This is a genomic window from Vibrio crassostreae 9ZC13 (assembly GCF_000272045.2).
Lineage (GTDB): Bacteria > Pseudomonadota > Gammaproteobacteria > Enterobacterales > Vibrionaceae > Vibrio > Vibrio crassostreae_C.
In genome coordinates this window covers 208734-266404 of record NZ_AJYZ02000040.1, presented here as the reverse complement: position 1 = coordinate 266404, position 57671 = coordinate 208734, and the positions used below count along the sequence as shown (strand labels likewise).

59 protein-coding genes are annotated in these 57671 nt (G+C 44.7%); 27 read left to right on the top strand and 32 right to left on the bottom strand.

The window, feature by feature from the left end:
- Positions 1-245: 245 nt before the first annotated feature.
- Both A136_RS13805 and tviB read right to left on the bottom strand, forming a co-directional pair.
- Positions 246-1286, bottom strand: a complete 1041-nt coding sequence (locus A136_RS13805; protein ID WP_017063110.1) for an NAD-dependent epimerase/dehydratase family protein — start codon at positions 1284-1286, stop codon at positions 246-248.
- Positions 1287-1392: 106 nt separating this feature from the next.
- Positions 1393-2673 carry a Vi polysaccharide biosynthesis UDP-N-acetylglucosamine C-6 dehydrogenase TviB gene (tviB, locus tag A136_RS13800; protein WP_017063109.1) on the bottom strand — a complete coding sequence of 427 codons (1281 nt, stop codon included), beginning with the start codon at positions 2671-2673 and terminating at the stop codon, positions 1393-1395.
- 503 nt (positions 2674-3176) lie between these two features.
- Here tviB and A136_RS13795 point away from each other — a divergent pair.
- The 5 genes from A136_RS13795 (at position 3177) to A136_RS13775 (ending at position 7543) form a co-directional block, all read left to right on the top strand.
- On the top strand, positions 3177-3611 hold the full coding sequence (locus A136_RS13795) for a rhodanese-like domain-containing protein (protein ID WP_017063108.1): 435 nt from the start codon (positions 3177-3179) through the stop codon (positions 3609-3611).
- A 122-nt stretch (positions 3612-3733) separates the two neighbouring features.
- A complete protein-coding gene (gene secB, locus A136_RS13790) occupies positions 3734-4201 on the top strand; it encodes a protein-export chaperone SecB (RefSeq protein ID WP_009847959.1) in 468 nt (155 codons plus the stop codon).
- 178 nt (positions 4202-4379) lie between these two features.
- Complete coding sequence (gene gpsA / locus A136_RS13785) at positions 4380-5444, top strand: NAD(P)H-dependent glycerol-3-phosphate dehydrogenase (protein WP_017063107.1); 1065 nt, start codon at positions 4380-4382, stop codon at positions 5442-5444.
- 47 nt (positions 5445-5491) lie between these two features.
- Positions 5492-6313, top strand: a complete 822-nt coding sequence (cysE, locus tag A136_RS13780; protein WP_017063106.1) for a serine O-acetyltransferase — start codon at positions 5492-5494, stop codon at positions 6311-6313.
- Positions 6314-6391: 78 nt separating this feature from the next.
- Positions 6392-7543 (top strand): murein hydrolase activator EnvC family protein, encoded by a 1152-nt coding sequence (locus A136_RS13775; protein ID WP_029235105.1) that lies wholly within the window; start codon positions 6392-6394, stop codon positions 7541-7543.
- A gap of 62 nt (positions 7544-7605) precedes the next feature.
- On the opposite strand, the gene A136_RS13770 is transcribed toward A136_RS13775, so the two are convergent.
- Complete coding sequence (locus A136_RS13770; RefSeq protein ID WP_017063104.1) at positions 7606-8244, bottom strand: TetR/AcrR family transcriptional regulator; 639 nt, start codon at positions 8242-8244, stop codon at positions 7606-7608.
- A gap of 108 nt (positions 8245-8352) precedes the next feature.
- Positions 8353-9516 (bottom strand): nucleotide sugar dehydrogenase, encoded by a 1164-nt coding sequence (locus tag A136_RS13765; protein WP_017063103.1) that lies wholly within the window; start codon positions 9514-9516, stop codon positions 8353-8355.
- Positions 9517-9668: 152 nt separating this feature from the next.
- Here A136_RS13765 and rfaD point away from each other — a divergent pair, with 152 nt between their 5' ends.
- From rfaD to A136_RS13745, 4 genes are all read left to right on the top strand, one after another.
- Entirely contained in the window at positions 9669-10610 is a 942-nt protein-coding gene (rfaD, locus tag A136_RS13760; protein WP_017063102.1) for an ADP-glyceromanno-heptose 6-epimerase, read from the top strand.
- A 134-nt stretch (positions 10611-10744) separates the two neighbouring features.
- On the top strand, positions 10745-11701 hold the full coding sequence (lpxM, locus tag A136_RS13755; protein WP_017063101.1) for a lauroyl-Kdo(2)-lipid IV(A) myristoyltransferase: 957 nt from the start codon (positions 10745-10747) through the stop codon (positions 11699-11701).
- A 113-nt stretch (positions 11702-11814) separates the two neighbouring features.
- The gene (locus tag A136_RS13750; RefSeq protein ID WP_017063100.1) at positions 11815-12561 is read left to right on the top strand and encodes a glycosyltransferase family 25 protein; all 747 of its coding nucleotides are present in this window, start codon (positions 11815-11817) and stop codon (positions 12559-12561) included.
- A 4-nt stretch (positions 12562-12565) separates the two neighbouring features.
- Positions 12566-13645: a glycosyltransferase family 4 protein gene (locus tag A136_RS13745; protein WP_017063099.1), complete on the top strand. Its 1080-nt coding sequence runs from the start codon at positions 12566-12568 to the stop codon at positions 13643-13645.
- 241 nt (positions 13646-13886) lie between these two features.
- On the opposite strand, the gene A136_RS13740 is transcribed toward A136_RS13745, so the two are convergent.
- The 3 genes from A136_RS13740 to A136_RS13730 are packed head-to-tail and all read right to left on the bottom strand — an operon-like array spanning position 13887 to position 15908.
- Entirely contained in the window at positions 13887-14096 is a 210-nt protein-coding gene (locus A136_RS13740) for a hypothetical protein (protein ID WP_017063098.1), read from the bottom strand.
- A 3-nt stretch (positions 14097-14099) separates the two neighbouring features.
- Complete coding sequence (locus A136_RS13735; RefSeq protein ID WP_017063097.1) at positions 14100-14867, bottom strand: glycosyltransferase family 2 protein; 768 nt, start codon at positions 14865-14867, stop codon at positions 14100-14102.
- 9 nt (positions 14868-14876) lie between these two features.
- Positions 14877-15908: a CDP-glycerol--glycerophosphate glycerophosphotransferase gene (locus A136_RS13730; RefSeq protein ID WP_029235104.1), complete on the bottom strand. Its 1032-nt coding sequence runs from the start codon at positions 15906-15908 to the stop codon at positions 14877-14879.
- 132 nt (positions 15909-16040) lie between these two features.
- Here A136_RS13730 and waaA point away from each other — a divergent pair, with 132 nt between their 5' ends.
- On the top strand, positions 16041-17303 hold the full coding sequence (gene waaA, locus A136_RS13725; protein WP_017063095.1) for a lipid IV(A) 3-deoxy-D-manno-octulosonic acid transferase: 1263 nt from the start codon (positions 16041-16043) through the stop codon (positions 17301-17303).
- Positions 17304-17343: 40 nt separating this feature from the next.
- Here waaA and A136_RS13720 read toward each other — a convergent pair whose 3' ends face one another.
- Positions 17344-18057, bottom strand: a complete 714-nt coding sequence (locus A136_RS13720) for a 3-deoxy-D-manno-octulosonic acid kinase (protein ID WP_017063094.1) — start codon at positions 18055-18057, stop codon at positions 17344-17346.
- A 96-nt stretch (positions 18058-18153) separates the two neighbouring features.
- On the opposite strand from A136_RS13720, the gene A136_RS13715 reads away from it, so the two are divergent.
- The 3 genes from A136_RS13715 to A136_RS13705 all read left to right on the top strand — a co-directional run bounded on the left by A136_RS13715 (position 18154) and on the right by A136_RS13705 (position 20723).
- Complete coding sequence (locus A136_RS13715; RefSeq protein ID WP_017063093.1) at positions 18154-19236, top strand: glycosyltransferase family 9 protein; 1083 nt, start codon at positions 18154-18156, stop codon at positions 19234-19236.
- Position 19237: 1 nt separating this feature from the next.
- Positions 19238-19720 carry a pantetheine-phosphate adenylyltransferase gene (gene coaD, locus A136_RS13710; RefSeq protein ID WP_017063092.1) on the top strand — a complete coding sequence of 161 codons (483 nt, stop codon included), beginning with the start codon at positions 19238-19240 and terminating at the stop codon, positions 19718-19720.
- Positions 19721-19970: 250 nt separating this feature from the next.
- Positions 19971-20723 carry a glycosyltransferase family 25 protein gene (locus A136_RS13705; RefSeq protein WP_017063091.1) on the top strand — a complete coding sequence of 251 codons (753 nt, stop codon included), beginning with the start codon at positions 19971-19973 and terminating at the stop codon, positions 20721-20723.
- A gap of 134 nt (positions 20724-20857) precedes the next feature.
- On the opposite strand, the gene A136_RS13700 is transcribed toward A136_RS13705, so the two are convergent.
- From A136_RS13700 to radC, 6 genes are all read right to left on the bottom strand, one after another.
- A complete protein-coding gene (locus tag A136_RS13700; protein ID WP_017063090.1) occupies positions 20858-21862 on the bottom strand; it encodes an NAD-dependent epimerase in 1005 nt (334 codons plus the stop codon).
- A gap of 91 nt (positions 21863-21953) precedes the next feature.
- On the bottom strand, positions 21954-22763 hold the full coding sequence (gene mutM, locus A136_RS13695; protein ID WP_017063089.1) for a bifunctional DNA-formamidopyrimidine glycosylase/DNA-(apurinic or apyrimidinic site) lyase: 810 nt from the start codon (positions 22761-22763) through the stop codon (positions 21954-21956).
- Between the two features lie 2 nt (positions 22764-22765).
- Complete coding sequence (locus A136_RS13690; protein ID WP_080582204.1) at positions 22766-23290, bottom strand: hypothetical protein; 525 nt, start codon at positions 23288-23290, stop codon at positions 22766-22768.
- Positions 23291-23494: 204 nt separating this feature from the next.
- Positions 23495-23662: a 50S ribosomal protein L33 gene (gene rpmG / locus A136_RS13685; protein ID WP_002535344.1), complete on the bottom strand. Its 168-nt coding sequence runs from the start codon at positions 23660-23662 to the stop codon at positions 23495-23497.
- A gap of 13 nt (positions 23663-23675) precedes the next feature.
- Entirely contained in the window at positions 23676-23912 is a 237-nt protein-coding gene (rpmB, locus tag A136_RS13680) for a 50S ribosomal protein L28 (RefSeq protein WP_004728407.1), read from the bottom strand.
- Between the two features lie 291 nt (positions 23913-24203).
- A complete protein-coding gene (radC, locus tag A136_RS13675; RefSeq protein WP_017071069.1) occupies positions 24204-24878 on the bottom strand; it encodes a RadC family protein in 675 nt (224 codons plus the stop codon).
- Between the two features lie 223 nt (positions 24879-25101).
- Between radC and coaBC the strand changes: the two genes are divergently transcribed.
- The 3 genes from coaBC to lpxL all read left to right on the top strand — a co-directional run bounded on the left by coaBC (position 25102) and on the right by lpxL (position 28093).
- Entirely contained in the window at positions 25102-26343 is a 1242-nt protein-coding gene (gene coaBC, locus A136_RS13670) for a bifunctional phosphopantothenoylcysteine decarboxylase/phosphopantothenate--cysteine ligase CoaBC (RefSeq protein ID WP_017063087.1), read from the top strand.
- 139 nt (positions 26344-26482) lie between these two features.
- On the top strand, positions 26483-27073 hold the full coding sequence (gene slmA, locus A136_RS13665; RefSeq protein WP_017063086.1) for a nucleoid occlusion factor SlmA: 591 nt from the start codon (positions 26483-26485) through the stop codon (positions 27071-27073).
- Between the two features lie 39 nt (positions 27074-27112).
- Positions 27113-28093 (top strand): LpxL/LpxP family Kdo(2)-lipid IV(A) lauroyl/palmitoleoyl acyltransferase, encoded by a 981-nt coding sequence (gene lpxL / locus A136_RS13660; RefSeq protein WP_017063085.1) that lies wholly within the window; start codon positions 27113-27115, stop codon positions 28091-28093.
- Positions 28094-28170: 77 nt separating this feature from the next.
- On the opposite strand, the gene pyrE is transcribed toward lpxL, so the two are convergent.
- Together pyrE and rph are read right to left on the bottom strand one after the other, a co-directional pair.
- Positions 28171-28812: an orotate phosphoribosyltransferase gene (pyrE, locus tag A136_RS13655; protein ID WP_017059267.1), complete on the bottom strand. Its 642-nt coding sequence runs from the start codon at positions 28810-28812 to the stop codon at positions 28171-28173.
- A 107-nt stretch (positions 28813-28919) separates the two neighbouring features.
- Complete coding sequence (rph, locus tag A136_RS13650) at positions 28920-29636, bottom strand: ribonuclease PH (RefSeq protein ID WP_009847983.1); 717 nt, start codon at positions 29634-29636, stop codon at positions 28920-28922.
- Positions 29637-29884: 248 nt separating this feature from the next.
- Here rph and A136_RS13645 point away from each other — a divergent pair, with 248 nt between their 5' ends.
- Positions 29885-30751 (top strand): YicC/YloC family endoribonuclease, encoded by an 867-nt coding sequence (locus A136_RS13645; protein ID WP_017063084.1) that lies wholly within the window; start codon positions 29885-29887, stop codon positions 30749-30751.
- A gap of 404 nt (positions 30752-31155) precedes the next feature.
- Here the strand turns inward: A136_RS13645 and cspE are convergent, their stop codons facing one another.
- The 3 genes from cspE to A136_RS13630 form a co-directional block, all read right to left on the bottom strand.
- On the bottom strand, positions 31156-31368 hold the full coding sequence (cspE, locus tag A136_RS13640; RefSeq protein WP_004735656.1) for a transcription antiterminator/RNA stability regulator CspE: 213 nt from the start codon (positions 31366-31368) through the stop codon (positions 31156-31158).
- Positions 31369-31678: 310 nt separating this feature from the next.
- The gene (locus tag A136_RS13635; protein WP_017062464.1) at positions 31679-32104 is read right to left on the bottom strand and encodes a phosphate-starvation-inducible protein PsiE; all 426 of its coding nucleotides are present in this window, start codon (positions 32102-32104) and stop codon (positions 31679-31681) included.
- Positions 32105-32325: 221 nt separating this feature from the next.
- Positions 32326-33696 (bottom strand): NCS2 family permease, encoded by a 1371-nt coding sequence (locus A136_RS13630; RefSeq protein ID WP_017062465.1) that lies wholly within the window; start codon positions 33694-33696, stop codon positions 32326-32328.
- 766 nt (positions 33697-34462) lie between these two features.
- Between A136_RS13630 and gmk the strand changes: the two genes are divergently transcribed.
- From gmk to recG, 4 genes are all read left to right on the top strand, one after another.
- Positions 34463-35086 carry a guanylate kinase gene (gmk, locus tag A136_RS13625; RefSeq protein WP_017062466.1) on the top strand — a complete coding sequence of 208 codons (624 nt, stop codon included), beginning with the start codon at positions 34463-34465 and terminating at the stop codon, positions 35084-35086.
- 119 nt (positions 35087-35205) lie between these two features.
- Positions 35206-35478 (top strand): DNA-directed RNA polymerase subunit omega, encoded by a 273-nt coding sequence (gene rpoZ / locus A136_RS13620; protein WP_009848003.1) that lies wholly within the window; start codon positions 35206-35208, stop codon positions 35476-35478.
- A 39-nt stretch (positions 35479-35517) separates the two neighbouring features.
- The gene (gene spoT / locus A136_RS13615; RefSeq protein ID WP_017063083.1) at positions 35518-37644 is read left to right on the top strand and encodes a bifunctional GTP diphosphokinase/guanosine-3',5'-bis pyrophosphate 3'-pyrophosphohydrolase; all 2127 of its coding nucleotides are present in this window, start codon (positions 35518-35520) and stop codon (positions 37642-37644) included.
- A 255-nt stretch (positions 37645-37899) separates the two neighbouring features.
- Positions 37900-39978 carry an ATP-dependent DNA helicase RecG gene (gene recG, locus A136_RS13610; protein ID WP_017063082.1) on the top strand — a complete coding sequence of 693 codons (2079 nt, stop codon included), beginning with the start codon at positions 37900-37902 and terminating at the stop codon, positions 39976-39978.
- Between the two features lie 71 nt (positions 39979-40049).
- On the opposite strand, the gene envZ is transcribed toward recG, so the two are convergent.
- Together envZ and ompR are read right to left on the bottom strand one after the other, a co-directional pair.
- Positions 40050-41345: a two-component system sensor histidine kinase EnvZ gene (envZ, locus tag A136_RS13605; protein ID WP_017063081.1), complete on the bottom strand. Its 1296-nt coding sequence runs from the start codon at positions 41343-41345 to the stop codon at positions 40050-40052.
- 153 nt (positions 41346-41498) lie between these two features.
- Complete coding sequence (gene ompR / locus A136_RS13600; protein WP_008218409.1) at positions 41499-42218, bottom strand: osmolarity response regulator transcription factor OmpR; 720 nt, start codon at positions 42216-42218, stop codon at positions 41499-41501.
- 178 nt (positions 42219-42396) lie between these two features.
- On the opposite strand from ompR, the gene greB reads away from it, so the two are divergent.
- Entirely contained in the window at positions 42397-42879 is a 483-nt protein-coding gene (gene greB, locus A136_RS13595) for a transcription elongation factor GreB (RefSeq protein ID WP_017063080.1), read from the top strand.
- Positions 42880-43543: 664 nt separating this feature from the next.
- Positions 43544-45874: a Tex family protein gene (locus A136_RS13590; RefSeq protein ID WP_017063079.1), complete on the top strand. Its 2331-nt coding sequence runs from the start codon at positions 43544-43546 to the stop codon at positions 45872-45874.
- A 127-nt stretch (positions 45875-46001) separates the two neighbouring features.
- On the opposite strand, the gene A136_RS13585 is transcribed toward A136_RS13590, so the two are convergent.
- Positions 46002-46475, bottom strand: a complete 474-nt coding sequence (locus tag A136_RS13585; RefSeq protein ID WP_017063078.1) for a hypothetical protein — start codon at positions 46473-46475, stop codon at positions 46002-46004.
- A gap of 355 nt (positions 46476-46830) precedes the next feature.
- Complete coding sequence (gene bioH / locus A136_RS13580) at positions 46831-47607, bottom strand: pimeloyl-ACP methyl ester esterase BioH (protein ID WP_017063077.1); 777 nt, start codon at positions 47605-47607, stop codon at positions 46831-46833.
- Positions 47608-47700: 93 nt separating this feature from the next.
- Here bioH and A136_RS23180 point away from each other — a divergent pair, with 93 nt between their 5' ends.
- The 4 genes from A136_RS23180 to cysQ all read left to right on the top strand — a co-directional run bounded on the left by A136_RS23180 (position 47701) and on the right by cysQ (position 50813).
- The gene (locus A136_RS23180) at positions 47701-48414 is read left to right on the top strand and encodes a ComF family protein (RefSeq protein ID WP_170962812.1); all 714 of its coding nucleotides are present in this window, start codon (positions 47701-47703) and stop codon (positions 48412-48414) included.
- A gap of 109 nt (positions 48415-48523) precedes the next feature.
- Complete coding sequence (nfuA, locus tag A136_RS13570) at positions 48524-49108, top strand: Fe-S biogenesis protein NfuA (protein ID WP_029235103.1); 585 nt, start codon at positions 48524-48526, stop codon at positions 49106-49108.
- A 289-nt stretch (positions 49109-49397) separates the two neighbouring features.
- Complete coding sequence (gene nudE, locus A136_RS13565; protein WP_017062476.1) at positions 49398-49949, top strand: ADP compounds hydrolase NudE; 552 nt, start codon at positions 49398-49400, stop codon at positions 49947-49949.
- A 36-nt stretch (positions 49950-49985) separates the two neighbouring features.
- Positions 49986-50813, top strand: coding sequence for a 3'(2'),5'-bisphosphate nucleotidase CysQ (gene cysQ, locus A136_RS13560; RefSeq protein WP_017062477.1), 828 nt, complete (start codon positions 49986-49988; stop codon positions 50811-50813).
- Positions 50814-50932: 119 nt separating this feature from the next.
- On the opposite strand, the gene A136_RS13555 is transcribed toward cysQ, so the two are convergent.
- From A136_RS13555 to A136_RS13515, 9 genes are all read right to left on the bottom strand, one after another.
- Positions 50933-51712 carry a type II secretion system protein N gene (locus A136_RS13555; RefSeq protein ID WP_017063075.1) on the bottom strand — a complete coding sequence of 260 codons (780 nt, stop codon included), beginning with the start codon at positions 51710-51712 and terminating at the stop codon, positions 50933-50935.
- Position 51713: 1 nt separating this feature from the next.
- Entirely contained in the window at positions 51714-52202 is a 489-nt protein-coding gene (locus tag A136_RS13550) for a type II secretion system protein M (RefSeq protein WP_017062479.1), read from the bottom strand.
- Positions 52203-52222: 20 nt separating this feature from the next.
- A complete protein-coding gene (gene gspL, locus A136_RS13545) occupies positions 52223-53452 on the bottom strand; it encodes a type II secretion system protein GspL (protein WP_017063074.1) in 1230 nt (409 codons plus the stop codon).
- Complete coding sequence (gene gspK / locus A136_RS13540; RefSeq protein ID WP_017062481.1) at positions 53421-54470, bottom strand: type II secretion system minor pseudopilin GspK; 1050 nt, start codon at positions 54468-54470, stop codon at positions 53421-53423. Before gspK ends, gspL begins: the two co-directional genes overlap by 32 nt.
- Positions 54454-55221 (bottom strand): type II secretion system minor pseudopilin GspJ, encoded by a 768-nt coding sequence (gspJ, locus tag A136_RS13535; RefSeq protein ID WP_017063073.1) that lies wholly within the window; start codon positions 55219-55221, stop codon positions 54454-54456. Before gspJ ends, gspK begins: the two co-directional genes overlap by 17 nt.
- Positions 55208-55603: a type II secretion system minor pseudopilin GspI gene (gene gspI, locus A136_RS13530; RefSeq protein WP_017063072.1), complete on the bottom strand. Its 396-nt coding sequence runs from the start codon at positions 55601-55603 to the stop codon at positions 55208-55210. Before gspI ends, gspJ begins: the two co-directional genes overlap by 14 nt.
- Entirely contained in the window at positions 55590-56183 is a 594-nt protein-coding gene (gene gspH, locus A136_RS13525; RefSeq protein ID WP_017062484.1) for a type II secretion system minor pseudopilin GspH, read from the bottom strand. The genes gspI and gspH overlap by 14 nt, the downstream gene beginning before the upstream one ends.
- Before the next feature lie 96 nt (positions 56184-56279).
- A complete protein-coding gene (gspG, locus tag A136_RS13520; protein WP_017062485.1) occupies positions 56280-56723 on the bottom strand; it encodes a type II secretion system major pseudopilin GspG in 444 nt (147 codons plus the stop codon).
- A gap of 88 nt (positions 56724-56811) precedes the next feature.
- A partial coding sequence (locus A136_RS13515; RefSeq protein ID WP_017063071.1) for a type II secretion system F family protein occupies positions 56812-57671 on the bottom strand: 860 nt, incomplete at its 5' end.

Here is a 57671-nt window from a genome sequence, read left to right as displayed (position 1 = left end):
CTCCAATATCAAACTACTCCAGCTAAAAAACTCTATTCGAGAAAGTGAAGAGTTACACAGAGTCTTGCTAGCAAGATAATATCCATTAATAAATAACCTAACCTTATTATGGGTTAAAATATCACCTGCTACTCTAGAAAATATCGACAACTCTTCAAGTGAAAATTTCAATTAGCTTTTCTATGAAAAATATTCACTTATTCTTTATACTGGTAGCTTATACTTCAAAGAAAATATCCATCGCACTATTTAGAATCATATTTCTTCACATACCAGGATACGGCATGCTTAATGGCTTTGTCTATTCTATGGGTTGGCTCATAACCTAATTTCAATTTAGCTTTTTGTATACTAGCTTGGGAGTGTCTAACATCACCCACACGGAAGTCTCTATAGGATGGTAATGTAGACAAATTGAAGTTCAATTCATTTAGTGAATTCTGTATCGAGCTATAAAGCTCATTTAAACTAGTCCTATCGCCAAGAGCAACATTGTATACTTCATCTTTAGCTTCATCAGGAGCTAAAGCAGCTAGAATGTTCATCTGTATTGTATTATCAATAAAGCAAAAATCTCTACTCGTTTCACCATCACCATTAATAAACACTTCTTCTTTCTTAATCATTGATGCTGTCCACTTTGGTATAACAGCCGCATAAGCACCATTGGGATCCTGTCTAGGCCCAAACACATTGAAATAACGTAGGCCAATAGTTTTAAAGCCGTAAGTACGTGCATAGACTCCAGCATAAAGCTCATTTACATATTTAGTAACAGCGTAAGGCGATAGTGGACTGCCAATATTTTCTTCTACTTTTGGTAACGCTGGATGGTCACCATAGGTTGAGCTGCTCGCAGCGTAGGTAAAACTACTCACTTGAGCTTCTTTTGCTGCCGTCAACATATTTACGAAACCAGTAATGTTTGCAGCATTGGTTGTGACAGGATCTGCAATTGACCTTGGCACACTGCCCAGAGCTGCTTGATGGAGGACATAGTCGACCGCAACTTCACCTAGACCAATAGCTTTCTCACAATCGGCGTAATTTCGAATATCACCTTCAATAAAAGAAAAACGCTTCCATTGCTCCTCAGTTACAAGCGAACGCACTTCATCCAAATTGTGCTGATGCCCTGTAGCAAAGTTATCTAGTCCAACCACTTTTTGATTTAATTTCAAGAGCGTCTCGAGTAGGTTGGAACCGATAAAACCTGCTACTCCTGTAATTAACCACTTTTGGGGAGATTCCGTTAATTGCTTTTTTATTTGATCATATTGAGTCATATCGGCCACTTGTTTAAGCTTAATGATTAAGGGGAAATAAAAGTACTATTTTGAGATAACGTGCTAATTTTCGCAGCACGTTATTTTAGGTTTGAGAGCATTAGCATTAGAGACGCATGTCTACATCGCTTTTTTCTAAGACATATTTTAAGTCATACAAGACATGTGTTTCTTTACCGAACTCTCTAATTTTTTCTGCACCTAACTGCTTGAATTCATCATGTGATACCGCTAAAACAATACCATCATAATGATTCAACTGTGCTTCTTTGATGACCGATAAACCATACTCGTGCTGTGCTTCCTCGTTTGAACACCAAGGGTCAAGAACATCAACGTTAATGTTGTATTCTTTAAGTTCAGAAACAATATCGATCACTTTAGTATTCCTAAGATCTGGGCAGTTTTCTTTAAACGTTAAGCCCATAACAAGTACATTAGCGCCTTCAACATGAATACGCTTTTTAAGCATACTTTTAACCAACGTAGAAACTACATACCCCCCCATACCATCATTCAAACGACGACCGGCTAGAATCATCTCCGGGTGATACCCTACTGTTTGAGCTTTATGTGTTAAGTAGTATGGGTCCACACCAATACAGTGACCGCCAACAAGACCAGGACGAAATGGTAAGAAGTTCCATTTAGTACCTGCCGCTTCTAATACTTCAAGAGTATCAATATTCAACTTATTAAATATAATTGAAAGCTCATTGATTAATGCAATATTCACATCTCGCTGAGTATTTTCAATGACTTTTGCCGCTTCTGCTACCTTAATGCTTGATGCTTTGTGTGTACCTGCGGTTATTATCGTTTTATACAATTGGTCTACAAATTCAGCCACTTCATCAGTAGAACCACTAGTCACTTTCAAAATATTAGTTACACGGTGCTCTTTATCGCCAGGGTTTATACGCTCAGGTGAGTATCCAGCAAAAAAATCTTTATTAAATGTTAAACTCGCTACATTCTCAACAACAGGAATACATACCTCTTCAGTCGCGCCAGGGTAAACTGTTGACTCATAGATGATAACATCACCTTTAGAAATAACAGAACCTAGTGCTTCCGACGCTTTAATCAACGGTGTCAAGTCCGGTTGTTTATACTCATCAATAGGGGTAGGAACGGTAACAATATAAACGTTACACTCTTTTAGCTCTTCAAGCGAAGCTGTATAAGTAAGATGAATAGCTTCTGCTAACTCATCACTCCCACATTCTAAGGTACTATCAATACCTTTAGCTAATTCATCAATACGACTTTGGTTAATATCAAAACCGATGGTTGCTTGCTTTTTACCGAATTCAACGGCTAGAGGTAGCCCAACATAACCTAATCCAATAATACCAATGTTCGCTTTCTCTAACGAAAAGTTCATATAATTTCACCTGATAGATATAAAAAATTTATCCACCTCAGTCATTCCTTCCCTACTAACTCTGCGAACTCACTTGTTAACACCTTGTTGCATAGACTTACATTTGGGAACGCTACCGCCCTTAGGTTTAGCTCCCAAAGGCGGTCAGTAGATAAAGGCTTACCGAGGTAAGCACAGTCATTTTAAATAGGCAGGATTGTAGCAAATAGCATGTGCATACTCTACGTTTATATTGATATCCCTTACTAAACGTCGCCATTGCAGATGACCTAAAAGAACATTTTATATACCGCAAAATTTTGTATCTTAAAAAATACGAGATTCGAAACAAAAAAACAGCATAACGAGACACAAGCAGACACCCAGAATATCAACGACTAACATTAGCAGGTTCACCTCAATAGTATTTGCCCAACAACATGCTCCCTCTGTATTCTCCCATCCTTTATCGCTATACTCCTGATCTATAGTTTTTCGCCCAATAACGAATAAGAGTTCAAGATATGCAAGAGTTAGTTCCATTTGTTCAAGAGAATATGATTTTAGCCATCGTATGGATCGGCTTGGTTGTTGCCATCATTGCGAACGTTATCAAAACATCAAACGCAGCCTACAAAGAGATCACGGCAGCGCAAACTACACAACTGATCAACCGTGAAAACGGCGTTGTGGTTGATATTCGTACTAAAGATGAGTTCAAAAAGGGCCATATTACGGACGCAGTTCACATTTTGCCGTCAGACATCAAAGCAAATAGCTTTGGTAGCCTTGAAAGCCACAAAGCAGACCCAATCATCGTAGTATGCAAGACAGGTCAAACCGCTCAAGAAAGCGCGAACTTGCTGGTTAAAGCAGGTTTCGAAAACGTAAGCGTACTGAAAAGCGGCTTAGTGGCTTGGAGCGAAGCTAACTTACCTTTGGTTAAAGGTAAGAAGTAGTTAAAGGTGAAAAACTTTTAAAGACAAGCAGTAAGCTGACCCGATTACACGAATATAACTTTAAGGTTTTGTTCGGCAGATATAACGAACAAAACCTAATTTAAATTTTTAAGGACAAGAAAATGGCTGAAGCAGCACAACAAGACGCACAACAAAACTTCGCAATCCAACGCATCTTCCTAAAAGATGTATCTTTCGAAGCGCCAAACTCTCCAGACATGTTTCAAAAAGAGTGGAACCCAGATGTAAAACTGGACCTAGACACTCAAAGCCGTGAACTTGGCGAAGGCGTTTACGAAGTAATCCTACGTCTAACTGTTACAGTTAAGAACGCAGAAGACACTGCATTCCTTTGTGAAGTTCAACAAGGCGGTATCTTCTCTGCAAGCGAAATGGAAGCTGGTCAACTGGCTCATTGCCTTGGTGCATTCTGCCCGAACATCCTGTTCCCATACGCTCGTGAAACGATTTCTAGCCTAGTGGTTAAAGGTACGTTCCCACAACTGAACCTAGCACCTGTAAACTTCGATGCTTTGTTCATGAACTACCTACAGAACCAAGCTCAGCAAGCTGAAGGCGAACAGGCTTAAGTCTCAAAGTAGAACTTAACTCTAACGATTCAAGCGCTAGTTCGCTTTTAAATGCACATCGCAACTTCTGCGATGTGCATTTTTTCTTTACACTGTACTAAAGTTGAAAGCTCTTCTTATTTTAGTGGAAAGCTTTTCCAGAATTCTTCGATTTCCCTCAATATTTTTAGGTGGAAGCATGACAGACACAACTCACCCGACCAACACGACAGACGCTTACGGTAAAGACAGCGCTTACGGAAAAGAGATCGCCATGACTGTCATTGGTGCAGGTTCTTACGGAACCTCTTTAGCTATCTCTCTAGCGCGTAACGGTGCAAACGTTGTTCTTTGGGGGCATGACCCTGCTCATATGGCTCGCCTTGAATCTGAGCGCGCTAATAATGAGTTTCTACCAAATATAGAATTCCCAGAAAGCCTGATCATTGAATCAGACTTAGAAAAAGCAGTGACTTCAAGCCGAGACCTTTTACTTGTAGTCCCGAGCCACGTATTCGGCGTTGTGCTTAATAGCGTTAAACCTTACTTAGCCTCAGACTCTCGCATCTGTTGGGCGACCAAAGGCTTAGAGCCAGAGACCGGCCGCCTGCTTAAAGATGTCGCGCATGATGTGCTTGGTGATGGTTACTCACTAGCAGTTCTATCTGGCCCTACTTTTGCGAAAGAGCTTGCGATGGGTATGCCGACCGCAATTTCAGTTGCCTCACCAGACAAGAGCTTCTTAAAAGAGCTACAAGAGAAAATTCACTGCGGCAAAACATTCCGTGTGTATGCGAACTCAGATTTCATTGGTATGCAGCTTGGCGGCGCGGTTAAAAACGTTATCGCAATTGGCGCTGGCATGTCAGATGGTATTGGCTTTGGTGCTAACGCTCGTACAGCACTGATCACGCGTGGTTTAGCTGAGATGAGTCGGTTGGGCGCAGCACTTGGCGCACAACCAGAAACCTTTATGGGCATGGCTGGATTAGGCGATTTAGTACTGACATGTACCGATAACCAATCCCGTAACCGTCGCTTTGGTTTAGCGCTTGGCTTAGGTAAGGACGTCGATACGGCGCAAGAAGAAATCGGCCAAGTGGTCGAAGGGTATCGCAACACCAAAGAAGTTTGGTTACTATCAGAACGCATGGGCGTTGAGATGCCAATTGTTGAACAAATTTATCAAGTGTTGTATCAAGGGAAAGATGCCCACTTAGCTGCGCAAGATCTGCTTGCTCGAGACAAGAAGTCAGAGCGATAACACCACGTATCAAGTCGTGGAATGAAATAGATAAGATGGATGGAAAAATGAAACACTGTGAACAACAAAAAGTTTGGCAATGCATTGTGAAGGAAGCTCGACAGCTGTCAGAGCAAGAGCCTATGCTTGCGAGTTTTTACCATGCCACGATCATCAACCACGAAAGCTTGGGCGCCGCGCTCAGTTATATTCTGGCAAACAAGTTAAAGACCGCCTCAATGCCTGCAATGGCTGTACGTGAAGTGGTTGAACAAGCATTTAAGCAGGACCAATCGATTATTGATGCTGCCGCTTGTGATATTTGTGCAACAGTGACTCGAGATCCGGCGGTAGAGATGTATTCAATGCCTCTACTTTATCTTAAAGGCTACCATGCTCTGCAAGGTTACCGAGTCGCTAACTGGCTATGGAAACAAGGTCGTATTGCTCTTGCGACTTACCTGCAAAATCAAATTTCAGTCGCTTGCCAAGTAGATATCCACCCGGCTGCACGTATCGGCAAAGCAATCATGCTCGACCACGCAACAGGCATTGTTATCGGTGAAACGGCTGTAGTCGAAAATGACGTGTCGATTCTTCAAGACGTGACCCTAGGTGGTACCGGTAAAGAAGGCGGTGATCGACACCCTAAAATCCGTGAAGGCGTAATGATCGGTGCCGGCGCTAAAATCCTTGGCAATATTGAAGTGGGTGAAGGCGCTAAGATTGGCTCTTGCTCTGTAGTTCTGCAGGCTGTACCACCTCATACTACCGTGGCGGGCGTGCCAGCAAAGATCGTAGGTAAACCTAAAACTGACAAACCATCTTTAGACATGGATCAGGGATTCAACGGTCGTTCACAGAACTTTATTCATGGTGATGGGATTTAACCAGCAGTAGCGGAAAACGAGCATCAATGAGATTCGCATAAAACATAAACAACCTACAAGTAGATGAATAACAACTAAATGACGATAATGATGAAACAAATTCGAGCCATTAGTTCAACTCTCCTGATATCAGCGAGCCTCTGTGTTGCTCTTTTATCTACATCGTCATTTGCTGCATCTCAAGGTGAACTGAAAGGTGTATCTAGCGAGATATCTCGCCAACAAAAGAATCTATCCTCACAACAGAAAAAACTCGATAGCCTACAAGCGAGCCTCAAAAAACAAGAGCTCTCCATTGCTTCGCTTGAAAAAGCTATCCTAGACAGTAAAAAGCAGCTCAATACTGCTAATGCTAATATTGCTAATTTAGACACAAAGATTAAAGCGCTCACTGCACAGAAAAAAGTCCAGACAGACAAGTTAGAGCAGCTCATTCAGACTTACTACATGACGAGTCGAGCTAAGGCTTCTTCTCACATTCTCAACACCGGTATAGAAGAAGATCGCATCAGTCATTATTACCAGCACCTTGCCAAAGCTCGCTCCGCAACCATTAAAACGATTGAACAGACGCAACTTGAATTAGAAGAAAGCCACAAACAGCGTCAACTTGAGCAAGAACAGATAGCAACACTGCTAAAACAGCAAACCACCAAGCGCGATACGTTAGCCAAAACTCAAACGCAGCGTAAGAAAACGGTTGGCAGCATCAAGAAAAACATCTCGGGTGACAAGAATTACCTAGCAGAGCTTCAGCGAAATGAAACACGCCTCAAAGCTGAAATAGCGAAAGCAGAAAAAGCGGCTCGAGAACGACGTAATGCAGTCCCGATGGATGGCCTAGCAAAACGTAAAGGTAAGCTGCCTTGGCCGATCAAAGATAAAGTTCTACATAACTACGGTTCACGTCAAACGGGGCAAATTAACTGGAAAGGCATGGTGATAAACGCCAAGTACGGTCAGCAGGTAAAATCGGTTTACTCTGGCACGGTGGTATTTGCAGAGTATCTGCGTGGCTATGGATTAGTGGTGCTACTTGACCACGGTAAAGGTGATATGACGCTCTACGGCTTTAACCAAGCACTTTTAAAGAAAGAAGGTGACAAGGTTAAAGCTGGCGAAGCGATTGCGCTTGCTGGTGACACTGGCGGCCAAACGCGCCCTTCACTGTACTTTGAGATTCGCAGAAACAGCCAAGCCCAAAACCCGAAGAGTTGGTTAGTTCGATAAAGAGCAGATACGGGATGCGAGTATCTTTCTTCGAATCCCGTATACCGCTTACTCGTCTCTTTCTATTTAGAGTTCAACGCCCTTACACCATCTTCTAATAATGTCAGCTGTTCAAAACCTTGCGCGGTCGCAATTGGTTTAACGGTCGCTATCATCTGCAGCATTCCTTGATGAACGACTTGCTCGGTAATTTGGGCTTTTGGAGACATCGCAGACTGATACGCCAACCAACCCGATGCGATCAAGTGAAGAGAAGTGACCATCGATTTCATTTCCGTATCCGTTGCTTTGAGCAGGTTCAACTCAACGAAGGCTCGCATGATATCGACAAGATTCGTTTGCAGCTTTTCTTGTACGGCCATGTAATCAAGGTGGAGTTTTTCATCACGTGACAATATTTCAGGCAGATTCGCATAGAAGAATCGGTACTTCCACATCAGTGTGAAGATAGAATCTAAGTAAGTCTTTAGTAACGTCAGGCTTTCTTGTTGGCCTTGAATCGGTGTGAACCTTTCAAGTAACTCTGTCGAATAGAGAGTAAAGATGTCACGGACAATTTCTTGCTTGTTGCGGAAATGGTAGTAGAGGTTACCAGGGCTAATCTCGATATGCTCAGCAATATGATTGGTCGTAATACTACGCTCACCGTGCTCATTAAAAAGCTCTAGAGCAGCGTAAACAATCTTGTCACGTGTTTTCATTAGTTATTAGTATCCCTATCCGTTTAGGGGTTCAGTATATCGCCACTAAACGGATAGATCGAGCTGTTAACATCTGGTCTAATTAGCATTAGCTAAAATAGAGCCGAATCAATCACTGCCAAACAGATCTCGTGTGTACACCTTATCTGCAACGTCTGCGATCTCTTCTACCATTCGATTAGAAACAATCACATCGGACACCGCTTTGAACTCAGCAAGATCAGAATAGACTTTCGAGTTAAAGAAGTGCTCTTCTTTCAATACCGGTTCAAACACGACGACTTCGATGCCTTTGGCTTTTAAACGCTTCATGATCCCTTGGATGGAAGAAGCACGGAAATTGTCAGAGCCCGCCTTCATGATCAAACGATAAATACCGACAATTTTAGGCGAGCGCTTAATAATTGAATCCGCAATGAAGTCTTTTCGGGTACGGTTTGCATCAACAATCGCACCCACAATGTTGTTTGGTACATCTTGATAGTTTGCTAATAGTTGCTTGGTGTCTTTTGGTAAGCAGTAACCACCGTAACCAAATGAAGGGTTGTTGTAATGATTGCCGATACGAGGGTCTAAGCCAACACCTTCTATGATCTGACGAGAATCCAAGCCATGCGCTTCCGCGTAAGAATCAAGCTCATTGAAATAAGAAACTCGCATCGCTAGGTAGGTATTTGAGAACAGTTTTACTGCTTCTGCTTCTGTTGAGTTAGTAAACAAAACATCGATGCTTTCTTTTTCTGCGCCTTCAACCAGCAGATTCGCAAACACTTTAGCGCGTTCCGAACACTCACCAACGATAATACGTGATGGGTGTAGGTTATCGTACAGGGCTTTGCCTTCGCGTAAAAACTCAGGTGAGAACATAACGTTTTCACAGTTCAGTTCTTGCTTAACACGCTCAGTATAACCAACAGGGACCGTTGATTTGATCACCATAACAGCATTTGGATTGATATCCATAACGTCTTTAATGACCGATTCTACAGAGCTGGTATCAAAGTAATTATTTTTTGGATCATAATCGGTTGGTGTAGCAATGATGACAAACTCAGCATCTTTGTAAGCCGCTTTATCTGTTGTCGCCCTGAAATTCAGCGCCTTATTTGATAGAAAGTGCTCAATCTCATTATCTACAATCGGTGACTGCTTATTATTCAGCATTGCCACTTTTTCATCGATGATATCTACCGCAATGACTTCATGATGTTGTGCCAAAAGCATAGCGTTTGATAGACCCACATACCCTGTACCGGCTACTGCAATCTTCATGATAATACCTATAGTTTTGAGTAATTAACTCAACATAATTTATAACTTAGCTTGCCGTATCATACTCTGGTTGGGGAATTATTCCACTAGCCCGCTTTATCCATTCCTTGCTATACTCGTGACAGTTTTGTATTCAAAAGAGTTAGAAAATTATGATTATCGTAACGGGTGGTGCTGGCATGATTGGCAGCAATATTGTTAAGGCGCTTAATGAAGCGGGCCACAACGATATTCTAGTCGTCGACAACTTAAAAGATGGTAAGAAATTTAAGAACCTTGTAGACCTAGACATCACGGATTACATGGATCGTGATGACTTCCTAACTCAAGTCATGGCCGGTGATGATTTTGGTCATATTGAAGCTGTTTTCCATGAAGGAGCATGCTCTGCTACCACTGAGTGGGATGGCAAATACATGATGCTCAACAACTATGAATACTCAAAAGAGCTACTTCATTACTGTGTTGAACGTGAAATTCCTTTCTTGTATGCCTCTTCAGCTGCAACTTACGGTGAAACCGACACTTTCATTGAAGAACGAGAGTACGAAGGTGCATTGAATGTCTACGGCTATTCAAAACAACAATTTGATAACTACGTTCGCCGCTTAACCGCGGATGCAGCAGCACACAACGAAAAGCTTTCGCAAATCGTAGGGTTTCGTTACTTCAATGTTTATGGTCCACGCGAGCAACACAAAGGCAGCATGGCCTCTGTCGCTTTCCACCTAAACAACCAAATGAATTCCGGTGAAAACCCGAAATTGTTCGCAGGTAGCGAAACCTTTAAGCGTGATTTTGTGTATGTAGGTGATGTTGCGGCTGTAAACTTGTGGTTCTTAGAAAATGGGGTATCTGGCCTCTTTAATCTAGGTACTGGCAATGCTGAGTCGTTTGAAGAAGTCGCCAAGGCAGTTATCAAGCACCATGGTAAAGGCGAAATCGAAACGATTCCTTTCCCTGAGCATTTAAAAGGTGCTTACCAAGAATTCACTCAAGCAGACCTAACCAAGCTTCGCGGTACAGGTTGCGATATCGAGTTTAAAGCAGTAGCCGATGGCGTTGCTGAGTACATGAAGATCGTAAACGCTTAACGGTATATTTCAGATTAGGACCAATAATACACCCTACTTTTAGCGTGTATTATTGGGAATGTCTAACGAATATAATCATTCCCAGAGTGACCGATATTAAGTTAACTCTCTGATTTAAATAATGTAGTGAATGAATGACCACACAACGCAATGATTTTGATCCAAAAGCTTACAATCCTGAGTTTGAATGGGGTTTTCTAGCACCTAAATACTGGGGAACTTGGATTGCTGTTTTGTTATCGTCTTTAGTCTGCTTCTTACCTAATAGCATTCGTTTAGCATTAGCTAAGTTTATGGCTAAGCAAGCTGTAAAAATTAGGAATAAGGCTAACCGCCGGGCTCGAGTGAACCTTGAGATGTGTTTCCCTGAGCAATCAATCGAAGAGCGCGAAGAAACTCTCTATCAGTCATACGTTACTTCCATCTCATTTTTGATGGGATTTGCTTCACTGACACTCAAGAGTAAAACTTGGCTAGAGAATAACACTGCGATAAACGGCCTAAGCAACCTAACCGATATTATAGACAGTGGCGAGAATGTGATCTTGCTGGTGCCACACACATGGGCTATCGATATCCCAGCGGTATTATTAGCTTCACGCAATTTACCTGTATCTGCGATGGCGAAAGCACAAAAAAACAAACTCAGTGACTGGCTAATGCACCGACAGCGCGTGCAATACGGCGGTCGTGTTTATGATCGCAGCGGTGGTATCAAACCTTTCATCAAGTCGGTACGTGATGGGTACCTGGGTTACTACCTCCCTGATGAAGATCTTGGCCGTGAGCACAGTGTCTTCGTTGACTTTTTCGCGACTCAAAAAGCAACTATCTCAGGCCTTGGTCGCCTATCAAAACTAAGTAAAGCTAAAATTGTGCCCTTGTTTGCTCAATACGATAGCAGTACAGGCCAATACGCCTTGGACTTCTACCCTGCTCTACCATTCCCAACAGGAGGCGAAGAGGAGGACGCGCGTATGATGAATCAATGTATTGAAGACTACGTAAGCAAAAAGCCTGAGCAATATATGTGGATCTTAAGACTGCTTAAGACTCGTCCGGAAAGTAATGACAACCCGTATCACAGATAAACATAAACCTGAGATATTATAGATGAGAAATCATACAACTAGAGCATTCACGCTCCACAAAGATCCTATCATTGTTATTATTACCCGATCGCTTAAGATGTAAGAGAATTACCATGACTAAAATTTTTGTCATAAACTTAGAATCTTCGACAGAGAGAAAAGAGAACATTAGTCGTCAACTAGATGAACTATCTCTTCCTTTTGAGTTTTTTTCTGCGATAGATGGCCGAATGTCTCCTCCTCATCCGCTACTGAAACTTTATAACGATGATTTAAGCCAAACATACAGAGCAAAGACATTGAGTGCAGGACAGCTAGGATGCTATGCAAGCCACTTTTTATTATGGGAAAAGTGTGTTGAACTCAATCAGTCAATAATCGTAATTGAAGATGATGCTCTTCTATATAAAGAAGAATTCCTCAACTTCATTCGAGATATTAGTGATATACCAGAAAATGTAGAGTGTGTGAGATTATTCAAAAATAAACGCCGTAAATATGATTCTTACGAAGTGTTCGAAGCTAATTCCACTAGTATTCATAAGTTCACTAAAGGGCATATGAGTGCAACAGCCTATTTCTTGAGGCCTTCAGGGGCGAATAAATTCCTTGAACATTCAAAAGAGTGGTATATGGCCGTAGATATTTATATGGACCGATTCTGGCAAAACGATGTTGAATGCTATGGAACTGCTGTTCCTTGTTTAACAAACGACCCTAAGTTTGATTCTGATATCGGGTATGAAAAACGCACTAGCACTAGAAGCTTATTCAAGAAATGTAAGCGTGAGTGGTTCAATTTAAACGAAACAATTCAACGTAATTTACATAATATAAAATTCAAATACTCGAAGCGGTAACTCAATGAAAATTCTTATTGCTAGTTCTTACTACCATGCTCGAAATAGCGTACGCCCTGAAGCCGAAATGTTTGTTGAAATGGTAAAGCAAGGCCATGAGGTAACAGTTATTACCCAAGGAGATGCAGAATACACTCAACGGTTTAGAGAGTGTGGTGTGAAAGTTATTGATGCATACCCTAATAAAAAGATTTGTTTAAAAACTATCAGGACTTATAAGAAAGAACTTAAAAATAAAAGCTATGACATCTTTTATGCATTTAATTCCAAAACAATCCCAAACGCGGCGTTTGCTTGTATTGGTACAGAAACCAAATTAATCACATATCGCGGGACTACGGGCGGCCTATATCGCCATGATCCTTCCGCTTACCTTACTCACCTACACCCAAAAGTCAGCGGCATTGTTTGCGTATCAAAAGCTGTTGCTAACGACGTGAAAAAGAGAGCTTGGTGTGACAAAGAAAATGTAGTAACTATTTATAAAGGTCATGAACTAAACTGGTATACTGTTCAAGCAAATAAGCCGGAAGAATTTGGCTTAGATTCAAGTAAAGTCATTGCTGTATGTGCCGCGCATGTAAGGCCAAGTAAAGGGATTGATGTTCTAATTGAGGCTACACGCTTTGTTGAAAACCCTGACTTCCACCTCCTTTTAATTGGCAGTGGTTACGAGCCTTACTTTGATATGGCCCAAAAAAGCCCTATGTCGGAGAGAATCCACTTCATTGGTCACAGAAAAGATGTTCCATCGATAATGGCAATGGCTGACTTTCAAATCCAGCCATCGATCAGTGGGGAAGGCCTTCCAAGAACGATCGTTGAAGCCATGGCTAATGGGACACCATCAATCGTAACGACAACAGGTGGCTCTCCAGAGCTAATTGAAGAAAACGAAACTGGTCACATTGTTCCCGTAAAAAACGCTCAGTTATTAGGTGAATCAATAAACAATATGGCAAATAATAAAGAACAATGCGTGGAGATGGGACGTAAAGCAAAGATCAGACTTCAGCGCTACTTTTCGTCATCAGAAACAGTAAAACAGCACATTAACTTTTTTGAAAAATTAACTAAGAAATAATTTAATGCTATTAGGGTAGGGGAAATGATTTAACCTACCCTAACAATTGAGTTTTTATCTTTGATAATTTTATTTATCACTTCTTTTCGAATCTTAACTATCGCATTTAGTTGTTCCGAAGAACTCAACTGGTAATTGTTCTTGTCATTGGCTAAGGGGTTTAACCCTAATCTTTTTCCGTTCTAGACCACCTTACACCACAAGTAGTACATTTATCAGATAACTTAGGGACACTCTACCCTCATACGCCTGATGAGAAGATAATAACTTCGTCCGCACCTGAAAGAGTTTTATTTAATCGCTTCTCCGTCAAAATCGTCCCTATGCCTAAAAAATAACGAGAGCTATCTTCTACAATCAAGTCACCAAACAGTTGTGGCCATAGCCAAGGGTTAAGATCATCCCCTACATTGTAAGTATCTGACAGGCAGTACTCTAATTTAAAAGCCACTGGTTAACTCCTTTCTTTTTCGATAAGCCACAAGCCGACATATTTATTGAAATTCACCTGAGCGTAAGTCATAGCCATAATGAAACCGACACTACCATCCATAAAGCCACGACGGATAATGTACACAAGGAAAAACGTCCACATCGCTCGAAGTAGAGCAAGGAATAAGCCGTGTGATTTCTTGCCTTTACGATGGTACTTTTGCGAGCCGAGCCAGGCGTACTGCGCTGCTTTATCTAGGCCGTGGCCATAGTCACGATGGGTGTAATGAAGAAGAAATCCCTTCAATATCCCTGTAGAGCCTTGCTCCGGAACGACGGTCTCGTGAACCTCGTCTAACGTATATCGAGAGCCTTCTCTCTTAAACAGTCTTAATACTGCACGAGCACTGCGGCCATGTTTTAGAGTCGTGCCATAAAGAGTCACTCCCCAAGGCAGTTTGTACGCAGTGTGTTTGATTTGGTCTTGTTTTAATAGTTCAACAAGAGCGTCGCTCATCTCTTTATCGAGAGCTTCGTCAGCATCAATTGATAGCACCCAATCACATGTCGCTTTATCTAGCGCTCGCTGTTTTTGCTTACCAAAGCCAGGCCAATCTGTGATTGTCACGTTATCTGTATATTTTTGGCATATTTCAACGGTTGCGTCCGTTGATCCGCTGTCTAACACAATTAGCTCATCGGCAATATCAACAACAGATTTAAGGCAAGTTTCAATTCGGTCTTCTTCATTCTTGGTAATAACAATGACAGACAGGGTATGTTTTCTCATTATTCAGCCCTAGAATTTCCAATAGTTTAATGATTTACGGATTTTAAAGTTACGAATCCAATTTTTTGGCTTGTTATCTTGCCAGCCGCTTTCTAGCACATCAGTAATAGCACTCAGAACTCTCGCTGAGGATTGCCCATCTAAATATGGTGTTATTGACGGGCCGTAATGAGCGATAGCGTTATCTCTTTCTTCATCAGGTAGCATTGCTTGCTTAATTGCTGATTCTAATTGCTCGGCTTGAGTAATGTTAATAAAGCTTGCTTGAGGGTCTCGATTATTTACCGTGACAACAGGCTTATTGAGCAACAAGAATTCCTGAAATATCGATGAGTTGTCACACACCATAACATCAGCACGATGTTGCATTTCAATCACTCGGTCATTATCGAAAAAGAGAAGGTTATCCCCTTCCAGTGCTTGATATTTCGCTCTCGTCTCTTGATTCATTTTCGGATGAAGAGTCACTAACCATTGCCACTGACTCAGTTGACTGAGGCGCTTAAGCTCTTCATAAACCAACTCTGCACACGATAAGCTTGGCGAAAAAGTGGAAGCGAACAGAATTTGAGGTCTCTCATGACGATTCTCACTAGCTTGATAATTAAACAAGCTATCGAGCTTCAGCCACCCGGTCTCTTTAACTTGAAAATAGCCGCGCTGTTTAGCTAGTGGTTCCAATGAGCTCGTTCTTTCATGGCCTTCAGTGCAATACAAATCAAATAGACCACGTTCAGGATATAAGTTCCCTCGTTTGCTCTCGTTCAAACCATGAAATACTTGTACCTTCAACCCTGGAATAAACGCTGGAACACGATCGCCAGGCACTAGAACGGCAGAAGGATTAAAGGCAATAGCTTCTGTCAAAGAGACGCTCTGCTCTTGATCCAGTAAAAGATGTTCAGAAGCGTCTTCACCAACAAGCAACCACTTAACCTCATGGCCGAGTTGCTTCGCGTAATCATAGAATGGGCGAAGAATAGCAAATGAGTAGTTTTGCTCGACATAGAGCAAGAAACGATAGGATTGATCGGTTTGAATAAGCGATGAGATAGAGTTCACCATTTCCGTTTGAAAGTGTCACTAAGCATTTAATTATAACGCTCTTTACTTTCGAGATTGAAGAAAATACTCTTCTCATTACTGATTTTACCCTCTGGTGTCACTGTTCTTATGCTTATACGACTTATCTATACTCTCATATTGTCATTAGCTTCTCCGCTACTGCTGTATGGGCTTTATAAGAGCAAACCTGGAAAGCCAAGTTTTGGTCAGCGTTGGAAAGAACATTTCGGGATCACACCGCAAACTCAAGGTAAGAATCCTATCTGGATTCACGCAGTATCGGTTGGTGAATCGATTGCCGCCGTACCGATCATCAAGCAACTGAAGCGACGCAATCCAAACCAAGCCATTATCGTTACCACGACAACCAGCACAGGTGCAGAGCAGATAGAAAAACTCGGTGATTTAGTCGAGCATCGCTACATGCCGATTGATTTTTCTTGGTGTATTCGAGGTTTTTTGAAGACTGTTCAGCCTAAACAGATGCTAATCATGGAAACCGAGTTATGGCCAAATACACTGCACTGCGTCGCGAAAGCTGGAATCCCCATTTCGGTACTCAACGCTCGCCTATCTGAACGTTCATGCCAACGCTACGCCAAATTCCAATCCGTCTTTAACCTTCTAGCGAAAAACCTTTCTCAAGTACTCTGCCAATACCCAAGTGATGCTGAGCGTTTTATACGATTAGGGTTAGATAAAGCATCGGTGCATGTGACAGGCTCAATCAAGTTTGATATTGAAGTCTCTTCTGAACAAGTAGAAAAAGGTAAAGCTTTGAGGGATCAAGTCGGCTTTAATCGTGATGTCTGGATTGCTGCGAGTACCCACCAAGGTGAAGATGAAATTGTTTTAGATGCTCATAAGCAACTTCTAAAAGACAAACCAAGAGCGTTATTGATGATTGTACCTCGTCACCCTGAACGATTCAGCCAAGTGACGGAACTGGCTAAACAGCAAGAATTCAACACCATCACTCGAACAAGTCAACAACCTATCGCCTCTGATGTTGAAGTGTATATTGCGGATACGATGGGAGAAATGTTGGTATTACTCGGCGGATCTGATGTGTGCTTTATGGGAGGAAGCCTTGTGGGCGGTAAGGTGGGTGGCCATAATCTTCTAGAGCCTGCGGCACTGCAGTTACCTTTACTCAATGGCCCTAGCTATTTTAACTTCAGCGAGATCACAGACAAACTGCTTGAAGCTCAAGCCGTCACTATTTGTCAAAATAGCCAAGATATCGCTGGCCAACTCCAACAACTGTTCAAACAATCAGAACTGCGTAAAACTAAAGGCTTAGCGGCTTATCAAGTAGTTGAGCAGAACCGAGGGGCGTTGGATAAAACCTTGGAATACATTCTTAGCTAACAACTATTTGACCTAATTAGCCTTGGTAGCCTTTTAACATCTAACCTTGATAACCCTTTAATATCGGCTCCCAATCCGACTCTTGCCATTGAATCTGGCGCTTGTTCACTTCTTTTAAGAACGAGCGCTTTAAGCGATTCAAGTTGCCTTCTTTCCAGTCATCACCCGCTTGATGACCACACTTATCAAAGTCAATAATCCACACGTTTTGCGAGTCATCAAGCAAGATATTATGAATGTTGAGATCGGTATGATTAACCCCAGCATCGTGCATCTTGCGTACCTCTTGGCCAATTCGACGATAAACATCCGCATCTATCGGGCCATTGACCAAGACATCAACCAGATCTTTGGCATTGGGAATTCGTTCAGACATTAAGTCAGCTCGATAAAGTAGTCCGCTTTTAATGGCTCTAGCAGCAATAGGCTTCGGTACATTCACACCTGCGTTTGCCAATATCTTTAGGACATTAAGCTCCATAGCGCAGCGAGTACTCTCCCAATCAGAGAAACGATATTGGTCTTCGACTAGCTTGCCAAACAATCCGCCACGGCGATAATGGCGCAATGCGGCCTGTATTCCATCAAGCTGAATGAACCATGTGGTACCGCGCCCTTGAGCACTGCCTGAAATGGCGTCTTGTTGCTGCCAATATTCAGCCTCAAAAATCTGAGCGATATCGCCCTCTGGTACCTGAGCCAAAAGTTCAGGGTCGTACCAAATTGTTTGGTTCTTGGTGCTAATCGTTTCCATCTATGAGGCCTTTGGGTCGCTTTTCGTCATTGCTATTTTACAACTAATGCGAGTATCTGCATAATTCTGATGTTATTCACTTTTTTCGGGCACTTTATGTCACTGTTCTCAACTGCACCTCAATCTCTTTGCATACTTCGCCTCTCCGCGATTGGCGATGTTTGTCATGCTATTTCTGTGGTTCAAGCCATCCAGAAGCAGTGGCCTGAAACGAAAATCACTTGGATAACGGGCAAAATAGAAGCCATGCTGATCGGCGATCTACCCGGTATTGAGGTGATTGTTTTCGATAAGAAACAAGGCTTCAAAGGAATGCGTGAATTATGGCGTCAGCTATCTGATCGTAAATTTGATGCACTTCTGCATATGCAAGCCGCACTCAGAGCCAGCGTGCTATCTTGGGGAATAAAGGCGAAGTGCAAAGTGGGATTTGGCAAAAACCGTACTCGTGAAATGCAGTCACTCTTTACCAACCACCATCTACCTATTTCAGATAAGTTTCATGTGTTGGATAACTTTGCCGAATTTGCTCGCTACATTGGTGCCCCCTTCGATAAGCCTCAATGGGATATCCCTTTAACACCTGAAGATGAACAACTCGCAATTAGCACCATGGCAGACAAGCCGACCTTGGTTATCTCCCCAGCTGCAAGCAAAGATTCACGCAATTGGTTAACTGAGCGATATGCAGCTATTGCTGATTATGCTGTCGAACAAGGCATGCAAGTGGTGTTATGTGGTTCTCCGGCACCAAGAGAAGTTAACCTTGGTAGCGACATCGAAAAATTATGCCAGTCGCCAGTAACCAACTTGATTGGCAAAACGAACTTGAAGCAACTGACTGCCGTACTGAAACATGCAACGGTGGTATTGGCACCTGATACTGGCCCAGCCCACTTGGCAACTACGCAGTCAACGCCTGTAATCGGCTTGTACGCACACAGCGACCCTCGTAGAACAGGACCTTACAACGATCTCGATATCGTAGTGAGTGTTTATCAACAGCACGTAGAAGCACAACAAGGTAAACCAGTCGCAGACCTTCCATGGGGAACCCGTGCTAAAGGCGATGACCTAATGAAAGACATCACACTCGATATGGTAAAGCAGCAACTCGATAAGGCCTTAAACTCTAGTAAAGCACCGAATTCGAACACTACATTAAGCAAGGACAGCTAAAATGAGCACACACGTTATTTATCCAGGAACGTTTGATCCGGTGACCAATGGCCACCTTGATATCATTGTTCGTGCCGCTAGCATGTTTGACCATATCACTGTTGGAGTAGCAGCGAGCCCAAGTAAAAAAACCATGTTTGAATTAGATGAACGTGTAGAGTTGTTACGTGATGCGGTGTCTCACTTACCTAACGTGTCTGTTGAAGGATTTTCGGGGTTACTGGTCGATTTTGCTAAACAGCAGCAAGCGAATGTGTTGGTGCGAGGCCTAAGAACAACCATGGATTTTGAGTACGAGTTTGGACTCACTAGCATGTACCGCAAGTTACTACCAGGGCTTGAAAGCGTGTTCCTTACCCCTTCAGAAGAATATGCTTTCCTCTCTTCAACCATTGTTCGTGAAGTCGCTATACACGGCGGGGATATTAGTCAGTTTGTGCCACAAAAAGTAGCAGACGAAATCACAATAAAAACAGCCAAGTAGTTCTCTTTATCTACTCCGAAAAATAAAAATAGCGCTCAGTGAGCGCTATTTTTATTAATACCTATAATTTAATCCGCCCCGAGCACGATCTTTCCGACACTACAGAACCACTAATAGTCAATCAGCCATACTGCCTCAACATTCTTGAAGCCCGTCACAACCATAATCGCTAAATAAGTGAACCGTTATTACAAAAATCCAGGCGAGTGTTACTATGGTTCACTATAAATAAACACATCAATATAGCTCTATGAAATCATACTGTATTACCTTGAAAAATAATCATTGTAGGCAAAGATCAACAGCCGACGCCCTTAAGGATGTTCAGGTTGATTTTGAGTTTTTTATTGGGGTGGATGCAAGAGTTGATGAGCATCCTTTACTAACCAGAATTCAAGAAAGAAATTTTTTGTACAACATGGGGAGGCCGCATGCAATTGGGGAAGTGGGGTGTTATGCAAGCCATTATCTTATTTGGCAAAAATGCATAGAGTTAAATGAACCCATTTTAGTCTTCGAAGATCATGCCGATATTGATATCGATATATTTCGCAATACTTTGACTATCGCCGAGCAGCATATTGAGCAGTGTGGTTTTATTCGCTTACAAGACAGTAAGAATAGACTACATTATTCAGTTGATAAGTACGATACACAGCATCTTGTAAAGTATTTGAAAGTTCCTCAAGGAACCGCCTGCTATGCTATATCTCCCAAAGCGGCACAAGCTTTCATCGAACAAAGTTCAACTTTTAATTATCCAGTTGATGTATTCTTAAGGAATACTTGGATTCATAAGCACCCCATGTTTGGTGTTTCTTCTGCTGGATTACAGCGTAGTAAACGGCCGTCAATTATCGGTAGTCGTAAACATAAAGGTAGAAAAGACTATTCTGTCGCCTTTATGAAGATTGTGAACAAAATAAAGAGTATGGCACTTAATCTATCAACAAACCTTTATCACCTTGCAGTACTAGATAAAGAGTTCAGACCAAAATTCTAGGTCTAGGAAAAGTACACTCACATTAAATTGCCCCCTCTCTTTATGCTTATACTTATACCTAAAAAGCAATCGTGCGATTACCTATAAAAATAGCGCTCAGTGAGCGCTATTTTTTATTCAAAGTTTATCAATTACTACAGCGAGTAATAGGCTTTATACCAATCCGCGAAAGCTTTCGCGCCTTCTTGGATCTTCACTTGAGGTTTATAGCCAACCGCTTCAAACAAATCTTCCGTATCAGCGTAAGTCGCGTACACATCACCAGGCTGCATTGGCATGAAGTTCTTTTTCGCTTCAACACCTAGAGCACCTTCTAATGCTTCGATGTAGTCCATTAATTTAACCGGGCTGCCATGACCGATGTTAAACACGCGATACGGAGCAGAACTGGTTGCTGGTGACCCTTGCTCAACGGTCCAATCTGGTTGCTTGGCTGGTATACGATCTTGAACACGAATAATACCTTCAACGATATCATCGATATAAGTGAAGTCACGCATCATGTCGCCGTTGTTATAAATGTCGATTTCTTTGCCCGCTACGATTAGATTCGCAAACTTGAACATCGCCATATCAGGGCGACTCCAAGGGCCGTAAACCGTAAAGAAGCGAAGACCTGTCGTTGGTACGTCGTATAAATGAGAATAGGTATGCGCCATCAACTCATTCGACTTCTTAGTCGCGGCGTACAGTGAAATCGGGTGATCAACACTGTCTGCTGTATGGAATGGCATTTTTTGATTCAAGCCATAAACGGAACTCGATGAAGCATAAACGAGGTGTTCAACCTTATTATGGCGACAGCCTTCAAGAATAGCTAAGTGACCGACAAGGTTGCTATCGGCATACGCCATTGGGTTATCAATTGAGTAACGAACGCCAGCTTGCGCCGCTAAGTGAATCACGCGGTCAAACTTTTGCTGTGCGAAAAGCTCAGCGATACCTTCTCTATCAGCGAGATCCAGCTCGATAAAGGTAAGCTTTTCATGCTCGATACGCTTAAGGCGATCATGTTTCAGAGAGACTTCGTAGTAGTCATTTAGGTTATCGATACCAACAACCTCATGCCCTGCCGCACATAGTCGCTCTGACACTGCAGAGCCAATAAAACCAGCAACGCCAGTTACTAAATATTTCATTCTACTATTCTCAATTCATATAATTAGTACAATTGTAGCCACTCGCTAGCCTATCGACTAGCAATAAAAAGTGAACACGAGTTCAGATTTTCTATACTTGGCACTCTTCGCAATAAAACGTATTGCGCTGTCCGATTTTTAGCTCTTGAATCAATGCTTCGCAGCTTGGACACTTTTCACCCGCTTTCCCATACACTTGCAGCTCTTGGGCGAAATACCCCGGTTTGCCATCTGCTTGTGCGAAATCTTTTAGCGTAGTACCACCTTGTTTAATGGCGGTGGCGAGCACTTGTTTGATCTCTTTGGTCAACAAGACCCACTCTTGTTTTGTCACTTTGCTTGCAGGGCGCAAAGGGCTAATACGTGAAGCAAATAGCGCTTCATTGGCATAGATATTACCCACACCAACCACCACTTTGTTGTCCATGATGAACTGCTTGACGGCCACTTTACGCTTTTCTGCTTTCTCAGCAATGTAGTCAGCGTTGAAGTCATCGGTTAGTGGTTCAGGGCCAGAACCGAGTAACACAGGGTGTGTTTCGTCGGGAGCAGACCACAGCCAAGCGCCAAAACGACGTGGATCGTTGTAGCGTAGTACTTTTCCATTAGTGAGCTTAAGATCCACGTGATCGTGCTTTGCTGCCGGGAAATCGGCATCTAATACGCGCAGTGAGCCAGACATACCAAGGTGAACAATGGCAGTGCCAGTATCCGTCTCAATCAATAGGTACTTTGCGCGACGCGAGATAGAGCGAATCACCTGCCCTTCTAATGCTTTTAGCTCTTGTGGGATATCCCAACGTAGCTTAGGCGTGCGAAAAGTAAGAGTTTTAATGGTCTCGCCGACTAAATGAGGTGAGATCCCCATTCTGCTTACTTCGACTTCGGGTAATTCAGGCATAGTTAGTCGTCCGATTTAGAGGAGTGGTTAGCGTTAAAGCTTGGAAACAGGTAGTTCTCTTCAATAGACACCGCCAACCACTGATCATTCCAGTTTTTTAACAACCAGAACTCAGGCAATTGATAATAGGTAATACGCTGGGGCTCTTCTTGGTCTTGATACCATACTTCGATGGTGTGTGGTGTATTTAACCGAGGCGTAAGGTCTGTGTAGGTCTGTGAGTCGACTTCCGTGCCCACAAGCTCTTTCCAACGTTGTGACAGCTCTTGTGCATTGGTGGCTTGAGGAAAGTCAGTATCTTCGAACTGGTAAACCCATTGATTATCTTGTTGAATGACAGACCACTTAGCAAAGTGTAACGCTTGAAGCTTTGCTGTTGGGTTCAGGAGATAAGGATAAGGGCTATCAACCTGCGGTTCAGGTTCGATAAGGTACGCTTTGATCAATGTTGGAAGGTTTAACACGCCAATAAAAGCGATCACACTGAACATGAGTATGTTGTTCCACCGGCGTCCACGATATCTCATCTGATTCTGCTCATCTAACCTATTGAACATTCAGTATATCGTGAAAGTGGCAATACTTTCTATGTTGTACAGATTTCTATCTATCAGAGGCTATATCAAGCAAGAATAATTGAGTTCCTCAAATTGTAGATATAAAAAAACCCAGCGATTAAACTGGGTTTTTCAATTCTTTCTTCTACTGAAGAAGAGCAAAAAAAGCATCAATTACTTGATTTTAGCTTCTTTGTACATAACGTGTTGGCGAACTACTGGATCAAACTTTTTGATCTCAAATTTGCCTGGCATGTTACGCTTGTTCTTATCAGTTGTGTAGAAGTGACCAGTACCTGCAGAAGATACTAGACGAATTTTCTCACGAATGCCTTTAGCCATTGCTTAATTCCTCTTAAACGTTTTCGCCACGTGCACGGATATCAACAAGAACAGCATCGATGCCTTTCTTATCAATGATACGCATGCCTTTAGCAGTTAGACGTAGTTTAACAAAACGTTTTTCGCTCTCTACCCAGAAACGATGAGTTTGTAGGTTCGGCAGAAAACGGCGCTTAGTAGCATTGCGTGCGTGTGAACGGTTGTTACCCGTTACTGGACGCTTACCAGTTACTTGGCATACTCGGGACATGAATGTCTTCTCCAATCGTTTCAGCTCGATATCAACCTTGGTGGCCGAACCTCTCTATCAATTAAAATAGAAGGTAAAAACCGTTATGGAAAATCCATACAAGGCTATCAAAGGTCGCGCATTATACTAACTTGACACGCATTGCTCAAGACCCGAACAGATCCTTTTTACGGATTTCGTGATCTTTTTTTGTGCAGCGCAGCTTGCTTGAGTAATCAGAGCTGATTTTAGGTCTAAAAATGTGGCCGGAATAATAGCAGATTTAACGCAACTAACAACCTAAAATGTGATTCAAATCCATCCACGCTCTGCAAAAGAGACAACTTCACCATCTCCAACGACAAAATGGTCGAGAACTCGGATGTCCACCAGCGCTAATGCGTCGGTTAATCGGCGTGTAATCCGCCTATCCGCTTGGCTGGGCTCAGCAACACCTGAAGGATGGTTATGAGCTAAGATTAATGCCGCCGCATTATGATGAAGTGCCCGTTTAACCACTTCCCGCGGGTAAACCGATGCGGCATCGATGGTTCCTTCAAACATCACCTCGTCCTTTATTACCCTATTTTGGTTATCGAGGAACAATATATAGAAGGCTTCTCGCTGGCGATCACGCAACATGCTCGAAAGATAAAGCTTAGTATGGCTAGGGCTCGTAAGCGCATCTCCACGAGATAAAGTCTCTGCTAGATAACGCTGCGTCATCTCTAATACAGCCTGCAATTGAACATACTTGGCCTGCCCCATCCCTTTATGAGCACAAAACTCTTCCTGTGTTGCTGAAAAAAGATGACGGAGTGAGCCAAAGTCTTTGATCAACTTGTCAGCGAGTTCCAAGACGTTCATTCCTTGTGTCCCTGTTCGCAGGAATATCGCGAGCAGTTCAGCATCACTCAAAGAATCAGGCCCTCTATTTAACAACTTTTCTCTCGGCATCGATTCGGCAGGTATTTTATCTATTGGCATATAAAGACAATCATTGGTCATGAACACAACCCATCACCTTAATGAGATCGTAATCAGAGATCCTTCGATAGAGATCAAAGGAAACGAGACACTAACAAAATCGTGTAATTGATAAGTTTGATAACACCAACTTGATGAGCGTCAAATCTGTTCTAATTCTGCTTCTAGGCACTAATCCTTTGTTCTGATATCGTAAGTCCCAGAGAAATTAAGGAACAGAATCATGCAAACATTGGTTAATCAACTGGATAACGCTGACCTACAAGGCCTAGCTGGGAAAAAAATCCTACTTGGCATTAGTGGTGGTATCGCTGCGTATAAATGTGCCGAACTGACTCGACGCTTAATTGAGCGTGGAGCACAAGTACAAGTCGTGATGACAAATGCAGCCAAGGAGTTCATCACTCCTCTCACCATGCAAGCCGTCTCTGGAAGGCCAGTGTCTGATAGTTTGCTTGATCCTGCTGCTGAGGCTTCCATGGGGCACATCGAGCTCGCAAAGTGGGCTGACTTGGTATTACTAGCGCCAGCAACCGCAGACCTGATTGCTCGTATGACAGCGGGCATGGGTAACGACCTACTGACCACTTTGGTTTTAGCAACCGATGCGCCAGTTGCGGTATCTCCAGCAATGAACCAACAAATGTACAGCCACCCTGCCACTCAAGAGAACATCGCAACGCTAAAACGTCGTGGTTGTGAGATCTGGGGCCCGGCGGCTGGCGAGCAAGCGTGTGGTGATGTCGGTATGGGTCGTATGTTAGAGCCAATGCAGCTCGTGCATCGCTGTGAAGACTTCTTCCAACCTAAGCCACTTGCTGGCCGTTCTGTGCTTATTACTGCAGGCCCGACTCGTGAAGCGATTGACCCGGTGCGTTACATTACCAACCACAGCTCGGGCAAGATGGGCTATGCACTGGCTGAAGCAGCCGCGAAACAAGGCGCAACAGTGACTCTAATCAGCGGCCCTGTTTCATTAGCAACGCCAAATAAAGTTAATCGTATTGATGTCGACAGCGCACAACAGATGTTTGATGCCGTTACTGCTAACGCTTCTCAACACGATATTTTCATCAGCTGCGCCGCAGTTGCCGATTACCGCCCTGAGACCATCGCAGACCAAAAGCTTAAAAAGGTCGACGGTAAAGACGACATGACCATTCAAATGGTTAAAAACCCAGATATTGTCGCTTCTGTCGCTTCAATGACCGAAGGTCGCCCATTTACTGTCGGCTTCGCAGCAGAAACTCAAGATGTTGAGAAGTACGCTCGCGGTAAACTGGAAAGAAAGAACCTCGATATGATCTGCGCCAACGACGTCTCAGTTGAAGGCCAAGGCTTCAATAGCAGTAGCAATGAGCTGCACCTTTATTGGAAAGGCGGCGATAAATCTCTACCACTGGAGAGCAAAGACACACTTGGTTTCCAGATCCTCGATCAGATCCAACAGCTTATTAATGTATAAACGCACAAATTTGCTCTGATAATCTGCTGACACCTCTCGATTCTGTTGACCTAGGGCTCACAAAACTAGGAAACAGAATTGAATGGTGTTTATAATCCTTCTTCACTCAATCCTCATCTTTAGGAAAGGAAGTAAATAGATGGCTGGTGCTCGAAAATCAAACCGTCGTGAAGAAATCCTACAAGCTCTCGCACAAATGTTGGAATCGACCGAAGGTGCTTCTCGTATCACAACGGTAAAGTTGGCCAAGCAAGTGGGTGTTTCTGAAGCTGCGTTATACCGCCACTTCCCAAGCAAAGCCCGCATGTTTGAAGGCCTTATCGAGTTCATTGAAGAAGCGTTGATGTCTCGAATCAACCGTATTCTGGATGAAGAGAAAGACACGCTAGAGCGCATACGCCTAGTACTACAACTTATCTTAGTTTTCTCAGAACGTAACCCAGGCCTGACTCGAATTTTATCTGGTCATGCTCTAATGTTTGAAAATGAACGCCTGCGTGATCGCATCAACCAACTTTTCGAACGCATTGAGACGCAACTTCGCCAGATCCTGCGTGAAAGAAAGCTTCGTGAAGGGAAATCATTCCCGGTTGATGAGAAAATCTTAGCCGCTCAACTGCTCGGTCAAGTTGAAGGCAGCTTGAATCGATTTGTTCGCTCAGACTTCAAATATCAACCAACAGAAAACTTTGATGCTTATTGGGCTCTGCTAAGCGCTCAGATTAAGTAGCAATCAAATTAAGTAGCAATCAAATCTTAAGTGATGGTTATGACGACGAAAACTTCTTCAGCAAACGGCACTGCACAACACGTGATTACTAAGCCACCTTTTACTCTAGCTCTACTTCACCCTAAATATTGGGGTGTATGGTTTGGTTTTGGGTTATTGGCGCTTATTGTTAACGTTCTCCCTTATCGCCTCTTACTGCTGTTAGGCCGATCGTTAGGCTCTTTGGGTGCTCGCTATGGTAAAAAGCGCGTCGCGGTAGCAACACGTAACTTGGAGCTCGCCTTCCCAGACAAGCCAGCAGATGAAGTCGCGGCAATGGTCAGTGAGAACTTTAAGAACACAGGTATGGCACTCATCGAAACCGGCATTACCTGGTTCTGGCCAACGTGGCGTTTCAAGCGCATCCTAGTAGATAAAGACACCCAAACACTGCGTACGCACAAAGCTAACGGTAAAGGTGTTCTTCTATGCTGTGTGCATGCCTTAAACCTAGAGATCACTGCGCGAGCAATGGCTGTTCTCGGTATTTCAGGTTTAGGTGTTTATCGCCCGCACAACAATCCGGCTTATGAATTCATTCAATACCGTGGTCGTACTCAAAACGGCAACCGCCTGATTCACCGTAAAGACGTGAAGCGTATGATTCGAATCCTGCGTCAGGGTGAGATCCTTTTCTACCTACCGGATCATGATTACGGTCGTAACAAGTCTGTGTTTGTGCCTTTCTTCGCTGTAGAAGATGCATGTACTACAACAGGCACTAGTATTCTGGCTTATACGAGCCGATGCGCACTTGTTCCGGGTTCTGGTTTTAGAAATGCCGATGGCAAGTATGAGATCATGGCCGATGAATCGATCGAAGATGACTATCCACAGAAAGATGAGAAAGCGGCTGCCGCCTACATGAACCGCTACCTTGAGAAGATTATCTTAAGAGCACCAGAACAGTGGATGTGGCTGCACAAGCGCTTTAAGACCATGGAAGACCCAGAAGTGGAGCGCGGCATTCGTTATAAATAATGAATACTGAACCAAAAGAAAAGGGGCTGATGAATCATCAGCCCCTTGTGCATTCTATAGTCTAATTACGAGTAGTATTAGATGCCGTATTGAGCGCGGTACGCTTTTACTGACTCTAGATGTGCTGCGTCGGTGCCTTTCTCTTCAAGGAAAGTCACCAAGTCAGTCAGGCTAACGATTGAGATAATCGCACAACCGAAGTCACGCTCAACTTCTTGAATCGCAGACAGTTCGCCTTTGCCCTTCTCTTGACGGTCGATAGCAACAAGCACGCCCGCTAAATCAGCGCCATTTGCTTGGATGATTTCCATCGACTCACGAATCGCAGTACCTGCAGTGATCACGTCGTCCACTAACATGATGCGACCTTCAAGCGCGCTACCGACAAGGTTGCCACCTTCACCGTGGTTTTTCGCTTCTTTACGGTTGAAGCAGTAAGGCGTGTCTACATCGTGGTGATCCGCTAGTGCAACCGCTGTCGTCGTTGCAATTGGGATACCTTTGTATGCAGGACCAAATAGTACATCAAACTCAATGCCAGAATCAGCCAATGCTGCTGCGTAGAAGCGACCTAAGCGCGCTAGGTCACGACCTGTATTAAACAATCCAGCATTGAAGAAGTAAGGGCTCTTGCGGCCAGACTTTAAAGTAAACTCACCAAACTTAAGTACTTCTTTCTCTAGTGCAAATTCAATAAATTCACGTTGATATGCTTTCATGCTCATCCTCTATGTTTACTCAATAAAACTTAACTTACGCCCTGTACCACCCTTTCAGGTTTTACAGACAAAAAAATAGCCCCCAAATTGGGAGCTATTAAAAATGACTAGTCGGCCAACGCAGCTTTCTGCGCTTCGACGATATCGGCAATGCCCTTATTAGCCAGGGCTAAAAGCTGCATCAGCTCTTCGTGGCTGAACGGTTCGCCTTCTGCGGTACCTTGAATCTCAATCATCTTACCGTCTTCCGTCATTACAACGTTCATGTCGGTATCGGCTGCTGAGTCTTCAACGTACTCAAGGTCACACAGTGCTTGTGCACCAACGATGCCCACTGAAACTGCCGCTACGTGGCCTTTCATTGGGTTCTTTTTCAGTTTGCCGCTTGCTAGTAGGCTGTTGATAGCATCAGCCATTGCAACGCTTGCACCTGAGATAGAAGCTGTACGAGTACCGCCGTCTGCTTGGATAACATCACAATCGACAGTGATCATAATTTCACCCATTACTTTCAGGTCAACAACAGCACGTAGGCTACGAGCGATCAGACGTTGGATTTCCATCGTACGACCACCTTGCTTGCCGCTCGCCGCTTCACGACGGTTACGAGTGTGCGTTGCACGTGGCAGCATGCCGTATTCAGCCGTTACCCAACCCTTTCCTTGGCCTTTTAACCAACGCGGTACGTTTTCTTCTACCGTCGCATTACATAGAACTTTAGTGTTGCCGAACTCAACTAATACAGAACCTTCAGCATAAGCTGTGTAGTTACGAGTAATTTTAATTGGACGAATTTGATCTACAGCGCGGTCATTTGGACGCATTGGTATCTACCTTATTAACAGTCTGAAGTGATTTACTATCGAAAGAGTGCATCACCTAAGAAAGGGGTGAGACAGTTTTGATTGGGGCAAGATTATATAGCAGTTTATCGTGCAAATCTATTTACCGTTCAAAGCTATTTATCACGAAAGGCTATTTACAGTGAAAAGCGACAGGCTTCGAGAGCACACCATATCGTGATACTATGCGTGCGCGTTATTTTCAGAATGATAAAAGACAGGAAAATTCGATGATTTATAGTATGACCGCGTACGCACGCAAAGAAGTAAAAGGCGATTGGGGCAGCGCAGTATGGGAAATCCGTAGTGTAAACCAACGCTACCTAGAAACTTACTTCCGTATGCCTGAACAGTTCCGTGGTTTAGAGCCAATCTTGCGTGAGCGTTTCCGTAAGCGTCTAGCGCGCGGTAAGGTTGAATGTAACCTACGCTTTGAAGCAAACCCTGCTGCAAAGGGCGAACTAAGCATTAACGAAGGTTTGGCTCAGCAAGTAATCAATGCGGCGAACCAAGTAATGACGATGACTGGCGAAGAGAGCCGTTTGAACCCATTCCAAGTCATGAACTGGCCTGGTGTGATGGAAACGCCAGAGCAAGACATGGATGCCATCAACAAAGACCTACTTGAAGCATTCAACGATGCTATCGCAGAGTTCATTGATGCTCGTGCTCGTGAAGGTGAGAACATGAAGGCGCTAATCGTACAGCGCTTAGATGCAATCACTGAAGAAGTAGTGAAAGTTCGTGCACGCATGCCTGAGATCCTAGAGTGGCAACGTGAGCGTCTTCTTACCAAATTTGAAGATGCGAAAATCGAACTGGAAGGTTCTCGTGTTGAGCAAGAGCTTATCCTACTTGCGCAGAAGTCAGACGTAGCAGAAGAGCTAGACCGTCTAGATTCTCACGTGAAAGAAGCAAATGCAGTATTGAAGAAAGGTGGCGCTTGTGGCCGTAAGCTAGACTTCATGATGCAAGAGTTCAACCGTGAGTCAAACACGCTAGCGTCTAAGTCTATCAGCACAGACATCACAGCATCAGGCGTAGAGCTTAAGGTTCTTATCGAACAGATGCGTGAGCAAATTCAGAATATTGAATAACAGTTTGTCAGTAACACGCTGAATAGCCATTAACTGAATCAGTGTTGATTAACTAACAGTGTTGATTAGATCAAGATAAGCTCCTAGTTTTAGGGGCTTTTTTTGTGGATACAATAATGCCAATCACCGTAAGTAAATGAGCAAAAATCGGAGATCAGAGAGTTGAACCGGAAAAGTAACTTAGAACGAAGTATAGATTGTGGATTGCGATAAGGGGGTAACGAAGTAGTGGGTATAACGAAATAATGGGATAACGAGAGTAAAAAGGTATTAAGGGTATTTCAGAGGGAAATAAAAATTTCTAAACAGGAGATAAGAAGTTAAAGCAGAAGAGGTATAGAAAGTGAAGATTAAGCTGGGAAAGTGACGCAAGTTGCTGTTGCAACCTGCGCCGACTTAAAATCTTATAGAGCTACAACGTTTGCAGCTTGAAGACCTTTTTGGCCTTGCTCTACTTCGAAAGACACTTGTTGGCCTTCTTTAAGAGTCTTGAAACCTTCAGAAGCGATTGCACGGAAGTGTACGAATACGTCAGCGCCGCCGTTGTCTTGAGTTAGGAAACCGAAACCTTTCTCTTCGTTAAACCATTTTACTACGCCGTTTGTTTTGTTAGACATGATGTGTCCCTTATATAAAAATAAAAAATTAATCGCCAAAAGTGCGATGCGCTGAAAGCTTGAATTATTTAATGTATCTATGAAGCCAAGGGAAACACTGAGAATAACAATGAAGCAATACTAAGGGTTTTACTTTACAACTGATGTTTCATTTAATAACTCTGAAAACAGAGCGAGGCCATTCTTGGTGATCTGGGTCGGGTTGTAAAGCTTTATTTGAAAATAATTGATGTTTTTTTGTTCGGTTGGCTTGAATTCAAGCCCAGCTAGGTCGCCGGGCTTGATTTGTAAGACTTTGATCTCAAAAATTTTACTCGTCCGGCTGCTTAGTTCTGAGATCGACATATGGCCAGTAATGGTGACCGACTCGAATCAACAGAGTTGCTGCTGCTAAGATAAATGCCGCTAAAGATAACCAAACGATCAATACCGCATCGAGTTCTTTCATGCCCAAAGTGATGTAACGAGCAATCGCCATCATCGCGATATAGATTGGGTATCGCACTGGGATCTTACCGTTCATCACAAACTGCTGAACCATCGCCAACACTTCTAAATAGATAAACATCAGCAGAATGTCGGTCAATTGCACTCGGCGTTCAGCGAAGACATGCATGAACTCTTCGACCATCGCAAACAAGGTCGCGAGCGTGATCGCCACCAGCAATACCGCTTCCATAATGTGGAATACTTTTAAAAACGGCTTACTAAAAGATTTAGGTAAGTGAGAAGGCATAGTCACTCTTCAAAAAATAATTAATCCAGTCTCTACAATAGCATGCATCAATATAAGTCGTGTACTGTCAAAGCACCGACTTTAGGCTAACGCCATCAACTCATCGGTAACCAACATTAAGAAGCAACGGTAAAAAGCAACAAATACAAAAATGGCCCCGCATTCACTGCAGAGCCATCTGTTTGTCTTTTACTTAGCGACTTCTTAGTGACTAATTAGCCTTAAAGCAGAATCAGGTAAGTTAAGAACACCACACACAGTCCGTAGATAAGCGGGTGTACTTCTTTGCGCTTACCTGCGACAACCATTGTGAATGCGTAGCTGATGAAGCCCATCGCCATACCGTTCGCTGGAGAGAAGCTTAGCACTGTGAACATGATGGTAAAGAAGGCTGCAATGCGTGACTCTTTCTTTTCCCAGTTGATCTGACCAAGACGACCTACCATGTAGATGCCGACTACTACCATCGCCGGTGCAACCATTGCAGCCGAGAAGATAGAGAAGATTGGGTATAGGAATAGCGAGATTAGGAACAGACCAGCCACCATGACTGCTGCCAAACCCGTTTTTGCACCTTGAGAAGAAGCGATGCCAGACTCAGAGAAAGCAGTGATCGATGTGGTACCAAGAATTGAACCAATCACAGTACCGCCCGCATCTGCTACTAGAGCCGATTTCGCGTTTGGCACCTTGCCGTCTTTATCGATGATACCCGCATCACGGCCAACGCCGACAATGGTGCTCAAGCCATCAAAGAAATCGACAATCAAGAAGATAAGTACGATGAACAGTAGGTCGAACATTTTCTCTGGCGTGAAAGCAGAGAAATCGAAGATAGCGCCGAAGCTGCCAGCCATGCTTGGTGGCATAGCAATGAACTGCTCTGGGATTGGTGCGTTTGAAGTGCCCATGAAGACGTCAGCAAGAATCGTCAACACGATAGCAGAAACGAATGAGATGAACGTTGCTAGCTTGATGTCACGAACCATACAACCCAGTGCGATGAAGATGCTCACGTAAGCGATGATCACTTTTGGATCAGAAATGTCGCCTAAGCCTACCAATACGAATGGGTTAGAAACGATGATGCCCGCATTCTTAAGACCTAAGAAAGCAATGAACAGTCCGAGAGACACGGTAATCGCCAACTTCAAATCTTCAGGAATCGATTCAATCATCGATTTACGAATATTGGTCAATGAGAACGCAAGGTACAGGATACCGGACAGGAAGATGCCAAACAGCGCCTCATTCCAAAGTACTGCGACTGAACCACTTAATAGTAAGCCTTTGAAGAAGCCGTTCATGCTCATGCCCGGCGCTAGCATTACAGGGTAGTTGCCCCAAATGCCCATAATTAGGGTTGCGATTGCCGCAGACAGAGCCGTTGCAGTAAACACGGCACCTTTGTCCATGCCTGGAATATCACCCAAAATTGCTGGGTTAACCGCCAGAATGTAACTCATCGCCAAGAAAGTAATGAAACCCGCATACAGCTCAGTGCCAATCGTGGTTTTTCTTTCAGTGATTTTAAACATCGAATCAAGCGAGCCAGAGGTGTTCTGGGCTTTCAGGGTGGAATCGGTACTCACAACAAAACCTTTGCAATAAATTAAGAATTTGGTGATTCAAATGCTGTGTGAATAGAGAGGTCTCTACACTAAAAACTGTAGTCACCAAGGTAGGCTCGGTAGTAGAAACATCTAGTCTAGTAGGGTCTGTTGGCCCTTCGAGATGATTTTTGCAGCGAGTTGTTGGGGATTTCTACAAGGCAGAGACTTTGAAGTGTAGCTAGCCTACATAAGAAGTCGATAACGCAGTAGAAATCACCAACAAACGCTGCCCGAAGGGTTCGGCTAAAATCGTTTTATGCTTTGTTAAGGAGTCTTTACTTAGAATACTAGGCTACAAACTCCTTGCCGCGCCTAAAACGATTTTTTCTCGAACAAAACTCCATCGCGAAAGGTCAACAGACCCTAGATATATACAGCATTTAATCGTTTGCGCGGATTGTAAGGATTGAGATTAAAACTTCAACAAATTTTGTCCAGATCACATAAAAAAGTACCGATGACGAGTCATTACATTTATACAAAGATCTTTGAGAAGATCATTTGCTGATAAATAACGATCAAGCCAGTTGTTCTCAATCATCTAAATATGCTACTCTTCGCCTCCATTTTTCTGACCTAATTTTCACCAGTTGCTTCTATTAGTTTTACTCGTTATCTCTTTATAGACGTAACCAACGGCACAATTAGTAGATGCGCCATCGGAACAAAAATTAGAGTCAGTGCTATCTTTTAAAGTGTAGGTTTATTGCCTTCACTCAATCCAACCAACAGTGGAAATATACAGATGGGCAAAGGTACTCTTTACATCGTATCTGCACCTAGTGGCGCAGGTAAGTCGAGCTTGATCTCAGCAATGCTAGAAACCAATCCAACCTACGCAATGAAGGTATCTGTTTCACACACCACTCGCGGTATGCGCCCTGGTGAAGAAAATGGTGTTCACTACCACTTCGTAGAGAAGCATCATTTTGAAGACCTTATTACTAAAGGTGAATTCCTAGAGTACGCTGAAGTGTTCGGCAACTACTACGGTACTTCACGCGTTTGGATTGAAGAAAACCTAAACCGCGGTATCGATGTATTCCTAGATATCGACTGGCAAGGTGCTCGTCAGATCCGTGAACAAATGCCTCAAGCGAAGAGTGTATTCATTCTTCCACCATCAAATGGTGAACTAGAGCGTCGTTTGAATGTTCGCGGTCAAGACAGCGACGAAGTTATTGCGAAACGCATGAGCGAAGCAAAATCAGAGATTTCTCACTATGCAGAATATGATTATGTGATCGTGAATGACGACTTTGATGCAGCCCTAATGGACTTCAGAGCTATCATTCGTGCGGAACGCTTAAAAGAAGATAAGCAAGCAGCGAAATACAGCGGCATGCTTACTGCTTTATTAGCGGAATAATCTAGATCCCCTAGATTTTCTATTGAGATAAGTATACGGTGATCTAGAAAGTATCTAGTTAAACTTGTATACTTTCTCGTCATCAAAAATTTATTAGTTAATTACTATTTGGAGTCCTCATGGCACGCGTAACTGTTCAAGACGCTGTTGAAAAAGTTGGCAACCGTTTCGACCTAGTTCTTATTGCGGCTCGCCGCGCACGTCAAATGCAAACTGGCGGTAAAGATTCACTAGTGCCTGAAGAAAACGATAAGCCAACGGTTATCGCTCTTCGCGAAATCGAAGAAGGTCTTATCACTAAAGACGTACTAGATGCTCGTGAACGTCAAGAGCAACAAGAGCAAGAAGCGGCTGAACTTGCAGCAGTAAGCAGCATCGCTCACACTCGTTAAGAACGTCATTCGAACTAATTAACCTTCCGGGCCTTTAATTTGTATCTATTCGATAGCCTCAAAGACGTTGCCCAAGAATACCTAACAGAGCCTCAAATTGAGGCTCTGCGTCAATCTTATGTGGTAGCGAGAGACGCCCATGAAGGGCAAACCCGCTCAAGCGGTGAACCATACATTATCCACCCTGTAGCTGTTTCAAGAATCCTGGCAGAAATGCGTCTGGATATCGAAACTCTGCAAGCTGCTCTGCTTCATGATGTCATCGAAGACTGTGATGTCACTAAAGAAGATCTAGAGGAAAAATTTGGCAATACCGTTGCTGAATTGGTTGATGGTGTATCTAAGCTGGATAAGCTTAAATTTCGTGATCGCAAAGAAGCGCAAGCAGAGAACTTCCGCAAGATGGTTCTCGCCATGGTGCAAGACATCCGCGTTATCTTGATCAAATTAGCTGACCGTACTCACAACATGCGCACGCTTGGGGCACTTCGTCCTGACAAAAAGCGTCGTATTGCTCGTGAAACCCTAGAGATTTATTCTCCACTAGCTCACCGTCTTGGTATTCATAACATCAAGACCGAACTAGAAGAGCTAGGCTTTGAAGCCCTCTATCCTAACCGTTATCGCGTACTTAAAAACGTAGTGAAAGCTGCGCGTGGTAACCGTAAGGAAATGATCCAACGTATCCATAGCGAAATTGAAGGCCGCCTTGAAGAGGTCGGTTTGCCTGCTCGCGTACTTGGTCGTGAAAAAAACCTGTTCTCCATCTACAACAAGATGAAAACTAAAGAGCAGCGCTTCCACACCATTATGGACATCTACGCTTTCCGCGTCGTGGTTGATACCCCAGATACTTGTTATCGCGTACTTGGTCAGGCTCACAGCCTGTACAAGCCTCGCCCTGGCCGCATGAAAGATTACATTGCGGTACCAAAAGCCAACGGCTACCAATCTCTGCACACGTCAATGATCGGCCCTCACGGGGTGCCAGTTGAGGTTCAGATCCGTACTGAAGATATGGATCAAATGGCAGACAAAGGTGTCGCAGCGCACTGGTCTTACAAAGGCAACGGCTCACGCAGCAGTAATGGCACAACCGCACAGGTTAAAGCACAACGTTGGATGCAGAGCTTACTTGAGCTGCAACAAAGCGCGGGTAACTCATTCGAATTCATTGAAAACGTTAAGTCTGATCTGTTCCCAGATGAGATCTTCGTGTTCACGCCGAAGGGTCGCATTGTCGAACTTCCGGCAGGCGCAACAGCGGTCGATTTTGCTTACGCGGTGCATACCGATGTCGGCAACATGTGTGTAGGTGCTCGTGTAGACATGAACCCTTACCCACTCAGCAAATCGCTGAAGAACGGTCAAACTATTGAGATCATCAGTGCTCCGGGCGCACGTCCGAATGCAGCATGGCTCAACTACGTAGTGACCTCACGCGCACGTACAAAGATCCGTCAGGTTCTAAAAACCATGCGTCGTGAAGAGTCGATCACGCTAGGCCGTCGTTTACTGAATCATGCACTTGGCGAACACTCTATTGCCGATATCGGCCAAGAGAATATTGACCATGTATTGTCTGACTTACGCCTAGAAAGCGTTGAAGACTTACTGGCGTCGATTGGTCTTGGTGAGCTGATGAGTATCGTAATTGCTCGTCGTCTGCTTGGTGATGCTGACGAACTGACTGAAGTAGAAAACAACAGCGACACGCCTAGGAAGAAACTTCCAATCCGTGGTGCTGAAGGTCTACTGCTAACGTTCGCCAACTGTTGTCACCCGATTCCAGATGATCACATCATTGCCCATGTCTCTCCAGGTCGTGGCCTTGTGGTTCACCGTGAAACGTGTCCAAACGTTCGTGGTTACCAAAAAGAACCAGACAAGTACATGGCGGTGGAATGGTCTGACGATTACGACCAAGAGTTCACAGCTGAACTTCAGGTTGATCTGCAGAACCACCAAGGTGCACTGGCTGAGTTAACTAACGTTATCTCGAAAACAGGCTCGAACATTCACGGTATTTCAACTGAAGAACGTGATGGACGCCTGTACACAGTGACTATCTTGCTGACCACCAAAGATCGTGTTCACCTTGCAAGTATTATGAAAAAGCTACGTGTGATGCCACACGCGCTGAAAGTAAGACGTCGTAAGAACTGATCAAAGTAAAGATGAGGGATTCGAGATGGCGAGATGCGAAGAGCAAAAGACTTCGTGACTCACCATCTTGGCTCCACATCTTTTTTAATCTTTTCGTATCTCGTTTACTCGTACCCCGTATCTGCTCTTCATTCCTTCGTGTCTCGTTTACCCGCATCCCGCATCTGCTCCTAATCTGCTCTTTCGCTTTATCCTGTACAAAAATCCAGTAAAATGCTTGAATAGATTATCTCTCTTACGTTTATGAGCCTTGTTATGTCACAGCTTTTATCTGCTATCCCTCTCAACTCTTTATCTGGAGTCGGCGCAAAAGTCGCAGAGAAACTGGAGAAGGTTGGGCTTAACAACGTACAAGATTTACTGTTTCACCTGCCTTTGCGCTACGAAGATCGAACGCGTATCTATCCAATCGTAAAACTGCATGCTGGTTTATGGGCAGCAGTGCAAGGCAAGGTAATGCACGTCGATACCATTTTCGGTAAACGTAAGATGCTCGCAGTAAAGATCAGTGATGGTAATGGCACTATTACACTGCGTTTTTTCAACTTCACTGCAGGCATGAAGAATAACTTTGCCGAAGGCAAACAAGTGCATGCTTATGGTGAGATCAAGCGCGGCAATATGGGGCTTGAGATTGTCCATCCGGACTACAAATTCTTTGCGCCGAGGCAACAGCCAGACGTTGAAGCCAATCTGACTCCGGTGTACCCAACCACCGAAGGGCTAAGACAAGTCACGCTGCGTAATCTTACCGATCAAGCCTTAGAGCTAATCGACAAGGCCGCAGTTAACGAGCTTCTCCCATCAGGTTTATACGACCACCAAATTACCCTCGCACAAGCACTGCATACCATTCACAGGCCGCCCCCGGGCATTGACCTAGAGCTGTTTGATGAAGGCAAGCACCCTGCGCAACTGCGCCTAATTATGGAAGAGTTACTGGCTCAAAACCTGTCTATGTTGTCTGTTCGTAGCAAAGGGCAGCAAGACAAGGCAATGCCTTTTCCTCCAGTAAACACCCTTAAAGATAAGCTACTGGCTCAGCTGCCGTTTTCACCAACCAATGCCCAAGCACGAGTGACCAAAGAGATCGAAGCTGACTTGGAAAAGCCGCATCCTATGATGCGTTTAGTGCAAGGTGATGTGGGCTCTGGTAAAACCTTAGTCGCTGCACTGGCGGCGGTTCGCGCATTGGAACACGGTCAACAAGTAGCACTTATGGCACCCACTGAACTACTCGCAGAACAACACGCGATTAACTTTGCCAACTGGTTTGAGGCAATGGGTATTCAAGTTGGATGGCTAGCAGGTAAGCTCAAAGGCAAAGCTCGTGAAACTGAACTAACACGTATTGCCAGTGGCGAAGCGCAAATGGTGGTCGGTACTCATGCCCTGTTCCAAGAGCATGTCGAGTTCAAAAACCTTGGTTTAGTGATCATTGATGAACAGCACCGATTTGGTGTCCACCAGCGATTAGAGCTACGTGAGAAAGGCGCAAAGCAAGGCTACTACCCCCATCAGTTGGTCATGACCGCTACCCCAATCCCACGAACGTTAGCAATGACGGCCTATGCCGACCTCGAAACTTCGATTATTGATGAGCTGCCACCGGGACGAACCCCAATTCAAACCGTGGCTATTCCTGATACCAAGCGCGATGACATTGTTGAACGTGTGAAAAATGCGTGTCTCAATGAAGGCAAACAAGCCTACTGGGTATGTACGCTGATTGATGAATCGGAAGTACTGGAAGCTCAAGCTGCAGCTGATACAGCAGAAGAGCTACAACGCAAACTGCCTGACGTAAAAATTGGTTTAGTCCATGGCCGTATGAAACCCGCCGAGAAACAAGCGGTGATGCGAGAGTTCAAAGAGAACAAGCTGCATCTATTGGTTGCGACAACCGTGATTGAAGTTGGTGTGGATGTTCCGAATTCGAGCTTAATGATCATCGAGAACCCAGAACGTCTTGGCCTAGCGCAACTGCACCAACTGCGTGGCCGTGTCGGCCGAGGTTCGGTCGCAAGTCATTGTGTATTGTTGTATCACTCTCCGCTGTCTAAAACCGCTCAGAAACGCCTAGGTGTGCTACGTGAAAGTAACGATGGCTTTGTGATTGCTCAGCGAGATCTAGAGATTCGTGGCCCTGGGGAACTGCTTGGTACTAAACAGACGGGTTTAGCGGATTTCAAGATTGCTGACTTGGTACGAGACCAACGTTTAATCCCAGAAGTGCAGCGTATTGCACGCCATATTCACGATAGCTACCCAGACAACGCCAAGGCGATCATCAACCGCTGGCTGGGTGAACGCGATGTTTATTCGAAGGCTTAGCCCTTACATTTCCAGCTTAAAACGTAGAAAGGCTTCCACAAGGAAGCCTTTCTAGTGCGTATAGCCCAAGCCTAATGCTTCACAGGGAAACTGATCTGCGCTTTTAAGCCACCTTCACTACGATTATTCACGACTACCGCACCTTGGTGCTGGCTTACAATACGCTTAACAATTGCCAAGCCCAAGCCCGTACCTTCGCTGCCACGAGCCGTGTCACCACGTGTGAACGGTTCAAACAACTTACCGACCTGGTCTTGCGGGATCCCAGGGCCATTATCTTCAACGGTCACCCAAGCCAGTTTATTATCCGCCGTCATGCCAGTCGATACCTTGACCCAACCATTGCCATAGCGCAGCGCATTCACCACCAAGTTACTCACGGCACGCTTCATCGCGATCGGATTACCTAGCGCTGGCTTCATCGATTCTGGAATATCGGTTTCAATCTGAACCTCGTAGCCACCCTCAGAGCTCGATACCTCACGAGCAATATCATCGACAAACACCGCTTGGAATGAATCTCGGTCGACAGGCTTTAGGTAATCCATGAACTGGCTGATGATTTCATTACACTCTTCGGTATCACTGATAATCCCCTCAGCTAAGTAGGCATCCTCTGGTGACATCATCTCAGTCGCTAAGCGAATACGCGTTAACGGAGTACGTAAATCATGGCTGATACCCGCCATCAACAAGGCGCGGTCTTCTTCTAGCTCTTGGATGCCTTTCGACATCTGGTTAAAGGCTCGAGTTACCGAGCGAATCTCTTGTGCGCCTTGAACTGGCAATGGCGGTGGAATATCACCTCGCCCGACACCTTGCGCCGCTTTCTCTAGCGCTATCAACGGACGGTTTTGCAATCGGATAAACAGCCAACCACCTGCGACAATCAACAGCGCCATGATCAGACTGTTACGAAACAGTGGTGCAAAATCCTCTTCTTGCAGCTCTGATAACGGAATACGAATTAAAGAGTTGGGTAACTGCGCAATGTCCATCCAAAGCACATAGCTCTCTTTACCCAAGATCAGCCGCACTTCAGTTTCAGAACCCAGCTCCTTGGTCATCTCCTCACTCATCAGGTCGATTGCGACCGCATGGTAATACTCACCCGCCGCTTCGCTGCCCTTGGCGTGAACGGTTACCCCGAGCTGTTCAAGCACACGCTGACGCAATGGCGCATCGATCTCGATATCACTGCCTTGGTCCAATACCAGGTTTAGCTCGTGAGCCAAAATCTTATTAAACTGCTGCAAACTTGGCATCAACGCATAGTTAAACACCGCGTAATAAGAAAAAATTTGGCTAGCGACCAATAGCGTTAAGAAAAGCACTATCGACTGAGTAAAGGAGCTACGTATACGCATGGGGTACCCGAGATGTAGAAAGATAAAGAAAGTGTTATATGACTATAACTCTAAACCATTGTGCTGAATAGAAAACGGGCCATCGCATATTAATGAGATGACCCGTAAGATTCACAGAATCGATAAAGCTACTGTAGGGCTTATTAAGCTGAATTACACAGCTTTGCCATCTGGAACGAATACATAACCCAAGCCCCACACCGTTTGGATGTAGCGAGGTTTGCTTGGATCTTCTTCAACTAGACGACGCAGACGTGAAATCTGAACATCGATAGAACGTTCCATTGCTGAATACTCACGGCCACGAGCCATGTTCATCAGCTTATCGCGAGACATTGGCTCACGAGCATTCGTTACCAAGGACTTAAGAACCGCAAATTCACCCGAAGTAAGCGGCATTGGCTCTTCACCGCGGAACATTTCGCGAGTACCTAGGTTCAAACGGAATTCACCAAATTCAACCACAGACTCTTCTGTACTTGGTGCGCCCGGCGCTTCAATGACTTGGCGACGCAGTACCGCTTTAATACGAGCAAGCAGTTCACGTGGGTTAAATGGTTTTGGCAGGTAATCATCAGCACCCACTTCCAAGCCCACAATGCGATCCACTTCATCACCCTTTGCTGTAAGCATCAGGATTGGTAGCGAGTTGTTTGCGTTTCGTAAACGACGACAGATCGATAGACCATCTTCGCCCGGCAACATTAAATCCAATACCATCAAGTGAAAATTTTCACGGGTTAACAGGCGGTCCATCTGCTCACTGTTTGCCACGCTACGCACTTGAAAGCCCTGCTCTGACAGATAGCGTTCTAACAGTGCACGTAAACGAGCATCGTCATCGACCACTAAAATTTTGTAGTTTTCTTGCATGTAATGGTTCCACCTATTAAAGCTTAAACCTAAGGTTAAGCATTCTTGGTAAATTGTATATTGGTATAAGACATTAAAAATGTAACATTATTGGAGAAAAAGTCGCCTAAATAATTGTTAACGTATGTTGCCTTTCTATATATTCTATCTTAGATCATCATTTCATTAAGTCAGATTTATGAAAACCAAACTTATTACTCGAGAAGGTTATAACAAGCTCAAAGCAGAACATGACCACTTATGGCACGAGAAACGCCCTGAAATTACTAAGATAGTCACTTGGGCGGCAAGCCTTGGAGATCGTTCAGAAAACGCAGATTACACCTTCAATAAGCGTTTGCTTCGTCAGATTGATCGCCGAGTGCGTTTCTTAAGAAAGTTCCTACCTGATGTCACGATCGTGGATTACTCACCTCAACAAGAAGGTAAGGTCTTTTTCGGTGCTTGGGTCGAAATTGAGAATGATGATGGGGAAATTAAGAAGTTTCGAATTGTCGGCCCAGAAGAGATCTACGGCGATGCTAAAGGCTATATATCTATCGACTCACCAATGGCTAGAGCTCTGCTCAAGAAAGAAGTGGATGATGAGTTTACGGTAAAAACACCAGAAGGCGACAAAGAGTGGTTCATTAACTCAATTTGCTACGCAGACAACGAATAACCAAACCTAATAAACACCTAGCGATGAGCTGAGTGTTCAAGCAAACCCAAACTCCAGATAAAAGAAAACCCCGCAAGGCTTTCGCCTAGCGGGGTTAAGTCTCTATCGCAGCAATCCGGCTACTGTTTATCTCTTCGAGATAAGGTGCTCCCTGCATCTTTCCTTGATAGTGGCTAAATCCTTTAACCAATTTCCTTTTTGTTCATCGCCATCCTAGCGGTGTCCATTCTAGCCTGTCATCCTGACTGGCGAATCTCATCCAGAGATTATCACTTCCTTGCTGACCACTCATCCTAAGTAATCAAATCTTCATCCTGAAGATACCTAGTCCATTAGGCTTTTTCCTGTTCCTGCCAACTCCCTGTCGACAAGTTAAATATTACGGCAAATGGCCGTGTTTCCTAGATAGTCTTAAAAAACATTTCAGGTGAGAAATACGCCCACAAACACACAATCAAATAAAATCAGCAACTTAGTGTAACATCAAGACGATTTCATCGGTCTAAAGCGACTTAGTCTCACATCACTTGTAAGAGATCTCGCACAAAGCGGGTATCAGAAACGGAAATTCGACTTCTGACAGGATAATTACACAGCCAAAGCTAGAAAAAGCGTACGCTCACCCCCATGTATTTGTCATGATATTAAATAAGAGATTCATCGGATGAGCCAAGCTATCTGTCGACTGATCGCTGAAGAACTGAATGTCCGTTCTGAGCAAGTCACTGCCGCAGTAAACCTAATTGACGACGGTAACACCGTTCCCTTTATTGCCCGCTACCGTAAAGAAGTTACGGGTGGCTTAGACGATACCCAACTACGTAACCTTGATAGCCGCCTTTCTTATCTTCGTGAGCTAGACGATCGTCGCCAAACGATTCTTAAGTCGATTCAAGACCAAGGAAAACTCACGCCAGAACTCGAGCGTGATATCACTCAAGCAGACAGCAAGACTCGCCTAGAAGATTTATACCTACCATACAAACCAAAGCGCCGTACCAAAGGTCAGATCGCGATTGAAGCGGGCTTAGAGCCACTTGCCGATACGTTATGGAATGAACCACAGCACGATCCGGAAACGGAAGCCGCTAACTTCATCAGCAGCGATAAAGGCATTGCCGATACCAAAGCTGCACTCGATGGCGCTCGTGCGATCATCATGGAGCGCATTGCGGAAGATGCGAACTTGCTTGAAAAGATTCGCCAACACCTAAACCGCAACGCAGAGCTAGTCGCTCGTGTAGTGACAGGTAAAGAGCAAGAAGGCGAGAAGTTCAAAGACTACTTCGAGCACAACGAAACACTCAGCAAAGTACCGTCACATCGTGCTCTTGCAATGCTACGAGGCCGTAATGAAGGCTTCTTAACACTGGCAATGAACGCAGACCCAGAGCAAGAAGAAGGTGTACGTGGTTCATACTGCGAAAACATCATCTCTGATCACTACGGCATTACCCTAAGCAGCGCACCTGCGGATGCTTGGCGTAAGCAAGTGATTAGCTGGGCATGGCGCATCAAGGTTTCTATGCACATGGAAACTGAATTGATGGGCGCAATGAAAGAGCGTGCAGAGATCGAAGCGATTGAAGTATTCGCAACCAACCTAAAAGACCTACTCATGGCAGCGCCAGCTGGTCCTCGAGCAACCTTAGGCTTGGACCCAGGTTTACGTACCGGTTCGAAAATCGCTGTCGTGGATTCAACCGGTAAGGTTTTGGCAACAGAAACTATTTACCCTCACCCACCTCAAAAGCAATACGACAAATCGGCACACGTGGTTGAGCAGATGGTTCGTCAATTTAATGTTGATTTGATTGCGATTGGTAACGGTACGGCTTCACGCGAAACCGACAGCTTTGTGGCTGACGTAATTAAACGCGGCAACCTAAAAGCGCAAAAGATCATTGTTAGCGAAGCAGGCGCATCGGTGTATTCTGCGTCTGAACTAGCAGCAAAAGAGTTCCCGAACATGGATGTATCAATCCGTGGTGCGGTGTCTATTGCTCGTCGTCTGCAAGATCCACTGGCAGAACTGGTGAAGATTGACCCTAAATCGATCGGTGTGGGCCAATACCAGCACGATGTGAGCCAAACCATGCTTGCTAAGCGCCTAGATGCGATTGTCGAAGACTGTGTAAACGCAGTTGGTGTTGATGTGAATACCGCATCTGCCGCGCTACTGACTCGTGTTGCTGGTCTGTCTAGCACCATTGCTCAGAACATCGTGGATTTCCGTGACGAGAATGGTCGTTTTGAAGCGCGCACTACGTTGAAGAAAGTGGCTCGTTTAGGTCCAAAAGCCTTTGAACAGTGTGCCGGCTTCCTACGCATTATGGATGGCAAAAACCCACTGGATGCATCATCGGTTCACCCAGAAGCTTACCCAGTAGTGAAAAGCATCGCTGAGAAAAACCACAAAGACATCAAATCTCTGGTGGGTAACACAGACTTCTTACGCGGTTTACACGCCATCGATTACACCAATGAGAACTTCGGTGTACCAACGGTAAGCGACATCATTAAAGAGCTCGATAAACCGGGCCGTGACCCTCGCCCTGAATTTAAGACTGCAACCTTCGCCGATGGCGTTAACAGTGTTTCAGATCTAGAGCCGGGCATGATCTTAGAAGGTGTGGTATCGAACGTGGCGAATTTTGGTGCCTTCGTTGATATTGGTGTTCACCAAGATGGTTTAGTGCATATTTCAGCGCTGACCGATCGCTTTGTCTCTGACCCACGTGAAGTGGTTAAAGCGGGCGACATCGTGAAAGTGAAGGTGATGGAAGTGGATGTTCAGCGTAAACGTATTGCACTGAGCATGCGTATGAAGGACGAGCCTGGACAAGACAACCGTGCTCAACGTTCAAGTGCACCTCGTACACAAAACCGCTCGAATCAAAACTCGCAAGGTGGCCAACGCCGTCGTGAAGAGCCGCAACAAAACGCTGCAATGGGTGGAGCATTCGCTGCCGCTTTTGCTAAAGCGAAAAAGTAATCCGTTAGCTCACCTAAAAAACGGATTAGCTTAAAAACAGAAAACCTGCATCCCTTAGGGTATGCAGGTTTTTTTATTATGTGTTCAAAAAAGACATCGAAGCTTGGTTGACTCGTAAAATTTTGATTTATAAGACCACCAACATCTCTGATGGAGCATGAGGCGCAACAGCATGACCATAATGATACTTTATGACCTTACGTCGTTTCTCCATCTGTCCTTCCTGAATCGCCGCATCTAAAACATGCTTTGGCAGGCGGAAACGCATGGTATAACCTTTGCCTTGATCAGCACTGTATGTTTTCAGTGCCAATAAGCTGAACAGCCGATCAAAAGGGTCTTGTGGCTCTTCTTGGCTAACCGAATTGGCCTCTGACTCGTTCTCCATTTCATAACCTGGATGGTCTGAAGGATCCCAAGCCGACTGCTGCCTTCGTTTATCGTCTGATTTTACCTTACGCTCTGCATTGGTTCTCGCCAATGCTACTGCGGGAGCAACAGGCTCTCGGACTCTATTATCACGCGCAACTTGCTCTGTTTGCACATTAACGGACGGGGCGATTAGTGGCACACTCACTGCAGTTGCAGGTGACACAATCATCGCGAACTCTCCTCAAGAATCGCCCATCGTTTTTGCTATAACGCTGTTGTACTGTGAGTCAGCACAACAGGCATAGCCCAACTTAGCGCAATCAGCTCAGGAGAGAGTTAGGTCTGAGTATCATGCAACACGTTGGTGTTATACCAATCGTAGTAAATAACTGATCATCCTAGCTTGTTAAAATGCTCGATAACGGCGTTAGATTTTTTGATTGTAGAATAACTACTTATCGAAACTACTTGTCAAAAAAAAGCTGCCTTGTTCTCAAGCCTTTTACCTACGCTATTTTTGAACACTTACTTACTGTGATTGGTATTAGCTTATATATCGACCAAGCCGGATATATATTTAGCAATTATTTTTGTGCGAAGCTGACAAGCTCACTGCAAAAGGCATCCGCTTCGGTCATAAACGGTGCATGCGAAGACTGGGTAAATATGTATTGCTCGGTATGAGGCAAGGCTGTGCCTAAGTCTTTCGCAACCTTGATTGGCACCAATCCATCTAATCGACCATACAAGCGTAGCATTGGTACTGAAATCTCAGGCAGTTGTTCACGCAGATCGACATCCGACAGCATCTTTAATCCTGCCAATAATGAGTCAGGGTTCGGCAACGGGCGAGACAGCACCGCTTGCTTGAGTTGTTTTACATCTTGCCTTGCTGAAGGGCTGCCCATGGCTTGCAATGCCATAAAGCGTTCGATGGTGGTTTGGAAATCTTCAACCAGTTGCTCGGTGAATGCGCTTAATACGTTGGGCTGAATGCCTCGCCATAACACGGGCTCTTTTGCAGCGGCGAATTTGGGAGAACTGGCGACAGTCACCAGCTTGCTCACGTAATCTGAGTGATGGAGAGCCATGTGCGTTGCGACCAAGCCTCCAAGTGACCAACCCACCCAAATCGCTTGCTTTGGTGCTTCGGCCAAAAGCTGCTGAGCAATCTCTTCAAGATCTTGAGCGTGGCAGTGCGCGCTGTGTCCATACCCTGGTAAATCGACAACATGCACTCGAAAATCAGCTTGTAATGCATTAACGGTTTGTTGCCATACCGCACCGTTCATTCCCCAGCCGTGAACCAGTACTAAATCAGGCCCTTGCCCAGAAACATGCCAATATAACGCGTCACTCATTCTCAATATTCCCTACTTTTTCCATCAGCGATAATCCGCGCTTTTCAGTATGGTGAGCAAAAGGAACACCATAACCCAAAAGCATCACGAGCTATGTTATCCGATTGGCTACAAAAACACACACCACGTCTGGTCACACCTCAATGCCACCTGTGCAAACTTGATAAACTGCCCAGTGATACACATCCTCGATGGTGCAATTCTTGTCTCAAACTCTTTCAGCCAGTACCACGCTGCCAACGATGTGGTTTAAAAACACTGCTCACAGTAGAGCAGTGCGGACAGTGCTTATCTCAACCTCCACCTTGGCATCGCCTCTATTGCGTTGGGGACTACACCTTCCCTACAGCAGGTTACATTCAGCAAATGAAGTACGCTGATAAGTTTTGGTTTGCACGTGATCTATCTAAGCTATTGGCATCACGTATCGAATATCCTGCTCCGCTGATCACCAGCGTGCCGCTGCATTGGCGTCGATATACTCATCGCGGCTTTAATCAAAGTAAGCTGCTAGCCGACTACACGGCTCAAGAGCTTGGCGTTGAAAGTGATGTGCTCTTTCGTCGAATTCGCTCAACGGCTTCCCAGCAGGGGCTGACTAAATCCGCACGATTACACAATCTAAAGAGCGCTTTTGCGCTGCGAAAACAAGACGTTCAAGGAACTATCCCCTCTCACGTCGCGATAATTGATGATGTTGTAACCACCGGCAGTACTGTGTATCAATTATGCCAATTACTACTTGAAGTGGACGTTAAAAGGATTGATATTTACTGCATCTGCCGCACTCCTGAGCCCTCTGGATAAAAGCTGTGAATCACTACTTGTACAGCAATCCAACAAAAAAGGGCTGAATTACAAATCTGACAGGAGTAGAATGGCGCTAATAACCTACAAATCTACTCAGGTATTCGTCGTGTCAAATATTACTATTACAGAAACAGCTCAAACTCACTTTGCCAATCTGCTGTCACAGCAGCCTGAAGGTACAAACATTCGTGTGTTCGTGGTAAACCCAGGCACACAAAACGCTGAGTGTGGTGTTTCTTACTGCCCAACAGATGCTATCGAAGCGTCTGACACAGAGCTTAAATTCGAAGCTTTCTGTGCATACGTAGATGAGCTAAGCCTACCGTTCCTAGATGAAGCTGAAATTGACTTCGTTACTGACAAAATGGGCTCTCAGCTAACGCTTAAAGCACCAAACGCTAAGATGCGTAAAGTCGCAGACGATGCACCACTTCTAGAACGTGTTGAATACGCAATTCAAACACAAGTTAACCCGCAACTTGCTGGTCACGGCGGTCACGTTAGCTTGGTAGAAATCACTGAAGACGGCGCAGCTATTGTAGCATTCGGTGGTGGTTGTAACGGTTGTTCTATGGTTGATGTAACGCTAAAAGAAGGCATCGAGAAAGAACTTCTTCAACAGTTTGAAGGTGAACTGACTGCTGTTCGTGATGCAACTGAGCACGATCGTGGTGAGCACTCTTACTACTAATCACTGATTTAGTGTTAGTTGTTATTTGAAAGGTTGATGCGCAAGCATCAACCTTTTTTGTTATGTGGATAAGCAAGTTAGGACTATCGCGTTCTCTCTATACTCTTTTGCTATACAACCATATTTTCACCTCGTTACCATCTTGAGTAAGGTATTCAAGTGATCGTAATCGATTCCTGCTTCAATAATTTTCGGATATGAAAACTCGGATCTAGGAACTCAAGGTCATTTCCCCTATATTAGAATGACTTTATAAGAAAGAATTCCAATGAGCTAAGGAGCGAGCGCAATGACGAAAAGGACCAAGCCAGAGATTTTGGCTAAACAAACTGTCGCTCAATCAAGACTATTCTCTATCGAGTCTCTCGACTTACGCTTTTCAAACGGCGAAGAGCGCACTTACGAACGCATGAAGCCCAGCGGGCGCAACGCAGTGATGATGGTTCCTATTACTGAGCAAGGCGATATTCTATTAGTACGTGAATATGCAGCGGGAACTGAACGCTACGAACTTGGCTTTCCAAAAGGGCTGATTGATCCAGGTGAGCAGCCAAACGAAGCCGCCGTTCGCGAACTCAAAGAAGAGATAGGCTTCGGTGCCAACAAGCTTACTCCGCTGAAGGAAGTGATCCTTGCACCCTCTTACTTCTCTAGCAAAATGACGCTGTTTATTGCAGAAGACCTCTACCCAGAAAAGCTAGAAGGTGATGAGCCAGAGCCTCTCGATATTGTGCGCTGGCCACTTGCTCAAGCCGAAGAACTGTTAACACATCTCGATTTCTGTGAGGCTCGGAGTATTACAGCCCTGCTTTTAAGCCTTCGTGTATTAAACAATAACTAGAACATTCAGGCTCGCTCTAAGAGTAAGAGAACATTTATGCCAATAACAAAAGATTTGTCTCACCTCCTACCCTCTGTCATTGAGATTGCTCGCTCTGCTGGTCAACTCATCTTAGAGATCTACGAGAAAAAGGATTACGAAGAGTTCATTAAGAGTGATGACACTCCAGTAACCAGTGCCGATCTTGCAGCACATAAGCTGATATTAAAAAAACTCAGTGAATTGACGCCTGATATTCCCGTATTATCCGAAGAAGACGCCGACATCAGCCTAGAGCAACGCTCTCAATGGGATCGCTACTGGTTAGTTGACCCACTGGACGGCACCCAGGAGTTCATCGCACGAAGTGGTGATTTCGCGACAATTATCGCCCTAATCGAGCATAACAAGCCAGTGATGGGCGTGGTATACGCACCCGTTTCAGGTGTGAGCTATTACGCTTACAGTGGCAAAGGCGCTTGGAAGATCCCAGACCTTAATGACAGCGTGAAAATCAAAACGCATCGTCACGAGCTGCCAAACCAGTCAATCGCCATGGCGATCAGCCGTCGCCAGGACATCAATCGCATCACTAGCCGTATGAGCTCAGCATGGAATTATGATTTGGTTCCTCTAGGCTCAGCAGCGCTTAAGGCCTGTTTAGTCGCAGAAGGCGCTGTGGATTGTTATCTGCGCCTTGGACCAACCGGAGAGTGGGATACCGCCGCAACGCAGTGCATTGTTGAAGAAGCTGGCGGACGTATCTTAAGTACTCAACTAGAACCGCTTTCGTACAATGAAAGAGAAACGCTAGAAAACCCGAACTTCATTGTACTCGGTGATGCAGATTTACCGTGGGTAGAAATTTTGCAAGGCAAAGACTAGGCGAGTTTGCTCCCTTTAACTGTCAGATATCCTCTAGATTCTCAGAACAAACAAAACGGGCACCTCAGTGAGGTGCCCGTTTTTTATATCTCGTAATTTAGTGACCCTTAGCCGTTTAGCTAAAAACGACCTTGATAAGTAAACTGGTACTTACCTTGGCTATCAGGATTACCCAACCATTTAAGCTGATTTTGCATCGTTGGCGGGAATTCAACACCCGGTTTAAACCACGCTGCAGATGTGTAGCGCTGGTTAGATGTTAGACTCGCTGAGAACTCACTGTCTACTTGAGTGCTCTTCTGAACGCCTTTGGCTGCAATTGTACTGTCTTCACAGGTTATGTCCGCAATCACAGGACCAAGGTCTAACGAACCAACAGGTGAATCGACTGCAGCACCAGACCAAGCCACAGTACCTTCACCAGACTGACACCAAGGTTGAGCATGAACCGCATGCTTGATCGTCAGCTCAACCTTTCCACCAATTGAAACCGGGACTGGAATGGCTGGGGCGTATTTCATCACGTTCATAGCAGGCATTGAGGCCACTAAGTTCTCTGCATACGCGCCACTCATGCTGTACCCGACACGCCCTTTACCTGACAAGTTCATGTCGCTGTTACGACCAAAACGAACCGCCAGTTCTGCTTTGGCTTGAAATAGCTTAGAAAACTGGAAGTCCCACTGCACTGAACCGTAATTAACACGCTGCCAGGCGATATTATTGGCGCTGCCCTGCCAAACCGTTCCTTCAACACCTTCAATATTCAAGCCACGCACAGCCGGTGCATGTTTGAGTACAAAAGAGGCCGGTAGATGCAGCAACAGACTAACCGAGAAAAAGACAATAAAGATGCCGCCAAAAAGTAAACCTAACTTCAAAGATAAACCGCGTTTCACATTAACCTCGTTTAAACTGTAGTCGGTTGACCTCAATAACCCCTGGGTTATCGGAGCGATCAATGTCCATAAACTCAACTTCGACACCCTGCTTCTCTTTCAAGTATGTCAGCCAATCTAAGAACTGATTAAAAGGCACAGGTTTCACCCAGACTTGCAGCATCTCGCCACGTGGTTGCACACGTATCAGCTCGATATTAAAGCGACGCATAGAAGCAGGCACAGATTGATTCAGAGGTTGACTGGCACTAATGCCGCCACTGCCTCGTAGTTCAACCACTTCATTGGCTTTATTGGTTACCCAAGCCAGTAGTTGCTTCTCGCTTTGAATGCGGGTCTGCGCAAGTTCAGCTCGCTGACTGAGTGGCTGGATTAGCCCCCAATAAACGACACCGACCACCAATAGAATTGAGCAACCAATCACTAGTCGTTGCTCTCTTTGACTTATTGAAGTCCACCACGCTTGGAGTGGCTCAATCATATTTCTCATCACTGATCTCCTTACGCAGGTTATTGATGGGGTTTAAGAGTAAAGCTGCCAAATACGGCATCACCATTACGATTCAATGGCCCTTGCTCAACGGTAAACTTCTCTTCAAGTTTCACTCGCGCAGTCTCGAAATATTGGAAGTCAGTACTTTTCGCTTCCAATCTCACCTCTGAGCGGTTGCCGTCGTAGCGAATACTATTCACTTCGATGGCTTTCACTTGTCCTAAAGTTTCTGGCAGTAACGCTAGCCATCCAAGTAAGGAATCACCATCACCCGAGCCACCATACTTCTTAGCTTCGTCGTTCATCTGGCGCTTAAGGTAGCTGACCGTCGGAATACGTTGCTTGCCCGGAAGTACGCTTCTAAAAATACGTTCACTCTCCGTTCGGTACGCTTGTGCTTGCGCTTCGTACTGCTGAACCTTTAAGACTTGCTGAGTGACGATCACCGCCACCAGCAAACAAGCTGCGATCGCTACTTTTTGCCATACACGCCAGTACTTACTGAATGAAGATTTGGTTTTAAAGGTGCCAGTCAGTAAGTTTACGCCACTTGTAATGGCTTGTTGGCTCAGTAAAGACATCACCAGTTCCGCAGGTTTAGCTTGCCACTCAATGCCACTTTGCAGTTGAACGTCATCACTTGGCAGTGCGGTGTAGCTAAAAATCGTTGGTGATTGCTCTTCGTCATCTAAGGCAACCCAATCGCTTTGTAAGAACATCGCTAGCCACGCCTCATTGATCGACACTGCTTGATAGTTGCTTTGACGCAATAACCAATGTTGGTCGATCTGCAGCGCACTGATGCCCTGATCTTCAAAAGGCACGGCCAGTGTATCTGGCAACACCTTACGGAAGATAATATTGGCTTCGCGGAACAGGTCTAACGCTTGCTTTAACCATTCACGATCGACACCACACACTGTCGCGTGCGTTGCGTCTTTATCTAAAATAGTCAGGTGTAAGTCTTCGATATCTTGTGCCACTTCGTCTTCTAATAAAAACGGCAGCATAGAATCGAACTGGCGAGCAGCACCTTTCGGGATCTCAACACGCTTAATTAAGCATTCACTTCCCGGCAATAAAGCGATACAGCTGCGCTTTTCAGCGTAAGGCGTTAACTCGTCAAGCTGATCCCAGCTAGACAGTTCACCGCTTGCTATCACTTCTTGTTGGCTTGTCGACCAAACTAACCACTGCACAGGGCTTTGTGGTTCGCTACTCAGTCGAACGGTCAGAAACTCGCTCACTGATTCCTCCAAAACGACGGCGTACTACCGTCACTGTTTCTCGATTACTACTATAGAAAAGCGTCCGTATACGTACACGTGACTGCTCAACTAATACCTCTGCATCTAGCTCAAAATAGGCGCTATCTACAGTTAAATATGCTTTCGCTTTTTTGCTGACTTCGGCACTCACACCCACAATAGCAGGCTCAGCCATAAACGCATCCACCGTATCCCAACCATCGAATGGGCGTTTGTCTATCAGCTGTTTGGCATCCGATTCACTTAAGCCGGGGGCAAACATCGCTTCCAATAACGGCGCCTGCTTTTCCGTAAGAGTATTCACATTCAAACGGAAATCGTCGCTCGGCAGAGCACAAACAAAGGGGCGAACCTTATTCATCACCTCACCAGTGACTTGATAAACCGAGCGTAGCTCGGACTCATCGGCCATTAAGCCATTCGCTGCCAAATAAGATGGCTTCATCGCCTCATAAGTACTGTCTTCTACACCAGCTGAAGAGGTGGTTCGGGTATCACTATCAACAAATTCCCAGCTTGAATGTGCAATAACCTCGGCCTGATAAGGCTCAACATCTTGGTTTTCCAACAAGGTTTGCCAAACCGTAATTAAATAAGGTGTTTGGTTACTTGAAGTCGTCGCCACACCAGCCAACGCATTGAGATTAAAACATGCCTGAGCATCAACAATACGGCCTTTAACTTGACCATAATCCAACGGGTATACCTGTTCTTCTAACGCCCATGGTTGACTCAAGTTGACGGTATCACTGTCTTTGTAGCTTTGCCTAATGCCGTCTTGCACCAGCGCTTCGACACCAATGCTGTACCAGTAAGCCTGTTGGTAATTCAGTTGATTGCCCACGCGCTTAAATTGAGTAAACAGGCGTTCCGACATACTGCCTGCGATGGTTGCCATTATCGCCAGTAGCATCAGGATAATGATCAGCGCAACACCTCGCTGCTTGCGCCCCATGGCAGACCTTGTCAGTGCAAACTTATTAGTTCGATGAGTCATTATTCCCCTCATTACTACTTGAAGAGTCACTGTTTGAAGAATCATCGGCCTGATCTAGCGTGCCACCAGGGGTGAGATAAATACGCTCTATCTCACCATAATCTTTCAAGGTTAGCTTTAACCTTACCGCTTTCGGTAGCGATTTGTCGGCTTGCCACTCTTTCCCCCAGCGGCTTCCGTCATAAAACTCGAATTCCAAGCTTTCAACATCATCAAGCAAAGGCGTAATCACACCTTCTTGTCCTGCAGGAGTATCGGGGTAGCGCCACCACACACGCTCAAGCGTTTCTTCTTTAATGCGGTAACCCACTTTGGTGACTTCTCCGCGAGGAAACTGCTGCTGTGGGTTATGCCAGCCAAGGCGAGTAAACATGATGCCAACGCTGTCGGAATCCAGTAAATACTCTTTAATTAAGATCAGCTTAGATGATGCTTCTTCACCGTTGGTACGAAATTGTCGCACCGCCATCTGGCGAAAATCATTATCTAAAATGACTAAGCTACGTTGCAGTTGATTTAAACGAGCACTGCGCTCGATTGAAAGCTCGTTGCTGCGCTGAACCTGATTTACTACCTGATAAGCCGCCATGCTTAACGTGGCAAAGATAGCGATCGAGACCAAAACCTCAATTAAGGTAAAGCCCCTCCCTTTCGAAGATAGTCCTTGTTTACGAGGCACACGCTTATTGGCGGACATGCTCTTACTTAGCGACTTGCTCTGAGCTAACGACACGCTTTTACTTGACCACATAGCTGCGCACCGTGACCACTGGAGAAGCTTGTTTACTGGTTGCCACACTCACATCAAACGCCTTTAATAAATCATCGCTAGTATCGATTGGCGTGACCTTCCAAAACCACTCTCTCTCGGCCAACTCTTGTGTGCCCTGCGCTTTTTTTAGCTTCTCAGGATGCAGCATCACCAAAGACATTTGATTATCAACGACCATAGCCGCGAAGGTTTTTTCTTCGAGATAACTGAGGGTATTGATGTGCTGAGTAACAGCACGAATCACACTGATCGCCGCAGTCGCAAAGATAGCGAGCGCAACCAATACCTCAAGCAGCGTCATTCCTCGAGAACCAAGGGGCATACCACGAAAACGATAAGGAGAACGGTTATTCCTCTTCATCTTCTTCTCCCGGTTCTAGCAGTCGAATCACACCATTGTCCAATACTCGAATACGCCAACCATCTTGTATGGTGTCTCCGGTATTTGGATAAAACGACAATACAAATGGCGTCATTTCAGCACTCGACAAGATGTAGATCTGTGGTGGTTTCGGCTTCTTTTCCTCTTCAAGATCAGCAAACATATCTTCATCAAACAAGCTTCCTGGGTTGAACAACCGATCATCGTCTTCCCATGCGCCACCACCTAAGGTCAGTGACAATGCGAGTTCTTCCGGTAGTTCAGTTAAAGAGGGGATTTTTTCAAAATCGACTTCTTGCCAGCCTTCAGACTTAAGCGCCATCAGTACATAGGTCGATTTCTTTTCATCAACTCGAACGCCAAAATCTAAGCCGCTCAAAATAGCCTCTTCATTGAGTAATTGAACTCGCTGATAAAAGCTTTGAGCGTATTTTTTAGCAACATCTTTGCTATTGGTAGGAATGGTCGCGATCACCGCAACCGCCGTTACTGACAGTAGTACCAACACCAAGAGAATCTCAATCAAGGTGAAACCTGGCTGTGTTTGCTTAGTTTTCACCTTTAGACTCCATCTGTTTACGTCCTACCATCAATAACGTATCAAGCATCAATAACGTATCAAGCATCAATAACGAATCAAACAATAAGCTGAAGCTTATTGGAAATCCTGCATGTTCCAGTTGCCGATATCCGCCGCAATACCTTCACCACCTTCTTGGCCATCAGCACCAAGAGTGAAAATATCAATAGTGCCGTTATCACCAGGGCTTAGGTATTGGTACTCGTTACCCCATGGGTCGTTTGGCAGACGCTTGATGTAGCCACCGTCGCGGTAGTTACGAGGCTCTGGGCTGCTTGGCTTAGAAACCAATGCATCAAGACCTTGATCCGTTGTTGGGTAAACGCTGTTATCCAGTTTGTACATATCTAGCGCGTTCTCTAGCGCCACAATATCAGTGATGGCTTTTTGTTGGTCAGCCTTCTCTTTGTTACCCAATAGGTTAGGTACAACAAAGCTCGCCAATACGCCAAGGATAACCACAACAACCATCACTTCTAATAGGGTAAAGCCTGATTGTTTCTTCATTCTGTTTTTCATTGTTTTCTCCAAATTACAGACAGCGAGTTGAAGGTAATAATGTCCTTCTTCTCGTTAATCCAAAAACTAACGTCTTATGAGCAGTTGATTAACCACTCATCAAATTATTCATTTCAAGCATCGGCATCAGAGTCGCCATCACAATGAACAGCACTAAGCCTGCCATCAAAGCGATAAGTGCTGGCGTAAAGATACCTAACGCGATATTCACGGTCGATTCAAAGCTTTGATCCTGGTTATCTGCCGCTCTTGTTAGCATTTGCTCTAACTGACCACTCTGCTCACCACTGGCGATCATATGCAGCATCATTGGAGGGAAGAGTTTGGTTTGATCGAGCGCTTTACGCAGGCTTGCCCCTTCTCTAACACTGTCTGACGCCTGCAGTACTTGTTGCTTCACATGGTGATTCGACATGACATCAACCGCAACCTTCATCCCCTCAAGGATAGGAATCGCACTCGAGGTACAGATAGAGAGTGTTCGTGCAAAACGAGAGGTATTAATTCCTTTCGCGATCTTGCCGATCAGTGGAATGCTTAATAGCTTGCGATCCCAACTCATGCGAACACCCGGCTTTTTCAGAGCGGTCTTAATCAACACAATCACACCGATGATCAACAACAGTAATTGGATGCCCCAATTCTGGATAAATTCACTCGATGCCAATAAAAATTGTGTCGATTGAGGAAGTTCTTGGCCCATTTGGATAATCGGTTCAACGATCTTAGGTACCACGGTTGCCAGCAGGAACGAAACAATCGTCACCGCAAACACCACCAGCACCACAGGGTAGATCATCGCTTGCAGCAACTTAGAGCGCATCTTCTGACGGTTTTCTGCGTAATCAGCCAGTCGCTCCAATACCGCATCTAAGTGACCCGATTTCTCACCAGCCGCGACCATGGCTCTAAACAGTTCATCAAAGATATGTGGGTAATCAGCCAAGC

Bases quoted from the DNA above. Each gene is read 5' to 3' on its own strand.
- radC (WP_017071069.1), bottom strand. From the start codon at position 24,878: ATGCCAATAGATAAAATACCTGCCGAATCGATGCCGAGAGAAAAGTTG.
- A136_RS13805 (WP_017063110.1), bottom strand. From the start codon at position 1,286: ATGACTCAATATGATCAAATAAAAAAGCAATTAACGGAATCTCCCCAA.
- A136_RS13590 (WP_017063079.1), top strand. From the start codon at position 43,544: ATGAGCCAAGCTATCTGTCGACTGATCGCTGAAGAACTGAATGTCCGT.
- rpmG (WP_002535344.1), bottom strand. From the start codon at position 23,662: ATGGCTAAAGGCATTCGTGAGAAAATTCGTCTAGTATCTTCTGCAGGT.
- gmk (WP_017062466.1), top strand. From the start codon at position 34,463: ATGGGCAAAGGTACTCTTTACATCGTATCTGCACCTAGTGGCGCAGGT.
- A136_RS13775 (WP_029235105.1), top strand. From the start codon at position 6,392: ATGACGATAATGATGAAACAAATTCGAGCCATTAGTTCAACTCTCCTG.
- cysE (WP_017063106.1), top strand. From the start codon at position 5,492: ATGAAACACTGTGAACAACAAAAAGTTTGGCAATGCATTGTGAAGGAA.
- rfaD (WP_017063102.1), top strand. From the start codon at position 9,669: ATGATTATCGTAACGGGTGGTGCTGGCATGATTGGCAGCAATATTGTT.
- tviB (WP_017063109.1), bottom strand. From the start codon at position 2,673: ATGAACTTTTCGTTAGAGAAAGCGAACATTGGTATTATTGGATTAGGT.
- A136_RS13635 (WP_017062464.1), bottom strand. From the start codon at position 32,104: ATGCCTTCTCACTTACCTAAATCTTTTAGTAAGCCGTTTTTAAAAGTA.
- A136_RS13645 (WP_017063084.1), top strand. From the start codon at position 29,885: ATGATTTATAGTATGACCGCGTACGCACGCAAAGAAGTAAAAGGCGAT.
- A136_RS13750 (WP_017063100.1), top strand. From the start codon at position 11,815: ATGACTAAAATTTTTGTCATAAACTTAGAATCTTCGACAGAGAGAAAA.
- waaA (WP_017063095.1), top strand. From the start codon at position 16,041: ATGCTTATACGACTTATCTATACTCTCATATTGTCATTAGCTTCTCCG.
- A136_RS23180 (WP_170962812.1), top strand. From the start codon at position 47,701: ATGTTATCCGATTGGCTACAAAAACACACACCACGTCTGGTCACACCT.
- gspK (WP_017062481.1), bottom strand. From the start codon at position 54,470: ATGACTCATCGAACTAATAAGTTTGCACTGACAAGGTCTGCCATGGGG.
- secB (WP_009847959.1), top strand. From the start codon at position 3,734: ATGGCTGAAGCAGCACAACAAGACGCACAACAAAACTTCGCAATCCAA.
- pyrE (WP_017059267.1), bottom strand. From the start codon at position 28,812: ATGAAAGCATATCAACGTGAATTTATTGAATTTGCACTAGAGAAAGAA.
- A136_RS13550 (WP_017062479.1), bottom strand. From the start codon at position 52,202: ATGAGAAATATGATTGAGCCACTCCAAGCGTGGTGGACTTCAATAAGT.
- A136_RS13585 (WP_017063078.1), bottom strand. From the start codon at position 46,475: ATGATTGTGTCACCTGCAACTGCAGTGAGTGTGCCACTAATCGCCCCG.
- coaD (WP_017063092.1), top strand. From the start codon at position 19,238: ATGAGCACACACGTTATTTATCCAGGAACGTTTGATCCGGTGACCAAT.
- A136_RS13715 (WP_017063093.1), top strand. From the start codon at position 18,154: ATGTCACTGTTCTCAACTGCACCTCAATCTCTTTGCATACTTCGCCTC.
- rpoZ (WP_009848003.1), top strand. From the start codon at position 35,206: ATGGCACGCGTAACTGTTCAAGACGCTGTTGAAAAAGTTGGCAACCGT.
- gspJ (WP_017063073.1), bottom strand. From the start codon at position 55,221: ATGTGGTCAAGTAAAAGCGTGTCGTTAGCTCAGAGCAAGTCGCTAAGT.
- ompR (WP_008218409.1), bottom strand. From the start codon at position 42,218: ATGCAAGAAAACTACAAAATTTTAGTGGTCGATGACGATGCTCGTTTA.
- A136_RS13700 (WP_017063090.1), bottom strand. From the start codon at position 21,862: ATGAAATATTTAGTAACTGGCGTTGCTGGTTTTATTGGCTCTGCAGTG.
- lpxL (WP_017063085.1), top strand. From the start codon at position 27,113: ATGACGACGAAAACTTCTTCAGCAAACGGCACTGCACAACACGTGATT.
- rpmB (WP_004728407.1), bottom strand. From the start codon at position 23,912: ATGTCCCGAGTATGCCAAGTAACTGGTAAGCGTCCAGTAACGGGTAAC.
- A136_RS13765 (WP_017063103.1), bottom strand. From the start codon at position 9,516: ATGAAGATTGCAGTAGCCGGTACAGGGTATGTGGGTCTATCAAACGCT.
- recG (WP_017063082.1), top strand. From the start codon at position 37,900: ATGTCACAGCTTTTATCTGCTATCCCTCTCAACTCTTTATCTGGAGTC.
- gspI (WP_017063072.1), bottom strand. From the start codon at position 55,603: ATGAAGAGGAATAACCGTTCTCCTTATCGTTTTCGTGGTATGCCCCTT.
- A136_RS13705 (WP_017063091.1), top strand. From the start codon at position 19,971: ATGAAATCATACTGTATTACCTTGAAAAATAATCATTGTAGGCAAAGA.
- rph (WP_009847983.1), bottom strand. From the start codon at position 29,636: ATGCGTCCAAATGACCGCGCTGTAGATCAAATTCGTCCAATTAAAATT.
- A136_RS13720 (WP_017063094.1), bottom strand. From the start codon at position 18,057: ATGGAAACGATTAGCACCAAGAACCAAACAATTTGGTACGACCCTGAA.
- A136_RS13745 (WP_017063099.1), top strand. From the start codon at position 12,566: ATGAAAATTCTTATTGCTAGTTCTTACTACCATGCTCGAAATAGCGTA.
- cspE (WP_004735656.1), bottom strand. From the start codon at position 31,368: ATGTCTAACAAAACAAACGGCGTAGTAAAATGGTTTAACGAAGAGAAA.
- cysQ (WP_017062477.1), top strand. From the start codon at position 49,986: ATGCCAATAACAAAAGATTTGTCTCACCTCCTACCCTCTGTCATTGAG.
- A136_RS13795 (WP_017063108.1), top strand. From the start codon at position 3,177: ATGCAAGAGTTAGTTCCATTTGTTCAAGAGAATATGATTTTAGCCATC.
- nudE (WP_017062476.1), top strand. From the start codon at position 49,398: ATGACGAAAAGGACCAAGCCAGAGATTTTGGCTAAACAAACTGTCGCT.
- bioH (WP_017063077.1), bottom strand. From the start codon at position 47,607: ATGAGTGACGCGTTATATTGGCATGTTTCTGGGCAAGGGCCTGATTTA.
- lpxM (WP_017063101.1), top strand. From the start codon at position 10,745: ATGACCACACAACGCAATGATTTTGATCCAAAAGCTTACAATCCTGAG.
- greB (WP_017063080.1), top strand. From the start codon at position 42,397: ATGAAAACCAAACTTATTACTCGAGAAGGTTATAACAAGCTCAAAGCA.
- A136_RS13690 (WP_080582204.1), bottom strand. From the start codon at position 23,290: ATGAGATATCGTGGACGCCGGTGGAACAACATACTCATGTTCAGTGTG.
- coaBC (WP_017063087.1), top strand. From the start codon at position 25,102: ATGCAAACATTGGTTAATCAACTGGATAACGCTGACCTACAAGGCCTA.
- A136_RS13770 (WP_017063104.1), bottom strand. From the start codon at position 8,244: ATGAAAACACGTGACAAGATTGTTTACGCTGCTCTAGAGCTTTTTAAT.
- envZ (WP_017063081.1), bottom strand. From the start codon at position 41,345: ATGCGTATACGTAGCTCCTTTACTCAGTCGATAGTGCTTTTCTTAACG.
- gspG (WP_017062485.1), bottom strand. From the start codon at position 56,723: ATGAAAAACAGAATGAAGAAACAATCAGGCTTTACCCTATTAGAAGTG.
- A136_RS13735 (WP_017063097.1), bottom strand. From the start codon at position 14,867: ATGAGAAAACATACCCTGTCTGTCATTGTTATTACCAAGAATGAAGAA.
- slmA (WP_017063086.1), top strand. From the start codon at position 26,483: ATGGCTGGTGCTCGAAAATCAAACCGTCGTGAAGAAATCCTACAAGCT.
- mutM (WP_017063089.1), bottom strand. From the start codon at position 22,763: ATGCCTGAATTACCCGAAGTCGAAGTAAGCAGAATGGGGATCTCACCT.
- gpsA (WP_017063107.1), top strand. From the start codon at position 4,380: ATGACAGACACAACTCACCCGACCAACACGACAGACGCTTACGGTAAA.